General features: G+C 59.6%; 45 protein-coding genes and 2 tRNA genes (1 of these 47 cut by a window edge). 29 read left to right on the top strand and 18 right to left on the bottom strand.

Features of this window, described 5'->3' with window-relative positions; genetic code table 11:
- Positions 1-316: 316 nt before the first annotated feature.
- The 26 genes from DXB98_RS00770 (at position 317) to DXB98_RS00645 (ending at position 22,834) form a co-directional block, all read left to right on the top strand.
- Positions 317-389, top strand: a tRNA-Ala gene (locus DXB98_RS00770).
- A 75-nt stretch (positions 390-464) separates the two neighbouring features.
- Positions 465-2,495, top strand: a complete 2,031-nt coding sequence (locus DXB98_RS00765; RefSeq protein ID WP_117742781.1) for an ABC-F family ATP-binding cassette domain-containing protein — start codon at positions 465-467, stop codon at positions 2,493-2,495.
- On the top strand, positions 2,482-2,778 hold the full coding sequence (locus DXB98_RS00760) for a hypothetical protein (RefSeq protein WP_164473297.1): 297 nt from the start codon (positions 2,482-2,484) through the stop codon (positions 2,776-2,778). The genes DXB98_RS00765 and DXB98_RS00760 overlap by 14 nt, the downstream gene beginning before the upstream one ends.
- 9 nt (positions 2,779-2,787) lie before the next feature.
- On the top strand, positions 2,788-3,471 hold the full coding sequence (locus DXB98_RS00755) for a site-2 protease family protein (RefSeq protein WP_117742780.1): 684 nt from the start codon (positions 2,788-2,790) through the stop codon (positions 3,469-3,471).
- Positions 3,472-3,555: 84 nt separating this feature from the next.
- Positions 3,556-4,365 (top strand): ScpA family protein, encoded by an 810-nt coding sequence (locus tag DXB98_RS00750; RefSeq protein ID WP_117742779.1) that lies wholly within the window; start codon positions 3,556-3,558, stop codon positions 4,363-4,365.
- 11 nt (positions 4,366-4,376) lie between these two features.
- Complete coding sequence (scpB, locus tag DXB98_RS00745) at positions 4,377-5,096, top strand: SMC-Scp complex subunit ScpB (protein ID WP_117742778.1); 720 nt, start codon at positions 4,377-4,379, stop codon at positions 5,094-5,096.
- The gene (locus DXB98_RS00740; protein ID WP_369831378.1) at positions 5,083-6,045 is read left to right on the top strand and encodes a pseudouridine synthase; all 963 of its coding nucleotides are present in this window, start codon (positions 5,083-5,085) and stop codon (positions 6,043-6,045) included. Before scpB ends, DXB98_RS00740 begins: the two co-directional genes overlap by 14 nt.
- Positions 6,046-6,111: 66 nt before the next feature.
- Positions 6,112-6,798, top strand: a complete 687-nt coding sequence (cmk, locus tag DXB98_RS00735) for a (d)CMP kinase (protein ID WP_117742776.1) — start codon at positions 6,112-6,114, stop codon at positions 6,796-6,798.
- 3 nt (positions 6,799-6,801) lie between these two features.
- Complete coding sequence (locus DXB98_RS00730; protein WP_117742775.1) at positions 6,802-7,530, top strand: lysophospholipid acyltransferase family protein; 729 nt, start codon at positions 6,802-6,804, stop codon at positions 7,528-7,530.
- Positions 7,531-7,532: 2 nt separating this feature from the next.
- Complete coding sequence (locus DXB98_RS00725; RefSeq protein WP_117742774.1) at positions 7,533-8,432, top strand: 4-hydroxy-3-methylbut-2-enyl diphosphate reductase; 900 nt, start codon at positions 7,533-7,535, stop codon at positions 8,430-8,432.
- Between the two features lie 2 nt (positions 8,433-8,434).
- Positions 8,435-9,877 carry a DUF512 domain-containing protein gene (locus tag DXB98_RS00720; RefSeq protein ID WP_117742773.1) on the top strand — a complete coding sequence of 481 codons (1,443 nt, stop codon included), beginning with the start codon at positions 8,435-8,437 and terminating at the stop codon, positions 9,875-9,877.
- 10 nt (positions 9,878-9,887) lie between these two features.
- The gene (gene der / locus DXB98_RS00715; protein ID WP_099431760.1) at positions 9,888-11,222 is read left to right on the top strand and encodes a ribosome biogenesis GTPase Der; all 1,335 of its coding nucleotides are present in this window, start codon (positions 9,888-9,890) and stop codon (positions 11,220-11,222) included.
- On the top strand, positions 11,215-11,898 hold the full coding sequence (gene plsY, locus DXB98_RS00710) for a glycerol-3-phosphate 1-O-acyltransferase PlsY (protein ID WP_117742772.1): 684 nt from the start codon (positions 11,215-11,217) through the stop codon (positions 11,896-11,898). Before der ends, plsY begins: the two co-directional genes overlap by 8 nt.
- 9 nt (positions 11,899-11,907) lie before the next feature.
- On the top strand, positions 11,908-12,915 hold the full coding sequence (locus DXB98_RS00705; protein WP_117742771.1) for an NAD(P)H-dependent glycerol-3-phosphate dehydrogenase: 1,008 nt from the start codon (positions 11,908-11,910) through the stop codon (positions 12,913-12,915).
- 18 nt (positions 12,916-12,933) lie between these two features.
- Positions 12,934-13,605 (top strand): ribulose-phosphate 3-epimerase, encoded by a 672-nt coding sequence (gene rpe / locus DXB98_RS00700; protein WP_117742770.1) that lies wholly within the window; start codon positions 12,934-12,936, stop codon positions 13,603-13,605.
- Positions 13,606-13,611: 6 nt separating this feature from the next.
- A complete protein-coding gene (locus tag DXB98_RS00695; protein ID WP_117742769.1) occupies positions 13,612-14,790 on the top strand; it encodes a cysteine desulfurase family protein in 1,179 nt (392 codons plus the stop codon).
- Positions 14,787-15,596 (top strand): Nif3-like dinuclear metal center hexameric protein, encoded by an 810-nt coding sequence (locus tag DXB98_RS00690; RefSeq protein WP_117742768.1) that lies wholly within the window; start codon positions 14,787-14,789, stop codon positions 15,594-15,596. Before DXB98_RS00695 ends, DXB98_RS00690 begins: the two co-directional genes overlap by 4 nt.
- Positions 15,593-16,312, top strand: coding sequence for a zinc ribbon domain-containing protein (locus DXB98_RS00685; protein ID WP_117742767.1), 720 nt, complete (start codon positions 15,593-15,595; stop codon positions 16,310-16,312). Before DXB98_RS00690 ends, DXB98_RS00685 begins: the two co-directional genes overlap by 4 nt.
- 2 nt (positions 16,313-16,314) lie before the next feature.
- A complete protein-coding gene (gene coaBC / locus DXB98_RS00680; protein ID WP_233505043.1) occupies positions 16,315-17,529 on the top strand; it encodes a bifunctional phosphopantothenoylcysteine decarboxylase/phosphopantothenate--cysteine ligase CoaBC in 1,215 nt (404 codons plus the stop codon).
- 80 nt (positions 17,530-17,609) lie between these two features.
- A tRNA-Pro gene (locus DXB98_RS00675) sits at positions 17,610-17,686 on the top strand.
- A gap of 292 nt (positions 17,687-17,978) precedes the next feature.
- Positions 17,979-18,683, top strand: coding sequence for a CDP-alcohol phosphatidyltransferase family protein (locus DXB98_RS00670; protein WP_117742766.1), 705 nt, complete (start codon positions 17,979-17,981; stop codon positions 18,681-18,683).
- Between the two features lie 66 nt (positions 18,684-18,749).
- Complete coding sequence (locus DXB98_RS00665; RefSeq protein WP_199407084.1) at positions 18,750-19,184, top strand: FHA domain-containing protein; 435 nt, start codon at positions 18,750-18,752, stop codon at positions 19,182-19,184.
- 3 nt (positions 19,185-19,187) lie between these two features.
- Positions 19,188-20,066: a MerR family transcriptional regulator gene (locus DXB98_RS00660; protein ID WP_117735206.1), complete on the top strand. Its 879-nt coding sequence runs from the start codon at positions 19,188-19,190 to the stop codon at positions 20,064-20,066.
- A gap of 40 nt (positions 20,067-20,106) precedes the next feature.
- On the top strand, positions 20,107-20,637 hold the full coding sequence (locus tag DXB98_RS00655) for an adenine phosphoribosyltransferase (protein ID WP_117742765.1): 531 nt from the start codon (positions 20,107-20,109) through the stop codon (positions 20,635-20,637).
- Between the two features lie 32 nt (positions 20,638-20,669).
- Positions 20,670-21,803 (top strand): NlpC/P60 family protein, encoded by a 1,134-nt coding sequence (locus tag DXB98_RS00650; protein WP_199407083.1) that lies wholly within the window; start codon positions 20,670-20,672, stop codon positions 21,801-21,803.
- 164 nt (positions 21,804-21,967) lie between these two features.
- Positions 21,968-22,834, top strand: coding sequence for a DegV family protein (locus DXB98_RS00645; RefSeq protein WP_117742764.1), 867 nt, complete (start codon positions 21,968-21,970; stop codon positions 22,832-22,834).
- A gap of 73 nt (positions 22,835-22,907) precedes the next feature.
- Here the strand turns inward: DXB98_RS00645 and DXB98_RS00640 are convergent, their stop codons facing one another.
- Positions 22,908-23,519 (bottom strand): DUF1836 domain-containing protein, encoded by a 612-nt coding sequence (locus DXB98_RS00640; protein ID WP_199407082.1) that lies wholly within the window; start codon positions 23,517-23,519, stop codon positions 22,908-22,910.
- Between the two features lie 154 nt (positions 23,520-23,673).
- Complete coding sequence (locus tag DXB98_RS00635) at positions 23,674-24,612, bottom strand: NAD(P)/FAD-dependent oxidoreductase (RefSeq protein ID WP_117742763.1); 939 nt, start codon at positions 24,610-24,612, stop codon at positions 23,674-23,676.
- Between the two features lie 118 nt (positions 24,613-24,730).
- Between DXB98_RS00635 and DXB98_RS00630 the strand changes: the two genes are divergently transcribed.
- Positions 24,731-26,032, top strand: a complete 1,302-nt coding sequence (locus tag DXB98_RS00630; protein ID WP_117742762.1) for a glycosyltransferase — start codon at positions 24,731-24,733, stop codon at positions 26,030-26,032.
- Positions 26,033-26,456: 424 nt separating this feature from the next.
- Here the strand turns inward: DXB98_RS00630 and dut are convergent, their stop codons facing one another.
- Genes dut through DXB98_RS00615 form a run of 3 tightly spaced genes read right to left on the bottom strand, consistent with a single transcriptional unit; the run spans position 26,457 to position 27,849 of the window.
- Entirely contained in the window at positions 26,457-26,900 is a 444-nt protein-coding gene (dut, locus tag DXB98_RS00625; RefSeq protein WP_117742761.1) for a dUTP diphosphatase, read from the bottom strand.
- A 4-nt stretch (positions 26,901-26,904) separates the two neighbouring features.
- Positions 26,905-27,348, bottom strand: a complete 444-nt coding sequence (gene nrdR / locus DXB98_RS00620) for a transcriptional regulator NrdR (protein WP_117742760.1) — start codon at positions 27,346-27,348, stop codon at positions 26,905-26,907.
- 51 nt (positions 27,349-27,399) lie between these two features.
- Positions 27,400-27,849, bottom strand: a complete 450-nt coding sequence (locus DXB98_RS00615; protein ID WP_158553109.1) for a LysM peptidoglycan-binding domain-containing protein — start codon at positions 27,847-27,849, stop codon at positions 27,400-27,402.
- A 163-nt stretch (positions 27,850-28,012) separates the two neighbouring features.
- Here DXB98_RS00615 and lexA point away from each other — a divergent pair, with 163 nt between their 5' ends.
- Positions 28,013-28,657: a transcriptional repressor LexA gene (lexA, locus tag DXB98_RS00610; protein ID WP_147330279.1), complete on the top strand. Its 645-nt coding sequence runs from the start codon at positions 28,013-28,015 to the stop codon at positions 28,655-28,657.
- A complete protein-coding gene (locus DXB98_RS00605; RefSeq protein WP_117742757.1) occupies positions 28,657-29,361 on the top strand; it encodes a heparan-alpha-glucosaminide N-acetyltransferase in 705 nt (234 codons plus the stop codon). Before lexA ends, DXB98_RS00605 begins: the two co-directional genes overlap by 1 nt.
- Here DXB98_RS00605 and hflX read toward each other — a convergent pair.
- The 13 genes from hflX to DXB98_RS00540 all read right to left on the bottom strand — a co-directional run.
- Entirely contained in the window at positions 29,346-30,635 is a 1,290-nt protein-coding gene (gene hflX / locus DXB98_RS00600) for a GTPase HflX (protein ID WP_117735198.1), read from the bottom strand. The genes DXB98_RS00605 and hflX overlap by 16 nt on opposite strands.
- Positions 30,635-31,573, bottom strand: a complete 939-nt coding sequence (miaA, locus tag DXB98_RS00595) for a tRNA (adenosine(37)-N6)-dimethylallyltransferase MiaA (RefSeq protein WP_117742756.1) — start codon at positions 31,571-31,573, stop codon at positions 30,635-30,637. Before miaA ends, hflX begins: the two co-directional genes overlap by 1 nt.
- Positions 31,573-32,943, bottom strand: coding sequence for a tRNA (N6-isopentenyl adenosine(37)-C2)-methylthiotransferase MiaB (miaB, locus tag DXB98_RS00590; RefSeq protein WP_117735196.1), 1,371 nt, complete (start codon positions 32,941-32,943; stop codon positions 31,573-31,575). The genes miaA and miaB overlap by 1 nt, the downstream gene beginning before the upstream one ends.
- A gap of 45 nt (positions 32,944-32,988) precedes the next feature.
- Complete coding sequence (locus DXB98_RS00585) at positions 32,989-33,306, bottom strand: stage V sporulation protein S (protein ID WP_006235982.1); 318 nt, start codon at positions 33,304-33,306, stop codon at positions 32,989-32,991.
- Between the two features lie 74 nt (positions 33,307-33,380).
- A complete protein-coding gene (locus tag DXB98_RS00580; protein ID WP_117742755.1) occupies positions 33,381-34,466 on the bottom strand; it encodes an ATP-binding protein in 1,086 nt (361 codons plus the stop codon).
- A 1-nt stretch (position 34,467) separates the two neighbouring features.
- On the bottom strand, positions 34,468-36,018 hold the full coding sequence (rny, locus tag DXB98_RS00575; protein ID WP_089573375.1) for a ribonuclease Y: 1,551 nt from the start codon (positions 36,016-36,018) through the stop codon (positions 34,468-34,470).
- 257 nt (positions 36,019-36,275) lie between these two features.
- Positions 36,276-36,968, bottom strand: coding sequence for a regulatory protein RecX (locus tag DXB98_RS00570; protein ID WP_117742754.1), 693 nt, complete (start codon positions 36,966-36,968; stop codon positions 36,276-36,278).
- Positions 36,969-36,979: 11 nt separating this feature from the next.
- Positions 36,980-38,143 (bottom strand): recombinase RecA, encoded by a 1,164-nt coding sequence (recA, locus tag DXB98_RS00565; RefSeq protein WP_304485477.1) that lies wholly within the window; start codon positions 38,141-38,143, stop codon positions 36,980-36,982.
- A 257-nt stretch (positions 38,144-38,400) separates the two neighbouring features.
- Positions 38,401-38,931 carry a CinA family protein gene (locus DXB98_RS00560; protein WP_117742753.1) on the bottom strand — a complete coding sequence of 177 codons (531 nt, stop codon included), beginning with the start codon at positions 38,929-38,931 and terminating at the stop codon, positions 38,401-38,403.
- Positions 38,932-38,943: 12 nt separating this feature from the next.
- Positions 38,944-39,492: a CDP-diacylglycerol--glycerol-3-phosphate 3-phosphatidyltransferase gene (gene pgsA, locus DXB98_RS00555; protein ID WP_233505045.1), complete on the bottom strand. Its 549-nt coding sequence runs from the start codon at positions 39,490-39,492 to the stop codon at positions 38,944-38,946.
- A 99-nt stretch (positions 39,493-39,591) separates the two neighbouring features.
- Complete coding sequence (rimO, locus tag DXB98_RS00550) at positions 39,592-40,941, bottom strand: 30S ribosomal protein S12 methylthiotransferase RimO (RefSeq protein ID WP_117742751.1); 1,350 nt, start codon at positions 40,939-40,941, stop codon at positions 39,592-39,594.
- A 27-nt stretch (positions 40,942-40,968) separates the two neighbouring features.
- The gene (locus DXB98_RS00545; protein WP_117735189.1) at positions 40,969-41,466 is read right to left on the bottom strand and encodes a YajQ family cyclic di-GMP-binding protein; all 498 of its coding nucleotides are present in this window, start codon (positions 41,464-41,466) and stop codon (positions 40,969-40,971) included.
- Between the two features lie 26 nt (positions 41,467-41,492).
- On the bottom strand, positions 41,493-42,410 hold the 3' portion of the coding sequence (locus DXB98_RS00540) for a RodZ family helix-turn-helix domain-containing protein (protein WP_117742750.1). 594 nt of this gene lie beyond the right edge of the window; 918 of the gene's 1,512 nt are visible here — the last part of the coding sequence; the start codon falls outside the window, past its right edge — the gene reads right to left on this strand; the stop codon is at positions 41,493-41,495.

Genomic DNA, 42,410 nt, shown 5'->3' with positions numbered 1-42,410 from the left:
CATTTCAAAACTATGCCGGATTACGGGGCTGGACCCGGGCCGGCCGTCCATGCCCTGCATTTCACGGAATGCGCAAGTCGTCTACCTGCGGTTTTGATTTTACCGATTACGGCATGCTCGGGGGTTCCCGGCCCGGCCCCGTAAACCGGCATGGTTTTGAGGTCGCCGGGTGGGCGGGGGCGCGGTCGGCCCCGGTAATGGGCCTGGCGCCGGCAAGACGGGCGTTGGGCGGATGGCGGCACGCGCCGCGACTGAGAAATTTTCCAAAATTGTCCTTGCATCGGCGGGGGAGTTCCCGTATAGTACTTCTTCGCACGGGGGCGTAGCTCAGCTGGGAGAGCGCTTGACTGGCAGTCAAGAGGTCAGGGGTTCGATCCCCCTCGTCTCCACCCGAGCATTGAATGAGGCTCCAACGCAAGTTGGGGCCTTTTTTCATATAGACACACAAGGTCAAAGGCGGCACCATGATCCTCCTGGTAGACAAGATCGAAAAAAGCTTCGGCGCGCGCGTCCTCTTTAGCGGCGCGTCCTTCCAGATCAACCCCGGCGAGCGCTTTGCGCTCGTGGGCCCCAACGGCGCCGGTAAAACCACCATGCTCAAAATCATCATGGGAATCGACAGCCCCGACGCCGGCCAGGTCCAGTACGCCAAGGACTGCCAGGTGGGCTACCTAGAGCAGGAAACCAACCTGGAGCACAAGGACACCACCATCCTCGCCGAGGTCATGGCAGCCGCTAAAGAAATCCGCCGCATGGGCGAGCGCGCCAACGAGCTGCAGGCCCAGATCACCGAGCTCTCCGAGCAAGGCAAGGACGTCGACGCACTCCTTAATGAGTACGGCCAGGTCCAGGACCGCTTTGAGCACCTGGGCGGCTACGAGCTCGAAAGCAACGCCCGCAAGATCCTGTCCGGCCTGGGCTTTAAGGTCACCGACTTTGAGCGCCCGTGCTCCGAGTTCTCGGGCGGCTGGCAGATGCGTATCGCGCTTGCCAAGCTCTTCCTGCGCCACCCAGACCTGCTGCTTCTGGACGAGCCCACCAACCACCTGGACCTCGAAAGCGTTCAGTGGCTGCGCGGCTTTATCGCCAACTACGACGGCGCCGTCCTAATTGTCAGCCACGACCGCGCCTTCATGGACGCCTGCGTCGACCACGTCGCCGCACTCGAAAACCGTCGCGTAACCACCTACACCGGCAACTACAGCAGCTACCTCAAGCAGCGCGAGGACAACCTGGAGCAGATGCGTGCCAAGCGCGCCGCCCAAGAGCGAGACATCGCCCACATGCAGGTCTTCGTTGACAAGTTCCGCTACAAGCCCACCAAGGCCGCCCAAGCTCAGGAGCGCATCCGCAAGATTGAGCAGATCAAAAAGGAGCTCGTCATCCTGCCCGAGGGCCACAAGCACATCGACTTTAAATTCCCCGACCCGCCGCGCTCGGGCGACATGGTCGTGGGCCTCGAGGGTGTGTCCAAGTCCTACGGCGACAAGCACATCTACAGCGATATCAACCTCAAGCTCTACCGCGGCGAGCACGTGGCGCTCGTCGGCCCCAACGGCGCCGGCAAGTCCACGCTCATGAAGATCCTCGCCGGCCTGGAGCCGCCCACCACCGGCACCCGCGACCTAGGCACCAACGTGGGCGTCGCCTATTACGCCCAGCACGCGCTCGAGGGCATGACCGAGTCCAATACCGTCCTGCAAGAGATCGACACCGTCACGCCCAAGTGGACCGTGCCGCAGCAGCGCAGCCTGCTGGGTGCCTTCCTGTTTAGCGACAACGATTCCATCGAGAAGCAGGTCCGCGTCCTCTCCGGAGGTGAAAAGGCGCGTCTGGCCCTGGCAAAGATGCTTGTGGCCCCCGAGGCGCTCCTGTGCCTGGACGAGCCCACCAACCACCTGGACATCGACTCGGTGGACATGCTCGAGAACGCCCTGCAAAACTTCCCCGGCACCATCGTGCTGATCAGCCACGACGAGCACCTGGTACGCGCCGTGGCCAACCGCGTCATCGACATCCGCGATGGCAAGGTCACGGTCTACGACGGCAACTACGACTACTACCTCTACAAGCGCGAGGACCTCGCGGCCCGCGCCGCCGAGGCGGCAGGGGGGAGCGCACCGGGCGCGATCAAGTCCGCTAAGGTCACCGCGGCCCAGCCCGATGCGCCCGCCGCCGCCCCCAAGCCGGCCGAGGGCAAAAAGACCAAGGAGCAAAAGCGCGCCGAGGCCCAGGCCCGCGCCGCGCTCAACAAAAAGCTCAAGGGCGTGCGCAACCAGCTCAAGAAGATCGAGACGGAGCTCGACAAAAAGCGCGCCCGCTATGACGAGCTTATGGAATTGATGGCCAGCGAAGAGCTTTATGCCGATCAGGACAAGTTCAACGCTGCGCTGGGGGAATATAACGGCCTTAAGCAAGAGTTACCCAAGCTCGAGGACGAATGGCTGGAGCTTTCCACCCAGATCGAAGAGGAGACCGCGCGTGAACTCTCGTAAGGCCGCTGCCGTGGCGATGAGCATCATCGCCATCGCCTGTCGCATCTGCGGCATCTTTATGAGCGCGATGACCGTGCTGCTGTGCTTTAGCGGCCTGACCGCCAAGCTGCAGATCGTAGGCTTTGTCGTTGAGCTTTCACGCGCGCTGCCGAGCGCCATCGCCGGCTACGGTGTCATCACGTCGCCCTTTGGCGGCGTCTTCCGCCTGGATTACGCCATCGTCGCTGTCATCCTGTTTGTGGCCGACTACCTGCTCACGCGCGCCTCGCGCCGCGTCCGCTAGGGGAGCGATATGTCCAGCAGCTACCTCATGAACCTGCTTGCCAGCGCCGTCGCCGTCATCGTCGGCATCGTGATCCACGAGAGCGCGCACGCCGCCGCGGCCTGGGCACTCGGCGACAAGACGGCGCGTTCGCGCGGTCGCGTGTCGCTCAACCCGCTCAACCATATCGACCCGTTTGGCACCATCATCTTGCCGCTGCTCATGCTTGCCGCCGGCGGCCCGGTGTTCGCCTTCGCCAAGCCCGTGCCCGTCTATCTCAACAACCTCAAGCACCCCAAGCGCGACGAGGTCCTGGTGAGCGTGGCCGGCCCTGCGTCGAACATCGCCCTCGCGTGCCTCGCGGCCGCCCTCATGCACGCAACGTACGGCAACCTCTACACCAGCATGTCCTTTGCCGTGGCATCACAGATCATGAACTTCGGCGCCACGTTTATCGTGGTCAACCTGTCACTCGCGTTTTTTAACCTCATCCCGATCCCGCCGCTCGACGGCTCGTCGATCATCGTGCCGTTCCTCAAAGGCAAGGCGCTCGCCAACTACTACCGCCTGCAGCAATACGCCATGCCGATCCTTATCATCGTGCTGTACCTGCTGCCCATGTGGACAGGACTCGACGTGATTGGCCGCTATTTCGACGTTACCGTGTATCCGCTTGCTGAGCAGCTGCTCAACTTCGCAATCGCCGGCATCTAAGGTAAACTTACAGGTCGACCGTGCAAAACGGTCGTAACATGCACCCAAACCGCGCCGCGAAGGCGCCGTCAAAGGAGGTCGAAGATGTCGTATCGCGTGTCGACGCAGGTCTACAGCGGACCTTTCGACCTGCTGCTGCAGCTGGTAACCCGACAAAAAGTAGATATCGGCGCCATCTCCATCAGCGAGGTGGCCGAGCAGTACCTTGCCGAGGTGGAGCGCATCGAGGCGCTGGACCTGGACGTGGCGAGCGACTTTCTGCTGGTCGCGGCAACTCTTTTGGACATCAAGGCCGCCTCGCTGGTGCCCCAGGAAGCCCCGCGCAAGACAGACGACGATGACGAGGACGACGAGGACCTGGAGGAACTCAGCGCGCTCGACGGCGACGCCTTGCGCGAGGTCCTGATCCAGCGCCTGATTGCCTACAAGCAGTTTAAAGGCGCGGCTGCGGCCCTCGGTGCCCGCATGCAAGCCGAAAGCCGTATGCATCCGCGTGTGGCCGGCCCCGACCCCGAGTTCCTAGGGCTCATGCCCGACTACCTGGCTGGCATCACCCTGCGCGGCCTGGCCGTCATCTGTGCCGACCTGGACGGCAAGCGCCAGACCTTCCTGCTGGAGGCCGAGCATGTGGCGCCGCATCGCGTGCCGCTCGACCTGACCGTGGCCTCTGTCGACCGCTTTACCATGGCGCACCAAACCTGCACCTTCCGCGAGCTGTTGGACGGCGACGCCACCACCGAGCAGCTCGTTGTCACCTTCCTGGCCATGCTCGAGCTCGCCAAGCGCGGCTCGCTTACGCTGAGTCAGGATGAAATCTTTGGAACCATTCAAATCAACCGAGTCGAGGGAGCCGAGGCATACGTGCCCGGCGAGGGCCCCGAGCTCACCGAATAGGAGCGGCAACCATGTCAACCCTTTCCACGCTAGAGGCAAACAGCCTCAAAGGCGCTCTCGAGGCGCTGCTGCTGGTGTCGAGCGACCCGGTGAGTGCGCCCGCGCTGGCCGGCGCACTGGATATCGCCCCCGGCGAGTGCGCGTCGCTGCTCGCCGAGCTCAAGGTTGAGTACGAGGAGGCCAACCGCGGCTTTCAGCTGCGCGAGGTCGCCGGCGGCTGGCGCCTGTTTACGCACCCCGCCTACCACGACGTGGTCGAGGCCTATGTGTTGAGCTGGGACACGCAAAAGCTGTCGCAGGCGGCACTCGAGACCCTGGCCGTGATTGCATACCACCAGCCCGTGACGCGCGAGGTGGTCAAGGGCATCCGCGGCGTCAATTCCGACGGTGTCATCGCGTCGCTCGTGGACAAGGGTCTGGTGCGTGAGCTCGGCCGCGACCCCCAGCGCGGTCAGGCCATCATTTACGGCACGACCAACGCCTTCTTGGAAAAGTTCGGTCTGCGCTCCACCCGCGACCTGCCCGACCTGGAGCAGTTTGCCCCCGACGAGCAGTCGCGCCAGTTTATCCGCGAGCGCCTGAGCGGCCGCAGTATTCAGTCCACGCTCGAGGAGCAGGCCGAGGACCTAGACGAAGAGCGCGAACTGCTCGATACCGATGTTGAGGACACCGATGTCGAGGAGCTTCTGGCAGCCGGTGATACCTCGGAGGATATGCATGACGAGGACTAACGAAATAGGGGAGACGCGCGCCATGGGCAACGCAGTACCCACAACCGACGCCCAGCCCGTCTATCCGCACACCATGCGCCTGCAGCGCTTTTTGGCGCGTGCGGGCGTGGCGAGCCGCCGTGGCTCGGAGGACCTGATGACCGCCGGCCGCGTGACCGTCAACGGCCAGGTCGCGACCGAACTAGGTACCAAGGTCGATGTCGACCGCGATCACATCGAGGTCGACGGCATGCCCGTCAAACTCAACCAGGGCGCCGTGTACCTGATGCTCTACAAGCCGACCGGCTACCTCACCACCATGAGCGACCCGCAGGAGCGTCCCTGTGTGGCGGACCTGGTCCCCCGCGACCGCTTTCCGGGACTTTTCCCGGTGGGCCGCCTGGACCGCGACACCACGGGCCTTTTGCTCTTTACCACCGACGGCGACCTGTCGCAGGATCTGCTGCACCCCAGCAAGCACGTCTACAAGACCTACCAGGCACTCGTGGACGGGCAGCTGATCGACCGCGATCTCACGCCGCTGCGTCGCGGCATAGAGCTCGACGACGGCCTGTGCCAGCCGGCAATCTGCCGCATCATCAACGCGCGCGAGGCCGAGGCCGTGGCTCCGCAAGGCATCAAGCCCGGCACCACCGCCGTGGAGGTCATCATCCGCGAGGGCCGCAAGAATCAAGTTAAGCGTATGTTGAGCAAGATTCACCATCCGGTAATCCGTCTGCATCGCTGCAACTTTGCCGGCCTTGAGCTCGAGGGTGTGGCCAAGGGCTCGTGGCGCGAGCTCACCGACTGCGAGGTGCAGATCCTCAAAGGCGGCGGCATCCCGCCTAAGCAGGCCGTCGGCAAGCGCGGTGCCGCGCCGGCGACCAACACCGCCAGCCGCACGCGTCACCACGGCAGCCACGGCTCCGCACCCAAGCGCAACACCTACCGCGAGCGCTATACGGGCTAGGCAACCCGCCGTGCCCCAACGCCCGCGAACCATACCAGCACATCAACCACCGAAAGGAAGCATTGCATGATCGTCGCCATCGACGGCCCCGCCGGTTCCGGCAAGTCCACCATCGCCAAGGAGATCGCCCGCCAGCTGGGCTTTAACAAGCTCGACACGGGCGCCATGTATCGCGCCGTCACCTTCGCCGCGCTCGACCGCGGCGTCGATCTGGACGACGAGGCGGCCATCGACGCCCTCGCCGAGCAGATCGAGATTCGCTTTACCAACGGCACCGGCGAGGACACGCGCCTGACCATTGACGGCCAGGACGCTTCGGCCGCCATTCGTACCCCGCAGGTAGACGCCAACGTGTCCAAGGTCTCGGCCTACCCAGGCGTACGCGCTGCCATGCTCATCCACCAGCGCCGCGCCGCCGAGGACCGCGACATCGTTGCCGAGGGTCGCGACATCGGCACCGTCGTGTTCCCCAACGCTCAGATGAAGGTCTTTCTGACCGCCGACCCGCGCGAGCGCGCCCGCCGCCGCGTGCTGCAGCGCCACCAAAACGACGCCCAGCCGCTCACGCCCGCGCAACTCGAGGCCGAGGTCGACGAGACCCTCGACGCCCTTAAACAGCGCGACAAGCTCGACAGCAGCCGCGAGGTCGCCCCGCTCGTGCCCGCCGAGGACGCCGTGCACGTCGACTCCACCGCCCACACCATCGACGAGGTCGTCTCGATAATCGAGGACCTTATCAACCAAAGGAGGTAGCCCATGCGCCTGTTTAAGCAGACGCCCGAGGATTACTACAACGCCCCTTATGCCGAGTTCCCCGCGCTCATCCGCGGCACCGTCTTCGTGGTCATGGCCATCCTTTGGGCTTTCTCCAAGCTCATGTGGCGTTGGAAGGTCGAGGATGCCGACCTGCTGTTTGAGCGCCAGGACGACCGCGGCAGCGTGGTCATCTGCAACCACACCTCGATGGCCGAGCTCTTGGCCGTGGAGACGGCGCTGTTCTTTGGGGGCCGCCGCATTCGTCCCATCTTTAAATCCGAGTTCGCCAAGAGCAAGATTGTGCGCTGGGCCTTTAGCCGCGTGGGCGGCATTCCCGTGGAGCGCGGCACGGCCGACATGAAGTGCCTGCGTGCCGCCCAGCATGCCCTGCAGCGCGGCGAGGACGTCCTGATCTTCCCCGAGGGCACGCGCATCCGCTCGCGCGAGATCAAGCCCGAGGTCCACGGCGGTTTTGCGCTCATCGCTCAGATGGGCAAGGCGCCCGTCAACCCGCTCGCCATCTGTGGCTGGTCCGACATCACGCCTGCGGGCAAAATGCTCATGCGTCCCAAGAAGTGCTGGATCCGCGCCGGCAAGGCCGTCTCGCTTTCCGACGCGCCCGCCGGGCTTAAACGCACGGAGCGCTTGGCCTGGTTTGAATCCGAAGCCATGAACCGTGTCTATAAGATGCGCGACGAGCTGTGCGCTGAGCATCCGGGCAGGTTCTAGCCATGAGCGACAACGTGACAAACACTGCCGCGACTACGTCCGACCAGGACAACGCGCCCACTATCGAGATCGCAGCCCACGCCGGCACTTGCTATGGCGTACAGCGTGCGCTCGATATGGCGCTAGCCGCCGCGCCGCAGGCAGGGGAGAGCGTTCAGGTCCACACGCTGGGACCGCTCATCCATAACCCGATCGTGGTGCGCGAGCTCGCCGAGGCAGGCGTCGGTCTGGCCGACACCTTGGACGACGCCACATCGGGCACCGTGATCATCCGCGCCCACGGCGTGGTGCCGCAGGTCATCGATGCCGCTCGCGAGCGTGGCCTTAACGTCGTCGACGCCACCTGCCCCTACGTGAAGAAGGTCCATGTGGCAGCCGAGCGCCTGGTACGCGAGGGCTACCGCGTGGTAGTCGTGGGCGAGCCGGGCCACCCCGAAGTCGAGGGCATCCTGGGCCACGCCGGCAATGATGCGCAGGTCGTGAGCTGTGCCGCCGACGCCGAGGCCCTGCCGCTCAAGGGCAAGGTAGGCCTCGTCGTACAGACCACCCAGACCGCGCAGAACCTCGCCGAGGTCGTGGCCGCTATCACGCCGCGCGTGCAGGAACTGCGTGTGATCAACACCATCTGCGCCGCCACGAGTGAGCGTCAACAGGCAGCGGCCACACTTGCCAACCGCTGCGACTGCATGGTCGTGGTGGGCGGCAAGAACTCGGGCAACACCCGCCGCCTGGCGCAGATTTGCGCAGACGCCTGCAAGCGCACGTATCACATCGAGGAAGCTTCCGAGCTCCAGGCCGCGTGGTTTACCGACGCTCGCCACATCGGCATCACCGCCGGAGCCTCCACCCCGCAAGAACACATCGAACGCGCCGTCACGCGCATCAAGGAGCTTTGCCGCTAACCATGGACCAGACCGTACCCGCATACGCCGCCGAGGTGGCTGATTACGGGCGCAGCCGCGACCCCGAGCCGGGTGAGGGCGCGCTCGTAAAGAACGTACGTCCCGAATCGCCCGCGTGGGATGTGGGTATCGAGCCGGGCATGCGCGTGCTCACGGTCAACGGCGAGCAGCTCACCGACATGATCGTGTGGCTCTGGGAGGCCGACGACGACACCGTCGAGCTGGAGGTATTCGATCCACGCGACGGCACCGTCACCCCCGTCGAGCTCGACCGCTTTCCCGGCGAGGACTGGGGCCTGGAGTTCGATGGCCCCATCTTTGATGGCATGCGTACCTGCGTCAACGCCTGCGTGTTTTGCTTTATGACCATGCTGCCCAAGGGCGGTCGCTCCACGCTTTATATTCGCGATGACGACTATCGTCTGAGCTTTTTGCAGGGCAACTTTGTCACGCTCACGAACCTCTCCGACGAGGACGTGCAAAACGTCATCGAGCGCAACATGAGCCCCATGAACGTGTCGGTCCATGCCGTGAGCCCAGATATCCGCCGCCGCATGATGGGCCGAAACGCCCAACGTGGCATGGACGTGCTCGAGGCCATCATGGCCGCCGGCATCGAAATCCACGCGCAGATCGTGCTGTGCCCCGGCATGAACGACGGCGAGGAGCTGCAGAAGACCCTGCGCTTTTGCGAGGAGCACGAGCAAATCACCAGCCTGGGCATTGTGCCCCTTGGATTTACCAAACACCAGAATCGCTTTAGCTGGTCCTACAGCGACAAGCCCGAGCTGGCGCGCGAGACCATCGACATGATCCGGCCCTTCCAGGACCGTGCCTTCGAGCGCTTTGGCCGCCACACCTTCCAGATGAGCGACGAGTTCTATCTGGACGCCGGCATCGAGCCGCCCGAGGCCGATTTCTACGACGGCTACCCGCAGTACTACGACGGCATCGGCATGATCCGCTCCTATCTGGACGAGACGGACGACGTGCTCGTCGCCGATGCCGGGCGGCTCGCCCGTGTTCGCGAGGCTCTCGCAGCCCGGAGCCAGCGTCTCCTGTGCCTCTCGGGCGCCAGCGCGCGCGATACGGTGGCGCGTTTTGTGGAGTCACCGCAGGGCCTTGCGGGCTCCGTCACGGCCATCAAAAACCGCTACTTTGGCGGTAACGTGGACGTGACCGGGCTTATTGTCGCCTGCGACATCTTGGAGCAGCTGCCACAGGACATCTCGGGGGTTATGCTCTTTGTGCCTAAGCTCATGTTCAACGCTGACGGCATGACGCTTGACGAGTATCATCGTGACGATTTACTCGCAAGCCTTACCAGTCGCGGCGCCGAGGTTCATGTGGTATCGACCATGCCGCATGAGTTGCTCGATACCCTGGAGCATATCCTTGGCATTGTGCCTGCCGACTCTACTAATTCCGCTGACCCTACCCATTAAAGGAGAGCAGATGAAACCTATCGTCGCCGTCGTCGGACGCCCCAACGTGGGCAAGTCCACGCTCGTTAACCGCCTGGCGCAGACCTCGGACGCCATCGTCCACGAGTCCCGCGGCGTCACGCGCGACCGCTCGTATCACACGGCCGATTGGAACGGCCGCGAGTTCACTATCGTCGACACGGGCGGTATCGAGCCGCTCAAGAGCGACGATGTCTTTGCAACGTCCATTCGCGACCAGGCGCTCGCCGCCGCCGAGGAAGCCGCCGTCATCCTGTTTGTGGTCGACGGTCGCACCGGTGTCACCGAGGAGGACGAGTCGGTCGCCCGCATGCTCAAGCGCTGCGACAAGCCGGTCTTTCTGCTGGTGAACAAGCTCGACAATCCCGATCGCGAGAACGACAGCATCTGGGAGTTCTATTCGCTCGGCATCGGTGAGCCCACGCCGCTTTCGGCCCTGCATGGCCACGGCACGGGCGACCTGCTCGACGATATCGTGGCCTTGCTTCCGGAAGAAGAGGACGAGGTCGCCGACGAGTTCCCCGATGCGCTGAACGTGGCCATCATCGGCCGCCCCAACGCCGGTAAGTCCTCGCTGTTCAACCGCATTCTGGGCGCCGACCGCTCCATCGTCTCGAACATCGCCGGCACCACGCGCGACGCCATCGACACGGTCGTCGAGCGCAACGGCAAGCACTACCGCATGGTCGACACTGCGGGCATCCGCAAAAAGAGCACCGTCTACGAGAACATCGAGTACTACTCCATGGTTCGCGGCCTACGCGCCATCGACCGCGCCGACGTGGCGCTGCTCGTCGTCGACGCCTCCGTGGGCGTCACCGAGCAGGACCAGAAGGTCATGGGCTTGGCCATCGAGCGCGGTTGCGCCATCGTGGTGCTGCTCAACAAGTGGGACCTACTCGACGACGACCGCAAGCGCGAGGCCTGCATGGAGACCGTCGACCGCCGTCTGGGCGTCATGGCTCCCTGGGCCCAGTACCTGCGCATCTCTGCCCTGACCGGCCGCAGCGTGGAGAAGATCTGGGCAATGGTCGACGCAGCCGAAAAGACGCGCTCGCAGAAGATCAGCACCTCGCGCCTCAACACGTTCCTCACCGACCTGCGCGAGTTCGGCCATACCGTGGTGGACGGCAAGCGCCGCCTGCGCATGCACTACGTGACCCAGACGGGCGTCAACCCGCCGACGTTCACGTTTTTCGTTAACCACAGCGACCTGGTCAACGACACCTACCAGCGCTACGTGGAGAACCGCATGCGCTCGACCTTCGACTTTGCCGGCACGCCCATTCGACTCTTCTTTAGGAAGAAGGAGCAAAAGGATGCTTAATCCGATTCTGCTGACCGCCATCTGCGCCGTGGTCTCGTTCTTTATCGGAGCGATTCCGTTTGGCCTGATCCTGGGCCGCGTGTTCAACCACACGGACATCCGTAAGGCGGGCTCCGGCAACATCGGCACCACCAACGCCCTGCGCGTGGCCGGTCCCAAGGTGGCCACGCTCACCCTGCTGCTCGACTGCCTTAAGGGCGCCATCTGCGTCCTTATCGCGCGTCCGCTCATCGCGAGCGTGGGCTATGGCTTTCCGCCGAACATTATGGCGCCCGGTGCCCCTGGCGACTGGATGCTCGGCGTCATTTGCCTGGCAGCCGTGTGGGGCCATATCTTCTCGCCCTACCTCAACTTCCATGGCGGCAAGGGTATCGCAGTTGGTCTGGGCGTCATCCTCGCCTGGTACTGGCCTATTGGCCTGTCGCTGCTAGGCATGTTTATCGTGGCCGTCGCCATCACCAAGTATGTGTCGGTGGGCTCGCTCGCCGCTGCCATCGGACTTCCCATCGCTGCCTGCGCGGTCTTTCCGTACAGCAGCCTGGGCCTCAAGTTTTGCATGGCGATGATCGGCATCACCGTGGTGTGGGCCCATCGCTCGAATATCCAAAAGCTCATGGCCGGTAAGGAGTCCAAGCTCTCGTTTACCAAGCGCGTCACCGAGCCCGACGATAAGTAGGAGAGAGTCATGAATGTTGCGCTGATTGGCTCCGGCTCCTGGGGAACCGCCGTCGCCGGCCTTGTCGCCGCGCGAGCCGAGCGCGTGACCATGTGGGCACACAGCGAGCAGACGGCCGCCGGCATCAATGGAGAGCACCGCAATCCCCGGTATCTGGTGGGCTACGAGCTGCCCAAAAACGTTGTCGCCACGACGGAGCTGGCGCAGGCGCTCGACGGCGCCGAGGCCATCATCTTTGCCGTCCCTTCGACGCACCTTCGCAGCGTGTGCCACCAGGCCGCGCCCTTTATCGCCGCCGATACCCCGGTGCTCTGCCTCACCAAGGGCATTGAGCCCGAGTCCGGCCTGCTCATGAGCGAGGTCATCGCCAGCGAGATCGGCAACGAGGCGCGTGTCGCGGCGCTTTCGGGCCCCAACCATGCTGAGGAAATCTGCCGCGGCGGGCTTTCGGCCGCCGTCATCGCCAGCGAGGACCAGCAGGTGGGGGAGACCTTTAAGAACCTGCTCCTGTCCACTGCCTTCCGTATCTATCTGTCGCAAGACATGACCGGTGTCGAGGTCTGCGGCGCTATGAAAAACGTCATCGCCATCGTGTGCGGCATCTCCGCCGGCACCGGTGCAGGCGACAACACGCTCGCCCTTATCATGACGCGCGGCCTGGCCGAGATCAGCCGTCTAGTGCACGCCCGCGGCGGTCAAGCTATGACCTGCATGGGACTCGCTGGAATGGGTGACCTCATTGCCACCTGCACCTCAGAGCATTCGCGCAACCGCACCTTTGGCTACGAGTTTGCCCACGGCGTGTCACTCGACGAGTATCAGGAGCGCACGCATATGGTGGTTGAGGGCGCCGTCGCGGCCCGCAGCGTCAGCGAACTTGCCCGTTCACTGGGCGTAGACATTCCGCTTACCTTTGCCGTGGAGCAAACGCTCTACAACGGTGTTACCTTGGATAGGGCGCTCGAAATTCTTACCGATCGCGTCCCCTCTCAAGAGTTCTACGGACTCACCGACTAGCGCAGAAAGGCTTCTACCATGGGTTCCATCAAAATCGCTCCATCCGTCCTCTCGGCCGACATGGCCAACCTGAAGGGCGAGCTCGACAAGATCGCCGGTGCCGACTACGTGCACTTTGACGTTATGGACGGTCACTTTACCGGCAACCTCACCTTTGGCGTTGACATCCTCAAAGCTGTCAAGCGTTCTACCAACGTGCCGGTCGATGCGCACCTCATGGTGTCGAACCCCGACGAGACGGTCGATTGGTACGCCGACGCCGGTGCCGACATGATCACCGTGCACTACGAGGCCTCCACGCACCTGCACCGCACGCTCACGCACCTGCAGCAGCGCGGCGTTAAAGCCGGCGTGGTGCTCAACCCCGCCACGCCCATCTGCGTACTCGAGAGCATCATCGACGTCGTCGACATGGTGCTGCTCATGAGCGTGAACCCCGGCTTTGGCGGCCAGAGCTTTATTCCCGGTACCATTGCCAAACTGCACGAGCTCAAGGCCATGTGCGAGCGTCACGGCGTTTCGCCCCTCATCGAGGTCGACGGCGGCATCTCTTCCAAGAACATCGCCGATGTCGTCAATGCCGGCGCCAACGTGCTCGTGGCCGGTTCTGCCGTATTTAAGTCCGAAGATCCCGCTGCCGAGGTTGCGCTGCTGCAGAAGCTGGGCAACGAGGCCGCACAGGAGGCATAATCCCTTATGACCGCAGGTCAAAACCGCATACCCGTGAATCTTGACTATGCCGCCTCGACGCCCATGCGCGCCGAGGCGCTCCTTGCGCAGCGCGAGTACGACGACAGCGAGCTTGCCGGCGTCAACCCCAACTCGCTGCATTCGCTTGGGCGCAAGGCCGCTGCGCGCCTAGAAGTGGCACGTCGCGAGATTGCCCGCAGCTTTGGCGCGCGCGTCCGCCCGTCCGAGATCATTTTGACCAACGGCGGCACCGAGGCAAACCAGCTGGCGCTCCTCGGACTTGCCGAGGGCGCTCGTCAGCGCGATCGCAAGCGCGACCGTGTCATCGTTTCGGCCATCGAGCACGATTCGATTCTGGACAACCTGCCGTTGCTGCGCGCCGCCGGCTTTTTCGTCGACCTGGTGCAGCCCTGCCGTGCGGGCTACATTGAGCCCGCCGCGCTTGTCGAACTGCTAGGCGACGACGTGGCGCTCGTGAGCGTTATGGTCGCCAACAACGAAACCGGCGTGGTGCAGCCCATCCGCGAGCTTGCCGCCGCCGCACATGCTGCCGGCGCCTTGTTTCATACCGATGCCATCCAGGGCTACTTACATATTCCGCTCGATGTCACCGAGCTGGGAGTTGACGCTATGACCGTTGCAGCGCACAAGATTGGCGGCCCCGTGGCATCCGGCGCGCTCTACCTTAAGAGCCGCACGCCGCTGCGCCCGCGCATCTTTGGCGGCGGACAGGAGGCCGGTCGTCGTGCCGGCACGCAGGACCTGCGCACGCAGCTGGCTTTTGCCGCTGCCGCTTCCGCGCTGTTGCCGAATGTTGCCCAGGAGCGCACAACGCTGCAGGCCTTATCCGATAAGCTCTACGCCACGCTTACGACCCATCCTCGCATTCACGCCACGATGGGCGACTACGCGCATGCCGATCGTCTGCCCGGCATGGTATCGATCTACGTCGACGGCATGGACTCAGAGGAACTCATCGTCAAGCTCGATGCCGCCGGCTTTGAGGTTTCGGCCGGATCGGCTTGTTCGAGCGGCAGCATGGACCCGAGCCACGTGCTCAGCGCCATGGGCATTGGTCGCGAGCAGGCGCTGGGCGCACTGCGCATCTCCTTCGATGACCGCATGAACCCGGCTGACCTGGACGACTTTGCCCAAGCGCTGCTGTCGATTGTGGGTGCCGCATGATCGTCGCCGACCTTGAGCGCGCTCTGCTGACGCGCTATCCCAAGACGGACGCCGAGGGCTGGGATCATGTAGGGCTCTCCGTGGGCGACCCTGCCGCCGAGATTACCGGCGTGGCCTGCGCGCTCGATGCGACCGAAGCTAATGTTCGCCGCGCACAAGATGCCGGTGCCAACGTGCTGCTGACGCATCATCCTATCTACATCAAGGCGCCTGAGGCGTTTTGTCCGTCGGATTCCGCACGCCCCCAGTGCAGCGCGGCGCTCTATGAGGCGGCCTGTTGCGGCGTGAGCATCATATCGCTCCACACCAACCTGGACCGCTCGCACGAAGCACGCGTCTGCCTAAGTACGCTGTTGGACGCCGCGCCCGCAAGCTCGCTGGAGCACGTGGACGACCCCGAAGCGACTGGCCTGGGCGCGCTTGCAACGCTCAACGACCCCTGCAGCCTGCGCGACCTTGTCACTCGCGCCGCCACGGTGTTTGGCAGCGACCCACGCGTGTGGGGCGAGGCCGATAGCCCGTGCCGAACCGTCGCCATTTTGGGCGGCTCCCTGGGCGATTTTGGTGAGCTTGCCATCGCCGCAGGCGCAGATGTTATTGTGACCGGAGAGGCCGGCTACCACGTGGCGCAAGACCTTGCCTTGCGCGGGCTGCCGGTGATCTTGCTCGGCCACGACCGCTCTGAGGAGCCGTTCGTTGATATATTGATGAACTCTGCAGTTGACGCCGGGGTCGACCCCCGTCATGCGATTAAAATACTGAACCCTTGCCAATGGTGGACTGTGACAAAAGGAGAGAACTTATGAGCGCCGGCGCTACGCTACTCAAGCTGCAACAGATCGATTTGGAGCTCGCCCGCAACAAGAGCGAACTTTCCAATATGCCGGAGCTCAAGGAGCTCGCTTCCAAGCGCAAGACCTATGTGAAGCTCAAGGCCGAGATGACCAAGCTCTACGCCCAGCGCAAAGACCTGGACATTGAGATCGACGACCTCAACACCACCGAGATTCAGACCAACAACGCCATCGAGGCCGCCAAGAAGCGTCACGTCGACGGCTCCGACTACCGCGAGGTTCAGGACCTGGAGAATGAGCTCGCCACCCTGGCCAAGCGTCTGGACAAGATCGAGCACACCCGCAAGGACGTCGTTGTCGCCCATAAGGAGGCGCTCGACCGCGAGGTCCGCGCGCAGGCGATCATCGCCAAGTTCGAGGAGGGCGTGAAGGCCGATACCAAGGCCGCCCGCGCCAAGGCTGCCGACCTGCAGGCTCAGATCGACGCCGCCACGAAGGAGCGCACCGCGCTTGCCGCTACGCTACCGGCCGACGTGCTCACCGACTACGAGCGCCTGCTCAAGCAGTTCCGCGGGCTGGCCGTCGAGACCATCCAGGGCAACATCCCCACGGTCTGCCACACCGCGCTGCAGGCATCGTCCATGAGCGACCTCAACCATGACGGTAGGTCAATTACGCACTGCCCATACTGCCACCGCCTCCTGGTACTCCCGAGCAAGGAAGCCTAGCGATGACATCGGCACCCAACAATTCAATGCAACTTGAGGGAAAAACGATCCTGCTGGGCATTACCGGCGGGATTGCCGCCTATAAGTCGTGTAATATCGTGCGTCTGCTGCAAAAGCGCGGCGCACGCGTCAAGGTCGTTATGAGCGAGCATGCCACGGAGTTCGTGGGGCCGCTTACCTTCCGCGCGCTCACCAATGAGCCCGTTGCCGTGGGCCTATTCGACGATCCCTCCGACCCCATCCACCACATTTCGCTGGCGCAGGAGCCCGATCTAGTAGTAGTGGCGCCCGCGACGGCCAATATCATCGCCAAGATGGCCAACGGCATCGCCGACGACCTCATCTCCACCACGCTGCTGGCAACGCCGCGACCCGTCGTGATCGCGCCGGCCATGAACAACGGCATGTGGAAGGCACCGGCTACACAGGCCAATATGGCCACGCTGCGCGACCGTGGCGTGCACGTGGTGGGTCCGGGCAGCGGCTACCTTGCCTGCGGCGACGTAGACACGGGCCGCATGAGCGAGCCCGAGGACATCGTCGAGGCTGTCAGTGAGGTGCTCAACCCCGCACCTCAGGATCTGGCAGGTAAGCGCATCGTGATTACCGCCGGCCCCACGCACGAGCCGATCGACCCCGTGCGCTTCATTGGCAACCGCTCTTCGGGCAAGATGGGTATCGCCCTGGCAGGGGAGGCTGCTCGCCGCGGTGCTGCGGTCACGCTCGTGTTGGGACCGACATCGCTCGATGTGCCCCACGGCGTGGAGTGCGTGCGCGTGCAGACCGCCGCAGAGATGCTCCAAGCTGCCCTGAACGCCTTCCAAACGGCCGATGCGGCCATTTGCGCGGCCGCCGTCGCCGACTACACCCCCGCGGCCCCTGCGGATCATAAACTCAAAAAGTCGAACGAACGCTTGGATCACATTGAACTGGTCGAGACAGTCGATATCTTGGCTGAGCTCTCGCGCCAGAAAGGCGAGCGCCGTGTAATCGGATTTGCAGCCGAGACCGATAATGTCGTGGAGTACGCCGAGCGTAAATTGGCCCGCAAGGGATGCGATGCGATCGTCGCCAACGATGTCTCGCGCGCCGATTCGGGCTTTGGCACCGACACGAACAAGGCCTGGATTGTGAGCACGACGGGCGCGCAAGAACTTCCCGTGCTAACAAAACCCCAGCTCGCAGATACAATTTTGGACTTGCTTCAAAATTTGTAAAAAAGTTCTTGCACTAGTCTAAAGTTTCGGGTTAATATACTCCCTGTTGCGAGCGAGAGCAGAGCAACAAACAAAAGCTTCGGGACGTGGCGCAGCTTGGTAGCGCACTTGACTGGGGGTCAAGGGGTCGCTGGTTCGAATCCAGTCGTCCCGACCAGAAGTTTGCAGGTCAGGCACCAAGTGCCTGACCTTTTTGTTTTAATCACCATGATTAATTTGCTTAAAGCAACAACTTTCCCGATCGAAGTAATCACCGAATCAAAACGTGTACATCACACTCCAAAAACGATATTTTTCGACATGTTTTGAGGCTGGCGTACACAAAAACGGTACATTCACGTTGCGACAGCGCCTTCCTCATGTCTGGACTCTCTATGCTTACGCTGGATAGACATCGCCAGAACGGGTATAGTATCGAAAGTTTTGTCGTTAACCAGCGGGGGAGTCCTGTGGGCATCAAAAAGAAGATCAAAAAGGAGCTTATCGGCACTTCCGATTACCCGTCGAATAAGATCTTTACGATCTCCAATTTCATCACCTTTACGCGCCTGATCCTCACCCTGGTATTTCTGTACCTGTTTGTGACGGATAACAACCGCGTCATCGCCATCGTTATCTACGCCGTTGCCGCCTCCACCGACTGGATGGACGGCCAGATCGCCCGCATGACTAAGACGGTCTCGTGGCTCGGCAAGATCATGGATCCCATCTGCGACCGTGCGCTGCTGTTCACCGGCGTACTTGGACTGGTAGTCCGCGGAGAGCTGCCCATCTGGGTCTGCGTGCTCATTATAGGCCGCGACATCTATCTGGGCATTGGCACGCTTATCGTGCGTCATTATCACCGTCGCCCCATCGATGTCGTCTTTCCCGGAAAGATTGCCACCGCGCTGCTCATGACCGGCTTCTCGCTCATGCTGCTCGGGTTCCCCGTTGTTGACGGCCTGCGCCTTTTACCTTCAACCCTCACGGCCTTCCCGGGCCTCAACGGAAGCTCGGTGCCCCTCGGCATCTTCTTTGTGTATGGTGGTGTGATCTTCTCCATGCTCACCGCTGTCATCTACTCCATTAAGGGCAGTGTGGCCATTAAACAGGCTCTCGCGCATCCCGAGGACGAGGACATCGACTTTCTTAACCCCGAAATCGAAGACTGATTCGTTGGGGTATGATTACGTACGGTTCATTATTTGCGGCACGTCCGCGATAAGTTAGGGGTTGTCATGGACAACATGGTTAACAATATGCCTCAGAATGATAAGACTGCTGACGCTACCTGCGTATTCCGCGTGCCTTCAAGCGACGTCACCGTTCCCGACGTCATGGCCAACGTGCGCATCACCGCCCCCGTTCTGTCCATCGTCAAGGGTCCGCAGACTGGTGCCGCCTTTGAACTCGAGGACGACGTGACCACCATCGGCCGCGATCCCGCGAATGGCATCTTCCTCAACGACATGACTGTCTCGCGCAGCCACGCACGCATTATTCGTGAGGGCCTGGGCGCCCGTATTGAGGATCTGGGCTCGCTCAATGGCACCTGGGTCGACGGTGCCATTGTCAACGCGGCTCCGCTGCACGACGGCTCTTCCGTTCAGATCGGTACGTTTACGCTCATCTACCACGAGAGCACGCCGGAGCGCATCGAAACCGGTGAGTAGGGCATGGCCGAACGCAACTATCTGAGTATCGGCCAAGTCGTCAACCTACTTCGAGGCGCATACCCCGATCTTTCGAACTCAAAAATTAGATTTCTAGAAGATGAGGGGCTCATTACCCCTCATCGTACGCCTAAGGGATACCGTCAGTACTCCAAGGAGGACGTTGACCGCTTGGAGGTCATCCTGCACCTGCAGAAGACCCGCTATATGCCGCTCAACGTGATTAAGCAGCGCTTGGAAAACGCCACGGACCTGTCAACGCTCGCCTACGAGGTGGGCTTGCTGTCCGATGTTCCGCTTAAGACAGAGCCCAAGGAGACCAAACAAAAGCTGCATCCCATCGAGACCATTCCCGATATGCTGGGCGTCGAGATCTCGTTTATCCGCTCGCTCGCCGAGAACGACCTCATTCGCATCATCAAGAGTCCGCAGAACCGTGAGCTCGTCGATGGTCGCGATTTTCCGATCATCCGCTACTGCTCCGAGCTGTCACGCTTCCATATCGAGCCGCGCAACCTGCGTCAGTACGTGTCTTCCGCCAACCGCGAATCCTCGATGTTTGAGCAAGTGCTCGTAAGCATGCTCGGCATGGATACCTCCGATGACGAGCGCGACGCCAAGCTCGAGCGTGCGTTTAAGAAGCTTCACGACCTGACGGAAGGCGTGCACACCGCGTTGCTCAAGAACCGCGTTTTTGAGTCGCTCAACGCTGTGGTCGAGGATGCCGACATCGATGCACTCGATGAGGAAATCGCTCGCTCCGAGTCCACCAAGGCCAAAAACGAAGAAGCTGCCGCGCCGGCTTCACACGAGGATTCTCTCGTAAAGCCGCTCAAGGTCGTCGCCCCCTCGCAATCCGACACTGTCACCGCGGGCAAATAACAGCTACCGCTTATCCGGCAACCCATTGAAAGGTCATGCAATGTACGACTTCGAATCTCAAATCGTCGACATCCCCGACTATCCCGAGCCCGGAGTCATCTTTAAAGACATCACGCCGCTCTTTGGCAATCCCGAGGCACTGAAGGCCATGGTGGATGCCCTCGCCGAGCACTTTGCCGGCATGGGAATCACCAAGGTCGTTGGCCCCGAGGCCCGTGGCTTTATGGTTGGCGTACCGGTGGCTGTAGCCCTTGGCGCCGGCTTTGTTCCCGCACGTAAACCGGGTAAACTGCCGCGCGAGACCGTGAGCCAGAGCTATGAGCTCGAATACGGAACGGATTCCATTGAGATCCATGCCGACGCTATCAGCTCTAAAGATACCGTGTTGATTCTGGACGACTTGGTCGCGACGGGCGGAACCGTCGAGGCAACAGGTAAACTGGTGCGAGATATGGGCGCAAAGCTTGTCGGTTACGGTTGTATCCTTGAGCTTGCGTTTCTCAACCCGCGCGAGAAGCTCACGCCGTCTGATGGCGATGTGGAGCTCTTTAGCCTGGTGACGGTGAACTAGCCGTTACCCTTAGTTACTGGAAAGGAAGCTTCATGCGCACAGCAAACACGCACAAAAACATGGCACGCTGCGCTGCTACGGCAACCCTCGCTTGTGTTTTGGGCTTGGGCCTCGCGGCTCCCGCCTACGCCGATACCGCATCCGACCTTGCCGCTGCTCGTACGAAGCTCGAGCAGATCGGTACCCAAACCCAGCAGATTTACGATGAGCTCGCCACGCAGACGCAGGCGCTCGACCAGACTGCTGGCGAGATCACACAAAAGCAGCAGGAGATCGCCGATGGTCAGGCCAAGCTCTCGACCTATGTCGCCGGCGAGTACAAAACCGGCGGTCTGAGCCTGCTTCAGGTTCTGACCGGCGTCGATGACCTGAGCGATATGCTCAACCGTCTGTTCTACTACGGCAAAGTTTCCGACAAGCAGGCTCAGACCATTCAAGAGGTCAAGGAGCTTAAGCAGCAGCTCACCGATAAGCAGGCCGAGCAGGAGAAGAACGTCGCCACCACGCAAAAGAAGGTCGACGAACTTAACGCCCAGCAGGCTGAAGCCCAGAACGTCGTAAACTCTCTGGATTCTCAGCTGCAGGCTGAGCTTGCCGCCGAGGCCGAGGCCAACGCCGCGCTGCAGGCCGGCATCAACGCCAGTACCGCCGAGAAGGCCACGGTGAGCAACGAGACTGCCGGTACGACCGAGAACACCAACAACGGTGGCCAGACCAGCAATAACAGCAACCAGGGCGGCAACACTCCGGCTCCTACGCCGGCACCTGCTCCGACGCCGCGGCCCCCGACGCCCGCTCCGGCTCCGGCTCCGGCGCCTTCCGTTCCGAGCCAGTCCGTCGATGGCGGTTCTGTTGTCTCGCGTGCATACAGTAAGCTTGGTTGTGCTTATTCCTGGGGCGGAATTGGCCCGAACAGCTTCGACTGCTCTGGTTTTGTTAGCTACTGCCTCACTGGTCGCTATTGTCGCCTGGGCACCACGGGCACCTTTATGGGCTGGACGCGTGTGTCCGATCCGCAGCCCGGTGACGTTGTGGTCAACTCGTACCACACCGGCATTTACATCGGTGGCGGTCAGATGATTCATGCTTCCGACTACAACACGGGTGTTATCATCAGCTCCGTTGCCGCCGGCATGAACAACAACTATATCTTCGTACGCTACTAAGTATTCAGATAAAGCAAACGGATATGGACCTCGTGGCTTTGAGTCATGGGGTCCATTCTTTTGCCTTTAGTGCAGGCCGCTATCTAGTTTTGAATACTAGATAGCGGCCCAATCGGTTAGCAAGAAGGCTATAATTATATGGGAGCAATTAGAAAGGACCCTCTATGAGCTGGGCACTTATCTCAGATTCAAGCTGCAACCTCCGCGATTGGCAACCGACCGCACCCCATACCACCTTTGCATTTGCGCCCCTCAAAATTCGAGTGGGGGAGCGTGAATTCGTCGATGACCTTTCGCTCGACGTTCATGAGCTCAACTGCGCTGTTCAGGCGGAGACGAGCGCTTCTTCGAGCGCTTGTCCCAGTGTAGGGGAGTGGGCCGAGCTCTTCAAATTGGCAGACAATACCATCTGCATGCCGATCTCTGAGGGCGTGTCGGGCAGCTACAACGCCGCCGCAACGGCTCGCGATATGGTTCTTGCCGAGGAACCGGACCGCAATATTCATCTTGTCAATTCACGCGCAGCTGGCGGCAAAATGGACCTGATCTTCCTGCTGTTCGACCGTTATCTCGCAAGCAATCCGGATGTCTCATTCGAGGAAGCTTGCGCATACTTCGATAGCCTTGAGCAGAACAGCAAAATCCTCTTCAGCTTGTGCAATTACGAAAACCTCGCCAAGGCCGGACGTATCCCTAAGGCAGCCGGCGTCATTGCCAACAAGCTCAATATTCGCATTTTGGGCACGGCGAGTGAGGCCGGTGAAATCGAACTCGTCGGACACACGCGTGGCGAAAAGAAGATGTTCAACAAGATCATCGACACCATGGAAGCCGAGGGTTTTACGGGCGGTGAGGTCGTCATCGACCATGTCGAGAATGAGGCAGGCGCCCAAGCACTCGCCAGCCGCATTGTGGAGCGCTGGCCCTGCTCCAAGACCATTATCATGCCCTGCAACGGCCTGGATTCCTATTACGCCGAGATGCACGGCCTCATCATCGGCTACGGCATGGGCGTAGCTTCGGGCAAATAAAGTCCAACCAAACAAAAATACGGGCGGGACAAAGTGACAGATGGCTCTTTGTCCCGCCCGTTTTATACGTGGGCTAGCTATTAAACCCGTTGAACTTGAGATAGCTCATCAGGTACGCCTTCGAAACGAAGGACGATACCGCACTGCGTACGAGCAGCGATTCGCGCGTAACCTGGTGTGCGCTATCGGGCACGGGAGTCTGCTCGACGGAAAACGCCGCACGAATCGATGCCTCAAGTTGATCGACCACATAATCGAATGCCGTCGGGGCATCGTAGCTCAAACGCTGAATGTTAAAGAGTGCCTGAACCGCGGAGATGGGCAGCACCTGCTTAAAGATACAAATGGCGATGAGACGCGCAATCTGTTCTCGGCCATATTGCTTTTTGACCGGAGCGGGCACCAGGCCGACCTTCACATAGTTATTGATCATCGATGGCGTAATGACAGGCTGCTCAACGCAAATGGACAGCGGATCCATCCACAGCGCAACATACTCAATAACCTGGTCGCGGTAGAGCGTCACATTGGGCAACTGCTCATAGCGCGGCAGACTCAACGTATTGAGTTTGCGCACGATATCGGACTGAATAAATGCATCGGGCAGCACCGTGGGCTGAATATCCTCAGGCTTAATGCTGACAGACGAATCGGACATCGGAATAACGTGGTTAACGTGGTTCATAAAGGTCCTCCGTTCCTTTTCAATATTGTATTCTAGATTTCCCAGTTTTGCATACCACATAGCCGCCAAGAAAATTGGCGGGACAGTGCACTGATGCATCTGTCCCGCCAATTAGTAAATTGATAACAACTTTACATAAGATATATTATCGTACTTATCCACGGAGAAACGCGTATGCGCTCGTTGCTGCTATGGCTCCGTCAGAAACGGCGGTCACAACCTGGCGTAAACGCTTGGAACGGATATCGCCGGCTGCGAATAAGCCGGGTGTACGGGTGGCCATCGAATCGTCGGTGACAATGCCGCCGTCAGGAGCCAGATCGACTAGATGCTCAATAAGCTCGGTATGTGGCTGCATCCCCGTAAAGACAAAGATGCCAAACGAGCCAAGTTCAAATGACTCGGTATGAGTCTTACCGGATGCATTGTCCTTAAAGGTGATCGTCGTTGGCATGGCTTCGCCCGAGAGCTCCACAATACTAGTTTGGTACCTAACTGTAATATTGTCCTTTTCGAGTACTCTCTGAACAACACCATCAGGCGCACGAAACTGGTCGCGGCGCAGCACGATGGTCACGCTGTTGGCAATGTCTGACAGGAACAGAGCTTCTTCGCATGCCGAATTGCCACCACCGATTACAAAGACCTGTTTGCCGCGGAAGAACATGCCGTCACATGTTGCGCAATATGAAACGCCACGACCGCGATACGTATCCTCGCCAGCGAAACCTGCCGGTCGCGGCGTGGCACCCATGCAAGCGATAACACTCGAGGCCAGCGTATCGCCCGTATCGTGATGCACCGTAAACAGCGCTGCATCGGCATCGTAATCGATACCCGTAACCATGCTCCATGCAACCTGTGCTCCCAGGCCCTCTGCATGCTGCTGAAAACGCTCGCCGAGTTCGGCGCCACTCAAGAGCGGAATGCCCGGATAGTTCTCGATCTCATTGGTTGTGGCGATCTGCCCTCCCGACATGCCCTGCTCAATCACGGTCGTCGTCAGGTTGGCACGCGCAGCGTAAATGGCGGCAGCATAGCCCGCGGGGCCGCCACCGATAATCGCAACATCGATCGGCTGATCGGTAGTCATGGAATATCCTCTCGTCGAAACATTGACGTTCTTTGCGCTCATACCCAAATTTACGTGAACATGACACTCATGCACTACAATGATAAATCCGTGTCACAACGTCGAAGGGGAGTTATCGATGGATCAAACGCAGACGAGCGACGACGCTCCCCTGCTCACACACAGCACTCCCCAATCGGAGCAAACAGCGCTCTTGGCTCAGCAAAAACCTCTCGTGACCATCGTGCACGCCTCGGTCGGCTCAGGCCATAAGGCCGCCGCAAATGCGATTGCGCAGGCATTCGACCTCATCCGCGGCACCAATGGCATCCCCGAGGATGTTGAGATTGAAGTGCTCGATATCCTTGATTTTGGACGTATTAAATTCGACGGCAATAAGACCGCGGCTTCGTTTACGGGAGCCACACGCCCCATTTACGACCTGACCTGGAGATATACACTTACGGGACATCTTCTCTGGGGTGGCGGCACGGCATGGTCACGAATCATGTTCCCCGCCTTCAACGAATATATTCGTAGCCGCAGGCCCATAGCCGTGGTCGCAACGCACATCACAGCAGCCAATGTTGCCGTGGGTGCCCGCGTAATTACGGGTATCGATTATCCGGTCATCTGCGTACCGACCGACTACGAAGTCGAGGGCTGGTGGCCCCACAAGGACACCGATCTATTCTGTGTTGCCAACGAATTTATGTCCGAAACGCTGCGTCCGCGCAAGGTGCCCGAGGCAAAGATTCGCATTACCGGCATTCCTATTCGCACCGGATTCGACACGGATTACGATCGCGAGGAAGAGCTAGCCAAGTTCAACCTCCCCACCGACAAGACCGTCGTGCTGGTTATGGCCGGCGCCAGTTTACCTCAACCGTACGTCCGCTTTCGCGCGGCGATGGACCAGACCCTCCCCTTCCTACGCAGCTTTGAGGACATGCATTTTGTCTTTTTGCCGGGCAAGGATGAGGAATACGCCGCCCGACTCAAGAAGCTCTTCGACGCTATGAAGCTCGAAAACGTCACGGTTCTGGACTACGTGGACGACATGGCTGCCCTCATGCACGGCTGCGACCTGGCAATCCTCAAGTCGGGCGGGCTCACCGTCACCGAGTGCCTGTGCGCTCATCTGCCGATGATCCTGCTGGGCAAGTCCTATGGCCAGGAAAAGGCCAACACCACGATGCTCACCGGCATGGGCGCCAGCATGCATGTCACCACCGCACGAGAACTCATCGTAACCCTGCGCCACCTGCACGACCATCCCGAATCACTCAAAGCCCTACTCATCAACGGCGAAGTACTACGCCGCCCCCATGCAGCCGAAGACATAGCCATCGCAACCATGGAGCTCGTAGGCAAACCCCAAAAGCGCAAACGAGCCTTCTGCCGCTTCTACTGGGGCGAAAAACCTGCGCATATCCGCTAGTCGAATGTCCGCCGTCCTGCCGGAGCCGCCCTTATATCATTCCATGCTCAAACATTCTCGCTGCGCTGCGAAACTGCGCGTGGAACGATATAAGGGCGGCTCCGGCAGAACGGCTGCGTTTACTTATTAGCAGCTACTTCGGCATCCCCTCCATTAGAACCTGCAAAGGCAAAACAGGAAAATATAAATACAGTAAGCCGATGCGACAAAGGGACAGCCCCTTTGTCGCATCGGCTTACTAGAAAAGTAAATACTGTTTCAAGCGAGTAGCCGCCCGCCTGCCTCTCACACATATCGTTCCACGCGCAGTTTCGCAGCGAGCGAAGCGAGAATGTGTGAGAGGCGGGCGGGAGGGATACGAGCGCCCCGCGAGAATGTTTGAGCACGAGATGATATATAGGGGCCTCCCATGGGCGAGCGGACATTACAATACGCCGCTAGAACCGAAACCGCCGGCTCCTCGGTCGGTTTTGTCTAGTTCTTCTACTTCTACTAGGTTGACCGTGGGGACTTCTTGGATGACGAGTTGGGCTATGCGGTCGCCTTTGTTGATTTGGATGTCGTTGGTGGGATCCAGGTTGATGAGGATAACCTTGAGTTCTCCTCGGTAGTGGGCGTCGATGAGGCCCGGCGTGTTAACTATAGACAGGCCCTGCTTGATGGCCAAGCCGCTGCGGGGCTGCACGAAGCCGGCGTAGCCATCGGGCAGGGCGATAGCCAGCCCAGTAGAGACCAGACGGCGTTCGAAGGGCTTCAGGACGCAGTCCTCGTTGGAGCGCAAATCCAAGCCGGCATCGGTGGGATGGGCGTATTTGGGAAGCTCGACGGTGGGGTCGAGACGCTTTATGTTGACGGTAATGTTGGACATGGAATCACCTTAACTTGTCGAGCTCTTGCAGAAACTCATCGACGTCTTTGAAATCACGGTAGACCGAGGCAAAGCGGATGTACGCCACCTTGTCGATCTTGGCCAAGCGTTTGAGCACCATATCACCCAACTCATGCGACGTGACGGCCGTAAGCGTGCGAGAGCGCAGCTCGACCTCGATGTCGTCGATAAGCTCATTGAGCTTCTTAGTGTCGATATCACGCTTGATGGTGGCGCGCATCAAGCCGACGAGCAGCTTATTGCGATCGAACCGCTGCTTAGTTCCGTCCGACTTAATGACCTCAATTGGGTCTTCACATCGCTCGAACGTTGTAAAGCGGTAGTTACACGAGCAACATTCGCGACGGCGCTTAATGGTGTTATTTGACTCCTGCATACGGGAATCAACGACGCGGGTATGTGCCTTGCCGCATTTGGGACAGCGCATGGTACCTCCTCTTAAACGATAACAAGGGTACCATGCGCAGCGCGATAATGATTACGAACGAGCAGGAACCTTAAGATGCGCACCGGCGGCGAGCGAACCATGCTCCAGATGATTGACGTTACGGATCATGTCGGAAGTCTCTTGCGTGGAAAGGCCTTCGATTGGATATTCCTCGGCAAGCGACCAAAGAGAATCACCATGCTGAACGCGAATGGTCTCGTAGGTAACGTTGGAAACGGACTCGGCATACGCAGCGTGACGAGCACTAAAGACAGACGTAGCAAGGACAAAGAAGAGCGTAAGCGCAACGGCAACGGCGACAATCGTCGAAACCTTCAGGGCGGCGCGGGTAGGCGCGGCTACAGTCTGCTGATTGCGAGCAGGCTGCACGGTCAGAGGCTGAAAGCCGGAGCGGCCACCCTGAACAACCGTAAAAGTGGGTTCTGCAGGCGTCTCGAGCTTAAGGGCGAGGTTTCCCTGGACCATATTCGTTACATTCATCATGTTCTCCTCTCGCGTGTTTTGCTGAGAACAGTTTTATCAAGCCGCGCGGACAAAAATGTCTGGCGCGGGAACGAATGTTCGGTTATTATTATCTTCGAACAGTTGTTCCTGTCAAGCAAAATTCGAACATTTGTTTGACATGGGTAGAGAGGATGCCCTGATGGCTCGCAAAATTACCAAGCGCCAGCAGCAAATTTACGACTTCATCAAGGAATATCAGCAGGAGAAGGGTTATCCGCCCAGCGTGCGCGAGATGGCTTCTGCCGTGGGCCTTTCCTCCCCCAGCACCGTGCACGCTCATCTCTCTGCCCTGGAGGCGCGCGGGCTACTCAAGCGCGATGCCACCAAACCGCGCGCCCTGGAACTCTTTAACGAAGACGGTTCCTCTGTCTCTATTTCTAAATCCGACGAGCCCTCCGCACCTCGCGGGACGGTCTCGCTACCGCTCGTTGGTCGCGTCGCGGCTGGGATCCCCATTCTGGCCGAGCAGAATATCGAAGACACTTTTTCTATCCCGACCGAAATCGCCACTGATCAGGGGTCCTTTATCCTTGAGGTGCATGGGAGCTCAATGATCAATGTCGGCATCTTCAATGGCGATTACATCATCGTCCGTGAACAAAAGAGTGCCATGAACGGCGAAATTGTCGTGGCCATGATTGATGGCTCAGCGACCGTCAAGACGTTCTACAAGGAGCAGGGACGCGTACGCCTGCAGCCTGAGAATGACACCATGGAGCCTATCTATGCAACGAATCCCGTTATCCTGGGCAAAGTCGTCGGTTTGATGCGCCGGTTCTCGTAATGCAGAAACGCATCACCATCTTTGACACCGTCCGCGGGTTTACGATGATTTCAATGGCAGGTTTTCACGCTTGCTACGATCTCGCGTATCTGCACGACTGGGATATGCCCTGGTTTACCCAGACTGTCTTTCAAGACATCTGGCGCGCCAGCATCAGCTGGGTATTTTTGTTTATCGCGGGTTGGATGTGTACGCTCTCACGCAACAATGCTAAACGAGCGGCCAAGTACGCTGCCGCAGCTTTGGTCGTCTGGATCGCAACAACGCTCGTATCGGTCGACGATTCAGTGAACTTTGGCATCAATTATTGCATGGCAACGTGTACCGCTGTGGTTGCACTAACCCGTCCGCTACTCCAAAAATTACCGGGTTCATGGGGAATCGCGGCGTGCCTTGTTCTTTTTGCCCTAACTTGGGGCATTCCAAAAGCGGTCTACCCACTCCCCTACCTGGCATGGCTAGGATTTCCGGGCCCGGGTTTTGTATCGGGAGACTACTATCCACTCATTCCGTTTGTCTTTATGTACCTTACCGGCTTTTTTGCTGCCCAGGCAGCACAAGCATCAAGCCTCGAAGCGCCAGAATGGGCATACGCGAATCCCATCCCGGCGCTCACAGTCCTTGGTCGGCATGCCTTACCGTTCTACCTGCTCCATCAGCCTGTCATTCTAGGCGTACTAGAACTCGTTTATTCCGTACGATAACGTTCGAGCCGCGGTGCAATACGAGCCGGCAGTTTCGCCACAATACGAACGCCATCCTCAAGATATTCCTCATGCAAAAGGGTCCCCTGCTCATGCACCAGCGTGATGAGGGCGCCTTCGCGATAGGGAATGTCGGCGGAAATCAGCACATCGGTGGCGGCCGCCTCGCGAGCAATACGATCGACGAGATCGTCGAGCCCCTCGCCCGTTTGAGCCGAAAACAGAACGGCCTCGGGATAGCGACGACGGAAACTCAATCGATCAACGCTGTCGAGAAGATCGATTTTATTGAATACGGTCAGCGTCAAACGCTCTCCGGCGCCGATCTCATCAAGCACGCGGTCGACAGCCTCAAGCTGCCGCTTATAGTCCTCGTCAGACGCATCTACGACTTTGAGAATTAGATCGGCACCCAACACCTCGGACAGCGTCGATTTAAAGGCATCGACCAGACCATGCGGCAGCTTTTGAATAAAGCCGACGGTATCGGTGATCGTCATGCCGCGACCGCCGGGCAAGCGATACGAACGCGTCGTCGGGTCGAGCGTAGCAAACAGCTTGTCCTGCGAAAGTACCGTAGAGCCGGTCAGGCGATTGAGCAACGTCGATTTACCGGCATTGGTATAACCGGCTAGCGCGACACGAAATGCCGGTGACTCAATGCGACTCTTGGATTGAACGTCGCGACGCTGTTCAACCTGCCTGAGCTCACGACGAAGTGCAGCGATCTTATTACGAATGAGGCGACGGTCGACCTCGAGCTGACTTTCGCCCTGACCAAAGCGTGAGCCGATGCCGCCGCGCGTCTGCTCCTTGGCAAGATGGCTCCACATGCCGCGCAGACGAGGCAACAGATATTGAAGCTGTGCCAGCTGTACCTGTAGGCGTCCCTCACGCGTCTGAGCATGCAGACCAAAGATATCCAAAATCAGTGCTGTACGATCGATAATCTTTACCGGCTCGCCCACGGCTTTCTCCAAATAGGACTGCTGCGAGGGCGTCAGGTCGTCATCAAAAATAACGACATCGGCATCCATGCGATGCACCAGGCCGCAAAGCTCCTCTACTTTACCGGAACCGATAAACGATTTGGGATACGGCTTTACCAAACGCTGAGACAAGCGAGCCACGCACTGGGCACCAGCCGTGTGGGCAAGGCGCTCCAGCTCATCGAGCGAGCGATTGAGCGGCCATGCATTGTCGCGCCACTCAACACCGACTAAAATGGCACGCTCGGGCTCGGGTGCCGTGGGAACAAGGGGGAAACGGGCCATTAGGCAGCCTCAATACGATGCAGGATATCCTCAACGACCTCATCGATCGTACATTCATCCATATCAAACCACACGATACGGTCATCGCGCTTAAACCACGAAAGCTGACGCTTGGCATAACGACGCGAACGCATCTTAATGAGTTCGCGGGCCTCATCCATGCTCATCATGCCATTGAAAACATCGATGATCTCTTTATAACCAATTGCCTGCATCGACGTCAGGGCATCTCCCAGCCCCTGGTCCATAAGACCGCGGACCTCATCGACAAGACCCTGCTCAAACATCAGATCGACGCGCAGATTAATGCGCTCGTAGAGCACCTCGCGATTACGCGTCAGACCAAACCATAGGGCATGATAATGCTCGCGCGGAACACTAAACTGACTTTTTTGCTGTGCATAGGAGATACCATTATCATGCATCTCGAGCGCACGAATCACACGGCGCACGTTATGGGGATGAATAACAGCAGCCGATTCTGGATCGCGCTCGGCAAGCAGGGCATGCAGTTCTTCCTCGCCAATACGCTCGGCAAGCTCCTGATAGCCCGCACGGCGATCGTCCTCAAGTTCACCCGAGGGAAAGTCCATCTCATCGAGGGCGGCCTTGAGATACAGTCCCGTACCTCCGCAAAAAACCGGCAGGCAACCCGAACCAAGGAGACGTTCAACATGAGCGCGAGCGTCAGCCTGATAAAGCGCAGCAGAATATGCCACACCCGGCTCTACAATGTCGACGAGACGCAGCGGCGCCGTACACTCATCGGGCGCCATCTTTGCGGTACCGATATCCATGCCGCGATAGATTTGCATCGCATCGCACGACAGCACTTCGGACGAAAGACGAGCTGCCAAACAGTCGGCAACATCGCTCTTACCAACCGCCGTCGGACCGACGATCGCAACGGCGGAAAGACCTGCCCCGGGAGAAACCATTAGCGCGGCTCGCCCACAACGGAACCGGACAAATACCAGGTCTTGGCAACGTCAACGTTAACATCAACGATCTTGCCAACAAGCTGATCGATGCTGTAACCCTCGGGGATAGGCGCATGCACGGTCTGATTCTTGGGACTCTTGCCCAGCAGGACCGCATCGTTCTTTTTACTCGTTCCCTCAATGAGCGCGGGAACCACAGTATGAAGCTCACCCTGGTTATACTCGTGTGCCGTGGTCTCGATAACCTTAACAAGGCGATTGAAACGCTCGAGAATAACCTCATGCGGCGTAGGATCGTCAATCTCGGCGGCCGGGGTACCGGCGCGCTTGGAATAGATGAAGGTATAGGCCTGAGCATAGCGGACCGTCTCGGCAAGTGAGAGCGTCTGCTCAAAGTCTTCTTCAGTCTCGCCCGGGAAGCCAACGATAATGTCGGTCGAGAGCGCGATATCGGGCATGCGGTTGCGAATGCGATCGACCAGGCCCAGATAGTCCTCGCGTGTATAACGGCGATTCATCTCTTTGAGGATCCGCGTCGAACCTGACTGGACGGCCAGGTGCAGTTGCGGCATTACGGCAGGTGTCTCGGCCATGGCGTCGATGGTCTCGGGCAGCAGGTCCTTAGGATGCGAAGACGTAAAGAAGATGCGCTCCACGCCCGTATCGCCCACGGCACGCAGCAGATCGGCAAAACGCGGCTTGCCAAACAGATCGCGACCATATGAGTTAACGTTTTGGCCCAGCAGCGTAATCTCACGCACGCCCTGGCGCACCAGACCGGTCACCTCGTCGACAATCTCCTCGAAGGGGCGGCTCTTTTCGCGACCGCGTACGTACGGCACGATGCAATAGGTGCAGAAATTATTGCAGCCTGTCATGATGGGCACCCAGGCGTGATACTGGGTCTCGCGATGCCACGGCATGCTCATGGCGTCCGTATCCTCATGCTCATTGGTGCGGATATGACGCTTACCATCAAGGAACGCCTCGGCAATGAGCTCGGCCACATGTGCAATGGAATGCGTGCCAAAGATGACATTGACGTTATCGACGTTGGTGAGCAGGCCCTCGCCATCGCGCTGCGCGATGCAACCGCCAACGGCAACCACGCGCTTGCCCGAAGGCGAAGGCGGCAGGCTTTTGCAGGAATTGCACTGACCGTACAGGCGAGTATCGGCGGCCTCGCGCACGCAGCACGTCATGAAGACAACGATATCGGCATGCGCGGGATCGAGCGCCATGAGGCAGCCATACGAATCAAGCAGACCGCTCACACGCTCGGAGTCGTGCTGATTCATCTGGCAGCCAAAGGTGCGGATAAAGTAGGTTTTACCGGCAAGAATATCGCGTACGGAACGCTGGTCCATGTGCATAAGTCCTAACGATGGGGAGCGAAACAAGGCAAGCAGAAGCTATGCCACAGGCTTAACATCATCCATGACGACGTTATCCATAGCAGCTCGATTGATCTGGTGAACGTAGATAGAAAGGCGGATGGCCGTGCGCGACTCCCCGTTAATGAGGATGTCGGAGAACACGGGCGCGCAGGAAATATCAAAACCGGTTGGAATCAAAAAACCGCGCGCGATAGCAACGGCCTTAATAGCCTGGTTGACGGCACCGGCGCCGACACACTGGATGTTGACGGGTACACCATCCTTGACCATGCCGGCGATGGCGCCGGCAACGGACGCGGGCGATGATTTGCTTGATACCTTCAGGCAATCCATGAAGAAACTCCTGCATTTAAAAGTACGTTTTAACTGCAATAACTGTATCGTACCGAGTGGACTCGGTAAAGGCACTATTCCTCTTTGGCAAGATCAAAGGTCACGGTGATTCGATCACGCGAAACACGGATCTTTGGGTCGCCGCAAAGGTTGAGATAGTACCGGGCGGCAAGGTCATTAAAGTCGCGTTCCACAGCGCGCGAAAACTGTGCCATGTCATCCTTGGCAATACGTAGCCCGCGACGATCCTTTGCGAGATCGACAGGAGCCGGCGCATGCGAGGACGAATCACGCTCGCGCAGCAGACGCGCGGTCACACCGCGAACGGGCTTAATCTGCCCTGCCAAAATGCGATGGGCCGTGCGCTCGGACATCTCAAGACCCAAACCCGCACAGATACGGATAAAGTCCTCGGCATCAGAAGCAAGGCCTAAACGATCGACAACCGGAAGCTCACTCTCGTCATCAATGAACAGGAGACGAGACGTATCGATCCGACTTGACGCTTGAGCATAAAGGGTCGCGGCAATCTCAGACGGAGAACCGAGATAGACATCGCAACCACGCAACTCCTCGAGCGCAAACTCACAAGCAGCGCGAATAATATTATGTGGACCGCGAGCGCAGACATAACGTCCGTCCTCATCCTTGACGGCCTGGGGCCAGCTGGACTGATCGGCACGCTCACTGAGACGGTCGGCCGCAACGCTCACCTTGAAGGCTGAACCAAGATCGACGCCGGACGTGACCACACGGGCCTCGTCGGTGTTCTGCTTGATCGAAAACAATGCCATGCCACGACCGTGAACGCCCCAACGGTCCATCTTCATGCTCTCGAGCTTGGAGGTAACGCGGGCATCAAAGATTCGCTCTTGCATATCCTGCGGAACGCCAGAACCGTTATCCAGAAAGACAAGCGTGCGGACGCCATCTTCCTTGGTCGTGGCGAGATAGACCTTGTCGGCGCCGGCATCGCGAGCATTACGGAGCATTTCGATGACGATGTCCTCGACATGCTGAATGTCGTGCTTAGCCTGGCGCCGCTCGGCCTCCGAAACGCGGAGGCGGACATACCCCTCGCCAAGGTTCTCCTCGACGCGAAGGTTGCCCTCCCCCGACATCGACGCGATAAATGAGATGAGCTCGTTCGCGTCGCTCATGTTATTTAGCGATATCGACAGCGCGGCTCTCGCGAATCACGACGACGCGCACCTGACCGGGATACTCCATCTCTTCCTCGATCTGATGGGCGATATCGTGAGCCAGAACCGTGGACTGGGCATCGGAAATCTTGTCCGGCTGGACCATGACGTGGACCTCACGACCAGCCTGCATGGCATAGGTACGTTCGACGCCGTCATGAGAGTTGGCGATCTCCTCGAGCTTCTCAAGACGCTTGATGTAGTTCTCGGCAGACTCGCGACGGGCACCGGGGCGAGAGGCAGAGACAGCATCGGCGGCCTGCACCAGGACATCGAGCACCGTGTTGGGGTCGACATCGGCATGGTGAGCCTCAATAGCGTGGACGATAACGGGCTTCTCGCCATAACGGCGGGCAAGCTCGGCGCCGATGACGGCATGCGGGCCCTCGACGTCGTGGTCGATTGCCTTGCCCAGGTCATGAAGCAGGCCGGCGCGCTTGGCGGTCACAACGTCCAGGCCAAGCTCGGAAGCCATCACGCCGCACAGATCAGAGACCTCGAGGGAATGCTGAAGCACGTTCTGACCAAACGAGGTACGGTAGCGCAGGGCACCAAGGGTCTTGACGATCTCGGGGTGCAGGTCGTGGATGCCGGTATCGAAGGCAGCCTGCTCGCCAGCCTCGCGCACGCGCTGCTGAACCAGGTCGGCGGCCTTGTGATACATCTCCTCGATACGGGCAGGGTGAATGCGGCCGTCGGCGATTAGGTTCTCGAGGGCGACACGGGCGGTCTCACGACGGACCGGGTCGAAGCTCGAAAGAACGACGGTCTCGGGCGTGTCGTCGATCACGAGGTTGACGCCGGAAACCTGCTCGAAGGTCCGGATGTTGCGACCCTCGCGACCGATGATACGGCCCTTGAGGTCATCAGAGGGAATGTGCACGGAGGTAACGGTGACCTCGGCAGTGTGGTCGGCAGCGCAGCGCTGAATCGCCAGAGACAGAATCTCCTGGGCGGTCTTGTGGCACTCGGCGCGAACCTGCTGCTCGGACTCGCGAATGATCGTGGCGGCCTCGTGGGTGACCTCGCCGCGAACCTTATCGAGGAGCTCCTTGTGGGCGTCCTCGCGGGTAAGGTCGGCGATACGCTCGAGCTCGGAGGTCTGCTTTGCGCAGAGCTCCTCGAGCTCACGGGAGCGCTTCTCGACCTGACCGGCCTGGCTGGACAGCTGATGCTCGCGCTTGTCGAGAGCGTCGTTGCGGCGATCGAGGGATTCCTCGCGCTGCATCACGCGGTTCTCGAGCGTACGAATCTCGTTCTTACGCTGCTTGTCCTCGGCCTCAGCAGCTTGCTTGTTCTTGATGATTTCTTCCTTGGCCTCAAGCAGAGCCTCTTTTTTGAGGGTCTCGGCCTGACGCTTTGCATCACCGATCAAGGACTCAGCCTGTGCATGTGCCGACTGGATCTTTTCGTCGGCCTCGTGAAGACTACCCTGCTTGGCGGTGCGCATGTAGGCAATGGCGGCGATGGCACCCAAAACGATGCCAACGAGCGCTGCGATGATAGGCATGCTCACTCCTTTTTATGGATTCGTTACACAACAAAGCGAACCGTCCTTACGAACGGCTCGCGACATTTGAGTAATATGGGCGCAGCTTATGCGGGTCGGATACAGATAAACATATAAACAAACTCATCACAGATGAGCACATATCACAAAGCAAATGACAGTGTTTATCGTACGTTGAACCACAACAACTGTCAAATAAATGGCCCCAGTACGGCGGCTAAAACAAGGTGAACGGCAGGGCCACAAAACGCATACGTCTAAAGCGCACATTCCTCGCATTCGGCATCGAGACGCGCCTTAACGGCATCGGCGGCGATGTGATACGAGAAGCCCTTGCCCATCAAAAACCGAACCAGTTTTTCGAATCCGCGCGTCTCTGGAACACGCCGCTTGGCGAGCAGGGCTGACGCACGCGCCAAATCGTCTTCGACGGCAAAATAATCCTCGGGATAACCGGGAATGTCATCGAGCACAACATGACGGCGCTTGAGCTCGGTCTCGATTTTGCGCTGTCCCCAACCGCGCCGCTTGCGTTCCTCGATAAAGTGCGAGCAAAAGCGGTTCTCGTCTAAAAAGCGATACTCGGTGGCGCGCTCGACGGCGAAATCGATCGCGGGATGGCGAAAGCCGTAGCGAGCCAACTTGTCACGGACCTCACCCGTCGCATGGTCGCGTCGCGACAACATCTCGGTCACCATGGTGAGAGCACATTTACGCTCGATGAGCTGAACCGCCTCACGAAAGTCATCCCAATCACAGGGAAAATCGGGGCGGTTTTTGACATACAGGCGCGCGACCCGCACGGGAATCCAAATGGACCGCTTAAAACCGCCCTCAAGCTCACAATCGATATGTGCGCAAGGCTTTTTGGACGCATATCCGCTCGAGAACGAGGAGGCCGCCTTCTTATCGGGAAAGACGACCGTGCCCTTGGTCACCGTATACGACATGAGCGTAACCGCTACTCGTCGTCATCATCGAGCATGGCGGACCCATCGATGGCGTAAAGCTCGTCGAACTCCTCGCCGGAAGGCTGATCCGCAGCCGGCTGATCGGTCAGCTCGACCTCGGACGGAGCATCGTCATCAAACTCAAGCCCGCAGGCAAGGCGAACCTTATGCTCAATCTCGTCGGCGCAATCGGGGTGTTCGCGCAGGAACGCCTTGGCGGCCTCGCGACCGTTGCCGAGCTTGTCCTCGCCATAGGCAAACCAGGAGCCCATCTTCTTGCAGATGCCGCACTCGACAGCCATGTCCAAGATCGAGCCCTCCTTAGAGATTCCCGTACCGTACATGATGTCGAACTCAGCAGAACGGAACGGAGCTGCCACCTTGTTCTTAACGACCTTGGCGCGCACGCGGTTACCGATAACCTCGTCCTTAAGCTTAATGCTGTCGATGCGGCGAATGTCGATACGCACCGAAGAGAAGAACTTAAGGGCGCGGCCGCCCGTCGTGGTCTCGGGGTTGCCGAACATGACGCCGATCTTCTCACGCAGCTGGTTAATGAAGATGCACGTCGTGTTGGACTTGGACAGCGAGCCGGCGAGCTTTCGGAGCGCCTGGCTCATCAGGCGAGCTTGTAAGCCGACCGTGGTATCGCCGATCTCTCCCTCGATCTCGGCACGCGGAGTCAGCGCGGCGACAGAGTCGACGACGATGGCATCGATGGCGCCGGAACGCACGAGCATGTCAACAATCTCGAGCGCCTGCTCACCCGTATCGGGCTGGGAAATGAGCACCTCGTCGATATCCACGCCAATGCGCGCGGCATACGTGGGATCGAGCGCGTGCTCGGCATCGATAAATGCCACAACGCCACCCATTGCCTGGGCCTCGGCCAGGATCTCGAGCGAAAGCGTCGTCTTACCGGAGGACTCGGGACCGTAGATCTCGACGATACGACCGCGCGGCACACCGCCGATACCCAGAGCGGCGTCAAGTGCCAGAGCGCCCGTGGGAATGGCCTCGACCTCAAGCTCGGGGCCGCCGTCACCATACCTCATGATGGAACCTTGACCGAACTTCTTCTCGATCTCGGCCTTGGTGGTGGCGATCATCTCTTCGCGCTCTTTACCCGTCGTGGGTGCATGGACGGTACGTACGGGACCTGAATTCTTGGCCATGAATAGCCCTCCTCTTAACAACCTGCATCGATAATAAACGAACGACTGTTCGTGGTCAACCGTTCAGACCAATCATATGCAGGCAGTCTTTCCAAAACCCAACCAAACGCCGACCAAACACTGGCCAAATGCTTGACCACATAGGGCCAAATAAAAACAAGGAAGGAGAAAATACACCTATGACCAGCACAAACGCTAAATTCGCCAGAGGTCCCTATCTCCACAATTAAGGGGCCCTAAGGCCCCTTAAAACACGCCTATTCCATAGAGTTGAGCACAAGGGCAATGCGTCCCAATGCCTCCGTAACCGCATGGGCACGAACACACGAACGGTCGACCTCATAGTGGCAACGCACAGAGTCCACGACCGGCACTTCCCCATCGACCGTGCGATACGCCCAGCCAATATAGAAGGTGCCAGCCGGATCGTCCTCGGTACCGCCGCCGGGACCAGCATAGCCCGTTGCGCTCACAGCAACATCGCTCTGGTACAGATCCAGCGACCCCGCCGCCATCTCGCGCGCGGTCTGATGCGACACCGCGGTATAGCGGTCGAGCGTTTCCTGCTCAACACCCAGCACGCGATGCTTGATCTCATCACAGTAGGTTACCGCACCGCCACGCAGCACCGCCGAGGCGCCCGGGATATCGGCGATCGTCGAGGAGATCATACCTGCCGTCAGCGACTCAGCCGTCGAAACCGTCACGCCCCGAGCGCTCGCGCGCTCGACAATATCGCGCGCCAGCTCCTCGTTATGAGCGGAAATCTGCTCAAAAGAGTCCGTCATACCCACCAGGACCTAGACCGAAAAGACGATCTTGCGGCAGTTCCAGAAGTACTGGGCGCCCGAGATAACGGTCAGGACAACGGCAACGGCGTACAGGAAGCGCGATAAAGAGTAGATGCCGAGCGTCAGCGCCACCGGGCCAAGGTGCAAGCCGGCCATCGCAAAGACGCACAGGTAACCGCAGATGGAGACCATCGTGGTCGCCGTCTTGTACTTGCCGAGCTTATCGGCGGCAACGACCACACCAGCGGCACTCGCAACCATGCGCAGGGCGCTCACCAGCAGCTCGCGGAACAGGATAATGAACACCGACCACACGGTTACGGCACCAAAGTCCAAGAACAGCAGCAGGGCAGAGAACACGAGCAGCTTATCGGCGATGGGATCCAAGAACTTACCGAAGTCGGTAATCTCGTTGCGCGAACGAGCCAAGTAGCCATCAACCTTATCGGTGCACGACAGGATGACGTACAGAATAAAGGCGGCGGCGGCGAGCGGGCCGTCGAAGGTGCTCCAATCCGTACCGGCAACGCTCGTGTGAGACAGCGCCGACACGATCATGAACACCGGAATAAAGACGATGCGCACGCACGTCACGATATTGGCGGGCGTCCAGACACTCGTCAGTTCCTTATTGCTCTCGTTAGCCACAACGCGCTCCTACTCCACAACATGACCGATAAGCTCATAGCAGAAGCTATCGGTAAACTCGACGGTCAGAATATCGCCCACAGATGCCTCGCTGGCATCCAGATGCACCGCGCCATCGGAATCGGGCGCCTGGAACCAAGCATGGCCAATCAGCTCGGCACCGTCCTCGGTCTCTTCGATACCGTCGACGATCACCTGGGCGCGCTCGCCCACATGTGCGGCGGTGGCGGCAAAACCGAGCGACTCGGCCAGGTCCATGGCCTCCTGGGCGCGCTCGAGCTTGACCTCTTCGTCGACCTGACCCTCCATCTTGGCGGCCAGGCTGCCCTCCTCACGCGAGTAGGCAAAGACGCTCGTGTAGTCAAAGCCGACGGTGTCCATAAAGTCGATAAGGTCGCGGAACTCCTCGTCGGTCTCGGTCGGGAAGCCGACCATGGCCGTGGAACGGATCACGATGCCGGGGATACGCTCACGCAGATCGCGGAACAGGTCCTCGAGCTCCTGGCGCGAACCGGAGCGACGCATGGCCTTGAGTATGCGAGCATCGCAGTGCTGCACGGGGATATCAATATAGGGCAACACCTCGGGCGTATCGCGAATGGTCTCAATGAGCTCATCGGTCATGCCCTCGGGCTGCAGGTAGAGCACACGGACCCAGACGTTCTGCGGGCGCACGGCCTCGGCGACGGCGCGCAGCAGCTGCGCCAGATTGCGCGGCGAGCCCTCGGCGACGCCCTCATCCGCAAAGTCGGTGCCCCAGATGCCCGTGTCCTGGCCGATCAGCACGATCTCTCGCACGCCACCGGCAACCAAGTCGCGCACCTCGGAAATAATGCTCTCGGCATTGCGCGAGTGATAACGACCGCGGATATACGGAATCATGCAGAAGCTGCAGAAGCGGTTGCAGCCATCGGAAATCTTGACGTAGGCGACAGCGCCCTCGACAGTGCGCTTGACCTGCGGAATATAGGCGGCGATCTCACGCTCGACACCCAGCACGCCATCGATGACCGCCACGATGCCGTCCTCTTCGTCGGCCTTCACAAAGGCAGCGACCTCGGGCAGCTCGTCAGGCAGGTCGTCGCCATAGCGCGACGGCACGCAACCGCACATGACGATGGGACAGGAGCGAACGCCGTCCTGCACCTCATTGGCGAGCTCGAGCGTGGTCTCGATGCTCTCAGACGTTGCGGAGGCGAGGAACGAGCATGTATTGACAATGGCGATATCGGCTTCCTGCGGGTCGAATGCCTCCTCGTAGCCTGCGGCGGTCAAAAGAGAACGCATGCGGTCGGTGTCAACCTCGTTCTTAGCGCACCCGAGGGTGATGTAGAGCACGGAGCCCAACGGTGTATCCATGTTGGAGAGCGGTCCTTTCGAATGATATTAGCGGTAGTTGGTGAACTGCAGCGGCTGGCCGTAGTCCTGGTCGCGCAGGAACTGAATCACGGTCTGCAACGCGTCCTTCGAAGCAGAGGAAACACGCAGCTTGTCGGCCTCGATGGCCACCTTGACCTTGAGCTTTTGGTCCTTGATGTCCTTGTTGATCTTCTTGGCGGTCGCCTGGTCGATACCCTCGACGATATGGCCGAGCACGCGCACGGTGCCGCCCGATGCCGCCTGCGGAGCATCCCACGAGACAGCCTTGAGGTCGATGCCGCGCTTGATGAGCTTGGAGCTCAGGACATCGATGATCTGCTTGGAGACAAAGTCAGCCGGGGCGTTGATCGTAAAGAGCTTGTCGCCCTTCGAAAGCTCAATGGTGGCGCCGGAATCCTTCAGGTCATAGCGCTGGGAAATCTCGCGCGTGGTCTGCTGGAAGGCGTTGTCGACCTCTTGCATGTTGACCTCGGACACGACGTCGAAGCTGGAATCTTTAGCCATGATGTTTCCTTTCGCGTACGAGCGGCTTAATAGCTATCGTACGAATAGTCGGTAGAATCGGTGGGCGTCTGACCGTCAGTTGCGGTATCGGCGCCATCCGTGGACTGGGCATCGATGCCGTCGGTGGTATCGGTACCATCAGTGGTGTCGACACCATCAGAACTTTCACCATTCTCGGAATCAGTCGTCTCCTTCTTGGGAACGGTGATCGTCACACGCGCCACGCCCGAAGTCTTGGTATCGTAACGGACCTTTTCGCCGTTCTTGGTAACGGTGACATCGGAAGGCTTGGACGTGGTGATCTCGATCGAGGACTCGGGCGTGTACTCCTGCTCAAAGGGGCCAGTCGCCTGGGCGCCATAGACCGACTTTCCATCGACCTTGACCTCAATCCACGCGGTCTTTCCCTTGGCAACGGAGACCTTGACCTTCGTTACCTCGTTCTCTTCCTTTTTAGCCGTCGTCTTGGTGGCGTCCGAATCGGTCGACTCATCCGTCGACTCATCGGTGTCTTCGTCCTCGTCGACCGTTTCGGTCTTCTTAGAAGACTTCTTGGTCGTCGTCTTGGTAGCAGTGGGCGTCTCGGGCGTGGTCTCGGGCGTCGAAGATGCGCAGCCGCGCAGAAGTACCACGATGAGCACGATCAGCAGCAGCGTCACGGCACCGATGCCAGCGTAGACGATACGCGGATCGAGCCCGTTGTTTTGAGGAGTACGAGATCCGCCGCGTCCACGACTGGAACTGCTGCGGCCGCCTCCCTGAGGCATACGACCACGATTGCTATCGGAACGACCACGATAGCCACCCTGGCCCTGAAGGCCGCGCTGACCCGAGCGGGGCGCAAGTTCACCGCGGCCTTGATAGCCACGCTGGCCCGAACGCGGAGCCGAAGGGCGCTGGCCACACGGCTGAGACTGAGAGGGAAGACGCGGCGTCACCTGCGT

Origin of the sequence: Collinsella sp. OM07-12 (assembly GCF_003438275.1) — a bacterium.
GTDB lineage: Bacteria > Actinomycetota > Coriobacteriia > Coriobacteriales > Coriobacteriaceae > Collinsella.
This window is presented reverse-complemented; position numbering and strand designations above follow the sequence as displayed.

What these genes read in the sequence shown, in the direction of transcription:
- DXB98_RS00765 (WP_117742781.1), top strand. Translation starts at nt 465, where the DNA reads ATGATCCTCCTGGTAGACAAGATCGAAAAAAGCTTCGGCGCGCGCGTC.
- DXB98_RS00755 (WP_117742780.1), top strand. Translation starts at nt 2,788, where the DNA reads ATGTCCAGCAGCTACCTCATGAACCTGCTTGCCAGCGCCGTCGCCGTC.
- DXB98_RS00750 (WP_117742779.1), top strand. Translation starts at nt 3,556, where the DNA reads ATGTCGTATCGCGTGTCGACGCAGGTCTACAGCGGACCTTTCGACCTG.
- scpB (WP_117742778.1), top strand. Translation starts at nt 4,377, where the DNA reads ATGTCAACCCTTTCCACGCTAGAGGCAAACAGCCTCAAAGGCGCTCTC.
- DXB98_RS00740 (WP_369831378.1), top strand. Translation starts at nt 5,083, where the DNA reads ATGACGAGGACTAACGAAATAGGGGAGACGCGCGCCATGGGCAACGCA.
- cmk (WP_117742776.1), top strand. Translation starts at nt 6,112, where the DNA reads ATGATCGTCGCCATCGACGGCCCCGCCGGTTCCGGCAAGTCCACCATC.
- DXB98_RS00730 (WP_117742775.1), top strand. Translation starts at nt 6,802, where the DNA reads ATGCGCCTGTTTAAGCAGACGCCCGAGGATTACTACAACGCCCCTTAT.
- DXB98_RS00725 (WP_117742774.1), top strand. Translation starts at nt 7,533, where the DNA reads ATGAGCGACAACGTGACAAACACTGCCGCGACTACGTCCGACCAGGAC.
- DXB98_RS00720 (WP_117742773.1), top strand. Translation starts at nt 8,435, where the DNA reads ATGGACCAGACCGTACCCGCATACGCCGCCGAGGTGGCTGATTACGGG.
- der (WP_099431760.1), top strand. Translation starts at nt 9,888, where the DNA reads ATGAAACCTATCGTCGCCGTCGTCGGACGCCCCAACGTGGGCAAGTCC.
- plsY (WP_117742772.1), top strand. Translation starts at nt 11,215, where the DNA reads ATGCTTAATCCGATTCTGCTGACCGCCATCTGCGCCGTGGTCTCGTTC.
- DXB98_RS00705 (WP_117742771.1), top strand. Translation starts at nt 11,908, where the DNA reads ATGAATGTTGCGCTGATTGGCTCCGGCTCCTGGGGAACCGCCGTCGCC.
- rpe (WP_117742770.1), top strand. Translation starts at nt 12,934, where the DNA reads ATGGGTTCCATCAAAATCGCTCCATCCGTCCTCTCGGCCGACATGGCC.
- DXB98_RS00695 (WP_117742769.1), top strand. Translation starts at nt 13,612, where the DNA reads ATGACCGCAGGTCAAAACCGCATACCCGTGAATCTTGACTATGCCGCC.
- DXB98_RS00690 (WP_117742768.1), top strand. Translation starts at nt 14,787, where the DNA reads ATGATCGTCGCCGACCTTGAGCGCGCTCTGCTGACGCGCTATCCCAAG.
- DXB98_RS00685 (WP_117742767.1), top strand. Translation starts at nt 15,593, where the DNA reads ATGAGCGCCGGCGCTACGCTACTCAAGCTGCAACAGATCGATTTGGAG.
- coaBC (WP_233505043.1), top strand. Translation starts at nt 16,315, where the DNA reads ATGACATCGGCACCCAACAATTCAATGCAACTTGAGGGAAAAACGATC.
- DXB98_RS00665 (WP_199407084.1), top strand. Translation starts at nt 18,750, where the DNA reads ATGGACAACATGGTTAACAATATGCCTCAGAATGATAAGACTGCTGAC.
- DXB98_RS00660 (WP_117735206.1), top strand. Translation starts at nt 19,188, where the DNA reads ATGGCCGAACGCAACTATCTGAGTATCGGCCAAGTCGTCAACCTACTT.
- DXB98_RS00655 (WP_117742765.1), top strand. Translation starts at nt 20,107, where the DNA reads ATGTACGACTTCGAATCTCAAATCGTCGACATCCCCGACTATCCCGAG.
- DXB98_RS00650 (WP_199407083.1), top strand. Translation starts at nt 20,670, where the DNA reads ATGCGCACAGCAAACACGCACAAAAACATGGCACGCTGCGCTGCTACG.
- DXB98_RS00645 (WP_117742764.1), top strand. Translation starts at nt 21,968, where the DNA reads ATGAGCTGGGCACTTATCTCAGATTCAAGCTGCAACCTCCGCGATTGG.
- DXB98_RS00640 (WP_199407082.1), bottom strand. Translation starts at nt 23,519, where the DNA reads ATGAACCACGTTAACCACGTTATTCCGATGTCCGATTCGTCTGTCAGC.
- DXB98_RS00635 (WP_117742763.1), bottom strand. Translation starts at nt 24,612, where the DNA reads ATGACTACCGATCAGCCGATCGATGTTGCGATTATCGGTGGCGGCCCC.
- DXB98_RS00630 (WP_117742762.1), top strand. Translation starts at nt 24,731, where the DNA reads ATGGATCAAACGCAGACGAGCGACGACGCTCCCCTGCTCACACACAGC.
- dut (WP_117742761.1), bottom strand. Translation starts at nt 26,900, where the DNA reads ATGTCCAACATTACCGTCAACATAAAGCGTCTCGACCCCACCGTCGAG.
- nrdR (WP_117742760.1), bottom strand. Translation starts at nt 27,348, where the DNA reads ATGCGCTGTCCCAAATGCGGCAAGGCACATACCCGCGTCGTTGATTCC.
- DXB98_RS00615 (WP_158553109.1), bottom strand. Translation starts at nt 27,849, where the DNA reads ATGAATGTAACGAATATGGTCCAGGGAAACCTCGCCCTTAAGCTCGAG.
- lexA (WP_147330279.1), top strand. Translation starts at nt 28,013, where the DNA reads ATGGCTCGCAAAATTACCAAGCGCCAGCAGCAAATTTACGACTTCATC.
- DXB98_RS00605 (WP_117742757.1), top strand. Translation starts at nt 28,657, where the DNA reads ATGCAGAAACGCATCACCATCTTTGACACCGTCCGCGGGTTTACGATG.
- hflX (WP_117735198.1), bottom strand. Translation starts at nt 30,635, where the DNA reads ATGGCCCGTTTCCCCCTTGTTCCCACGGCACCCGAGCCCGAGCGTGCC.
- miaA (WP_117742756.1), bottom strand. Translation starts at nt 31,573, where the DNA reads ATGGTTTCTCCCGGGGCAGGTCTTTCCGCCGTTGCGATCGTCGGTCCG.
- miaB (WP_117735196.1), bottom strand. Translation starts at nt 32,943, where the DNA reads ATGGACCAGCGTTCCGTACGCGATATTCTTGCCGGTAAAACCTACTTT.
- DXB98_RS00585 (WP_006235982.1), bottom strand. Translation starts at nt 33,306, where the DNA reads ATGGATTGCCTGAAGGTATCAAGCAAATCATCGCCCGCGTCCGTTGCC.
- DXB98_RS00580 (WP_117742755.1), bottom strand. Translation starts at nt 34,466, where the DNA reads ATGAGCGACGCGAACGAGCTCATCTCATTTATCGCGTCGATGTCGGGG.
- rny (WP_089573375.1), bottom strand. Translation starts at nt 36,018, where the DNA reads ATGCCTATCATCGCAGCGCTCGTTGGCATCGTTTTGGGTGCCATCGCC.
- DXB98_RS00570 (WP_117742754.1), bottom strand. Translation starts at nt 36,968, where the DNA reads ATGTCGTATACGGTGACCAAGGGCACGGTCGTCTTTCCCGATAAGAAG.
- recA (WP_304485477.1), bottom strand. Translation starts at nt 38,143, where the DNA reads ATGGCCAAGAATTCAGGTCCCGTACGTACCGTCCATGCACCCACGACG.
- DXB98_RS00560 (WP_117742753.1), bottom strand. Translation starts at nt 38,931, where the DNA reads ATGACGGACTCTTTTGAGCAGATTTCCGCTCATAACGAGGAGCTGGCG.
- pgsA (WP_233505045.1), bottom strand. Translation starts at nt 39,492, where the DNA reads ATGATCGTGTCGGCGCTGTCTCACACGAGCGTTGCCGGTACGGATTGG.
- rimO (WP_117742751.1), bottom strand. Translation starts at nt 40,941, where the DNA reads ATGGATACACCGTTGGGCTCCGTGCTCTACATCACCCTCGGGTGCGCT.
- DXB98_RS00545 (WP_117735189.1), bottom strand. Translation starts at nt 41,466, where the DNA reads ATGGCTAAAGATTCCAGCTTCGACGTCGTGTCCGAGGTCAACATGCAA.